The organism is Paracidovorax anthurii (assembly GCF_003269065.1).
Taxonomy (GTDB): Bacteria; Pseudomonadota; Gammaproteobacteria; order Burkholderiales; family Burkholderiaceae_C; genus Paracidovorax; species Paracidovorax anthurii.
The window spans coordinates 1-40403 of the sequence record NZ_QLTA01000047.1 but is presented as its reverse complement, the minus strand read 5'-3'; the positions used below and the strand labels follow the sequence as shown (position 1 = coordinate 40403).

Genomic DNA, 40403 nt, shown 5'->3' with positions numbered 1-40403 from the left:
GCTTCTTCCTGAACGACGACCCGGGCAACGGCCGCAACGTGGTGCAGCGCATGGCGTTCGCCGACGGCACGGTGTGGGACATGTCGGCGATCCTGGGCCGGCTGTACACGGGCACGGAAGGCAACGACACGATCACGGGCACGAAGAGCGCCGACACGATCAGCGGCCTGGGGGGCGACGACAGCCTCTATGGGGGTGATGGCGACGATGTGCTGCTGGGCGGCGACGGCAACGACTTCCTCTCCGCCCAGGGCGGGGACGACGTGCTCGACGGCGGGGCGGGCAACGACACGCTGAGCGGCGGCTACGGCCTGCACAACGTGTATCGCTTCGGCCGGGGCGACGGGCAGGACTACGTGCAGCTGGGCCACGACCCCTATGCGATGGACGAATCGGCCCACCGGCAGAACACGCTGCAGTTCAAGGAGGGCGTGAAGCCCGAGGACATCGTGCTCAACCGGGTGGCGGACGGCTGGTCCAGCGGCACCCTGGGGCTGGAGGTGTCCATCGCGGGCACGCAGGACAAGGTGATCATCCGCAGCTTCTTGCGCAACGACGACCCGGGCAACGCCTACAACGCGGTGCAGCGCATCGCATTCGCCGATGGCACGGTGTGGGATCTGCCGGCGATCCGGGACCGGCTCCTTGCGGGCGCCGCCGGCGGCGCGGGTGGCGCGGCCGGCAGCGTGGTCGCTGGAACGGCGGTGGCGAGTGCGATCGCCAGCGTGGACGGCGGGATGCAGGTGACGGCGTCGCCCTATGAGAGCGCGCCCGCCCACATCGCCAATGTCCGCGCGCTGGTGCCGGTGGAGCCGGTGCTGGAGGAGCCGGGGGATGCGTGGGGCCTGCAGGCCTCCGCCGCGAAGTTCCTGGCCGCCGAGGGCGCGGACCCGCTCGCCGATGCCGCGCCGATCCTGATCCACGGGGTGCAGGCGCAGGCCGCCAGCAGCCTGGGCGCGGACGATGCGGCCGCCGTCATCGACTGGTTCGTCTCCCATGCGCGCAGCCAGAGCCTGGAGGGCCTGCAGGGCCTGGCATCGCTGGACGGCCAGGCGAATGCGCTGGTGTCGGCGATGGCGGCGTTCGCGCCGCCCGCCGCGGGCCAGAGCGGGCTGGTGGCGGAGCGCCAGGGCAGCCTGGCGAACACGATCGCGGTGGCGAACTGGTCGTGAGGCCTCGCGGCGGTGGTGCTCCGCGCTGCGCGCGGAGGCCATCGCCGTGCCGGTGGGGTGGCGCGCGCCGCGAGGTAGCGGGCGTTGTCCCGGGCGGGGGGGCCTGGCTCCCTTGCGTTCCCCTGGATGGCAAGGGGGGATGAACGCCCCCTGAACGCCCCTTACTTGGTGCCGAAGATGCGGTCGCCCGCGTCCCCCAGGCCCGGCAGGATGTAGCCGTGTTCGTTCAGTTCGCGGTCGATGGCGGCGGTGTAGATGGGCACGTCCGGATGGGCCTTCTGCAGCGTGGCGATGCCCTCGGGCGCGGCCAGCAGGCACATGAATTTCACCGAGCGCGGTTTCAGTGCCTTGAGCTTGGCCACCGCGGCGGCGGCGGAGTTGCCGGTGGCCAGCATCGGGTCCACCACGACGATGTCGCGCTCTTCCATCTCGGAAGGCATCTTGAAGTAGTACTCCACGGGCTGCAGCGTGGCCGGGTCGCGGTAGAGCCCGATGTGGCCCACGCGCGCGCCGGGCACCACGGTGAGCATGCCGTCCAGGAAGCCGTTGCCCGCGCGCAGGATGGAGACCAGCACCAGCTTCTTGCCGTCGATGACCTTGCCGGTCGTGGTCTCCAGCGGGGTCTCGATCTCGATGTCCGACAGCGGCATGTCGCGCGTGAGCTCGTAGGCCATCAGCGTGCTCAGCTCGCCCAGCAGGCGGCGGAAGCTGTTGGTGCTGGCGTCCTTGCGGCGCATCAGGGTCAGCTTGTGCTGCACCAGCGGGTGGGTGATGACGTGGACGTTGCCGGGGGAGGTCTCGGTGCTCATGGCCTGTGGGGGAGGGGGAAAGAAGAACGGCGCGGCGCCTTCCGGGGGCGTGGGCGCGGCGGCCGGAAAAACCGGTCAGTCTGCCAGAAAGCGCGCATAGCGCGGCAGGTCCACGTTGCCGCCGCTGATGACGATGCCCACGCGCGCGCCGCGCAGGTCCAGGCCGCCGTGCCGCGCGCCCGCGAGGGCCAGGGCGCCCGTGGGCTCGACGACCAGCTTCATGCGCTCGGCGAAGAAGCGCAGCGCCTCGGCCAACTGGGCGTCGGCCACGGTGACGACCTCGTGCACGAGCCGCTGGATGATGGAGAAGGTGAGGGGGCTGGGCGCGGTGGCCTGCGCGCCGTCGGCGATGGTGTGCGGGGTGGCGATGTGCACGATGTGCCCGGCGCGCAGCGACTGCTGCACGTCGTTGCCGGCCTCGGGCTCCACGCCCACCACGCGGCACTGCGGCGCGAGCTGCTCGGCCGCCAGCAGGCAGCCCGAGAGCAGGCCGCCGCCGCCCAGGCAGACGAAGAGGTAGTCCAGCCCGGGCACGTCCTGCAGCAGCTCCAGTGCCGCGGTGCCCTGGCCGGCGATGACGTGCGGGTGGTCGAAGGGCGGCACCAGCACCATGCCGCGCTCTTCGGCCAGGCGCCGGCTGATCGCCTCGCGGTCCTCGGTGAAGCGGTCGTAGGTGACCACCTGCGCGCCGTATTCGCGCGTGGCGGCCATCTTGCCGGCGGGCGCGTCCTCGGGCATGAGGATGGTGGCGGGCATGTCCAGCAGGCGGGCGGAGAGCGCGACGGCCTGCGCATGGTTGCCGGACGAGAAGGCGAGCACGCCGCGCTCGCGCTGGGCGTCGCTGAACTGCGCGAGCGTGTTGTAGGCGCCGCGGAACTTGAAGGCGCCCGTGCGCTGCAGGTTCTCGCACTTGAAGAAGAGCTGGGCGCCGAGCCGCTCGTCGCCGGTGCTGGAGCGCAGCACGGGTGTCCGGTGCGCGATGCCGTTCAGGCGCCGGGCAGCGGCGGCGACGTCGTCGTGGGTGGGCGCTGCGAGCGGGGTCGGCTGGGTCATGGCGGCTTCCTGTGCGGGATGGAGCGCTCCGGCGGTGGCCGGAATGTGCCGGCCTCGGCGTCGCGAACGATGATAGCTCGCGGCCCGCCCGGGCGGCGCGCGCGATCGGCGCGCCGCCGCTCCCGCGCGCCCCGCCGCCCGGAAGGCCCGTGGCAGAGCCCCGCCGCCCGCCGGGGCGTGCCTTGCCGCTGTTTTCAGGGCCTGGGGGGCTCCATGTCGCCGTATTTATTGGGTTGTTTGCTATTGAATATGTAGCAAATGCCGGGCGGCGCGGCGGCGGGTCAGCGCTTGCGCCCGCCGAACACGCTGCCCAGCACCCCGCGCAGGATCTCCTTGCCCAGCGAGGTGCCCATGGTGCGCACGGCCGACTTGGCCATGGTCTGCACCAGGCCGTCGTGCCGGCCGCCGCGCGGGCCCGTGGAGCCGAAGAGCACGTCGTTCAGCCCGCCGAGCAGGCCGCCACCGGCCTCGCCGGCCTCTCCGGGGGCAGGGGCGCCGGGGGCGCCCGGCGCTGGGGCCGCCGTGCCGGGGGCGGGCGCCTGCCTGCCGGCATCCCCGGCGCGGCCGCGCAGCTTCTCGTAGGCGGATTCGCGGTCCACGGCCGTTTCATAGACGCCCGCCACCAGCGACTGCGCCATCAGCGCCTGCCGCTGCGGCGCGGTGATCGGGCCGATCTGGCTGCCCGGCGGCACCACGAACACGCGCTCGGTGATGCCCGGCCGCCCCTTGGCGTCGAGCAGGCTCACCAGCGCCTCGCCCACGGCCAGCTCGGTGATGGCGGCCTCGATGTCCAGGCCGGGCTGCGGCCGCATGGTGGTGGCGGTGGCCTTCACGGCCTTCTGGTCGCGCGGCGTGAAGGCGCGCAGCGCGTGCTGCACGCGGTTGCCGAGCTGCGCCAGCACGCTGTCGGGGATGTCCAGCGGGTTCTGGGTGACGAAGTACACGCCCACGCCCTTGGAGCGCACGAGGCGCACCACCAGTTCGATGCGCTCCACCAGCACCTTGGGCGCCTCGTTGAAGAGCAGGTGGGCCTCGTCGAAGAAGAACACCAGCTTGGGCTGCTCGGGGTCGCCGATCTCGGGCAGCTGCTCGAACAGCTCCGAGAGCATCCAGAGCAGGAAGGTGGCGTAGAGGCGCGGCGAATTCATGAGCTTGTCGGCCGCGAGGACGTTCACCACGCCCCGTCCGTCCACCGTCTGCATGAAGTCCTGGATGTTGAGCATGGGCTCGCCGAAGAAGCGGTCGCCGCCCTGGGCCTCGATCTGCAGCAGCCCGCGCTGGATGGCGCCCACGCTGGCGGCGCTGATGTTGCCGTATTCGGTGGTGAACTCCTTGGCGTTCTCGCCCACGTGGGCCAGCATGGCACGCAGGTCCTTGAGGTCGAGCAGCAGCAGGCCGTGGTCGTCGGCGATCTTGAAGACGATGTTGAGCACCCCCAGTTGCGTCTCGTTCAGGCCCAGCATGCGCCCGAGCAGCAGCGGGCCCATGTCGGAGATGGTGGCGCGCACCGGGTGGCCCTGTTCGCCGAACACGTCCCAGAGCGTGGTGGGGCAGGCGAGCGGCTCGGGCAGAGGCAGGCCGCGCTCGGCGAGCGTGGCGGCAAGCTTGTCGCCGATGCGCCCGGGCTGGCTGATGCCCGTCAGGTCGCCCTTCACGTCGGCCATGAAGACCGGCACGCCGATGCGGGAAAAACCCTCCGCCAGCGTCTGCAGCGTCACCGTCTTGCCCGTGCCCGTGGCCCCGGTGACGAGGCCGTGCCGGTTGGCGAGTTCGGGCAGCAGATGGCATTGGCGGGTGTCGTGCTGGGCAATCAGGATGGGGTTGGCCATGGCGGGTGGGGCGTCAAAAGTAAAATCGCGGCCAGTAGATTAATCCACATAGACACAACAGCAAGGACTCCCTGTGGCAGGACACAGCAAATGGGCCAACATCCAGCACCGCAAGGGGCGCCAGGATGAGAAGCGCGGCAAGATCTGGACCCGGATCATTCGCGAGATCACCGTGGCCGCCCGCGCCGGCGGCGGCGACATCTCCGCCAACCCGCGCCTGCGGCTGGCGATCGACAAGGCCAAGGCGGCCAACATGCCCGCCGACCGCATCAAGTACAACATCGACAAGGCCACCGGCAATGCCGAGGGCGTGAACTACGAGGAAATCCGCTACGAGGGCTACGGCATCGGCGGCGCGGCCATCATCGTGGACACCATGACCGACAACCGCGTGCGCACCGTGGCCGAGGTGCGCCACGCCTTCAGCAAGTACGGCGGCAACATGGGCACCGAGGGCTCGGTGGCCTTCCAGTTCAAGCACTGCGGCCAGTTCATCTTCGCGCCCGGCACGAACGAGGACAAGGTGATGGAAGTGGCGCTGGAGGCCGGCGCCGAGGACGTCGTCACGGGCGAGGACGGCGCCATCGAGGTGCTGACCGCCTACGGCGACTTCGAGGCCGTGAAGAACGCCCTCGAAGCCGCGGGCCTCGTGCCCGATGCCGCCGACGTCACCATGCGCCCCGACGTGACCATCGACCTCGCCGGCGAAGACGCCGAACGCATGCAGAAGCTCCTGGACGTGATCGAAGACCTCGACGACGTGCAGGAGGTCTATCACAACGCCGCCCTCTGAAGCACGAGCCAGCACCCGGAAACCCATGAAAGTTCTTGTCATCGGAGGCGGCGGCCGTGAACACGCAATGGCCTGGAAGCTCTCGCAGTCTCCCAAGGTCACCAAGGTCTATGTGGCGCCCGGCAACGGCGGCACGGCCCTCAATCCCAAGCTCGAAAACGTGCCCGTGACCGACGTGCGCGCGCTGCGCGCCTGGGCGCAGGAGCAGAAGATCCAGCTCACCGTGGTCGGCCCCGAGGCGCCGCTCGCCGCCGGCGTGGTGGACGAGTTCCGCGCCCACGGCCTGCGCGTCTTCGGGCCCACGAAGGCCGCCGCGCAGCTCGAAAGCTCCAAGGCCTTCTCCAAGGCCTTCATGCGCCGCCACGGCATCCCCACGGCCGACTACGACACCTTCACCGACCCGGCCGCCGCCCATGCCTTCATCGACCGCCTGGGCGCGCCCATCGTGGTCAAGGCCGACGGCCTGGCCGCCGGCAAGGGCGTGGTCGTGGCCATGACCGTGCAGGAGGCCCACGACGCCGTGGACTTCATGCTGGTGGACAACAAATACGGCGTGAGCCACAACGACGGCGGCGCGCGCGTGGTGATCGAGCAGTTCCTCGAAGGCGAGGAGGCGAGCTTCATCGTGCTGTGCGACGGCAAGAACGTCGCCGCCCTGGCCACCAGCCAGGACCACAAGCGCCTCAAGGACGGCGACCAGGGCCCGAACACCGGCGGCATGGGCGCCTACTCGCCCGCTCCCGTGGTCACGGCCGACGTGCATGCCCGCGCCATGCGCGAGATCATCCTGCCCACCATCCGCGGCATGGAGAAGGACGGCATCCCGTACACGGGCTTCCTGTACGCCGGCCTCATGATCGACGCCAAGGGCCAGCCCAAGACGCTCGAATTCAACTGCCGCATGGGCGACCCCGAGACCCAGCCCATCCTGATGCGCCTCAAGAGCGACTTCGTCGATGTGCTGGGCGCGGCGGTGGACGGCAAGCTCGACCAGATCGAGCTGCAGTGGGACCGCCGCCCGGCGCTGGGCGTCGTCATGGCCGCCCACGGCTACCCCGAGAGCCCGCGCAAGGGCGACGCCATCACCGGCCTGCCGGCGGACGCCGACGATGCCGTGGTGTTCCATGCCGGCACCGAGCTGCAGGACGGCACGGTGCGCACCAGCGGCGGCCGCGTGCTGTGCGTGACCGCGCTGGCCGACAGCGTCCGGCAGGCCCAGCAGCGCGTCTACGACGTGGCGCGGGGCGTGCACTTCGATGGCGCGCAATACCGCCGCGACATCGGCCACCGGGCGGTCAAGGGCTGATGGCCGGCCCGTCCTCCGCGGCCGGCCCGGCCGCGCCCTTCCAGTCCGCCGACGTGGTGGCCCGCGTGCGCGGCTACCTCACGGACCTGCAGTCCCGCATCACCGCCGCCATCGAGAGCGTGGAGGGCCCGGGCGGCGCGCGCTTCCTGTCCGATGCCTGGAGCAAGGAGCCGGGCGAGCCGCTGCAGGGCGACGGCATCACGCGCATCCTCGAAGGCGGGCGCGTGTTCGAGCGCGCCGGCTGCGGGTTCTCGCACGTGCGCGGGGCGTCGCTGCCGCCCTCGGCCACCCAGCACCGGCCCGATCTGGCGGGTGCGCCGTTCGAGGCCATGGGCGTGTCGCTGGTCTTCCACCCATTCAACCCCCACGTGCCGACGGTGCACATGAACGTGCGCATGATCGCCGCCGCCCGCGAGGGCCACGCGCCCGTTTGCTGGTTCGGCGGCGGCATGGACATGACGCCGTACTACGGCTACGAGGAAGACGCGGTGCACTTCCACCGCAGCTGCCGCGAAGCGCTCTATCCGTTCGGCGAAGGGCTCTACCTGCGCTTCAAGCGCTGGTGCGACGAATACTTCTACCTCAAGCACCGCGGCGAGCAGCGCGGCATCGGCGGCATCTTCTTCGACGACTTCTCCGAGCTGGGCTTCGAGCGCAGCCTCGCGATGATGCAGTCGGTGGGGGATTCGTTCCTGGGGGCCTACCTGCCCATCGTGCAGCGCCGCCAGGGCACGCCCTTCGGCGAGCGCGAGCGCGCCTTCCAGTGCTATCGCCGTGGCCGCTACGTCGAGTTCAACCTCGTGTGGGACCGGGGCACGCATTTCGGGCTGCAGTCCGGCGGGCGCACCGAATCGATCCTGCTCTCGATGCCGCCGATGGCCGGCTGGTCCTACCAGCGCCAGGACCCGCCGGGCTCGCCCGAGGCCCTGCTGACGCAGCGCTTCCTGGTGCGGCGCGACTGGCTGTGACGCGGGCCCCACGGAGCCGCAAGGCCTGAAAGCTATAATTTCCATAGCTGCCCGTGTCCGTTCCATGCCGACATGAGGCCTGAAACATCCCAAAAACGCACAACCCGGCCGTTCCACGGCGCCCCGGCGCGCCATTGGCCCCCGGGCGGGTTGCGCGCTATATTGCCCTTCACCCCTATTCCATCCGACCCCTGATGACCACTTCCACCCGTTCGGAATCCGCTGCCAAGAAAGACGTCACCAAGCTCCAGCGCGCCATCGTCGATGGCCTGGAAGACGTCAAGGCGCAAGACATCCAGGTGTTCAACACCGAGAAGCTCTCGCCGCTCTTCGAGCGGGTCATCGTGGCATCGGGCACGTCCAACCGGCAGACCAAGGCCCTGGCCTCCAGCGTGCGCGACGCCGTGCGCGAAGCCGGTTTCCCCAAGCCGCGCACCGAGGGCGAGGACAACGGCGAATGGATCATCGTGGACTGCGGCGCCGCCGTGGCCCACATCATGCAGCCGGCCATCCGCCAGTACTACCGCCTGGAGGAGATCTGGGGCGAGACGCCCGTGCGCCTGAAGCTCGGCGCCCCCAAGCCGGCGAAGGCGGCCGAATCCGGCGATGCGGCACTGGCCAGGAAGACCGCGGCCCGCAAGAAGGCCGCCGCAGCCGCCCCCGAGGCACCAGCCCGCAAGCCGGGGGCCCGCAAGGCCCCCCTGGCCGCCGCACCGGCCCCGAAGGCCCCTGTGAAGAAGGCCCCCGCGAAGAAGGCCGCCGCCAAGGCCACGCCGGCCAAGGCCGCCGCGAAGGCGCCCGCGAAATCCGCCACCGGAAAGGTGGCCGCCAAGGCACCGGCCAAGGCCGCGCCGAAGGCCAGGACCGTCGTCGTCAAGCCGGCGGCCAAGAAGGCCGCCGCCAAGCCCGCCACCCGGGCCGCCGTGGCCAGGAAGCCCGCCGCCAAGAAGGCCCCGGCGCGCAAGAAGGCGGCTTGAAGTGGGTAGCCGTCCGGCGCCGCGATCGCCGGGCCCGGGGATCGTTGACCGATGAAACTCCTCATCGTGGCCGTGGGCCAGCGCGTGCCGGACTGGGCGCAGACGGCCTACGACGACTATGCCAAGCGCTTTCCGCCCGAGCTGAAAGTGGAGCTCAAGGCCGTCAAGACCGAGCCGCGCGGCTCCAAGACGCTGGAAACCCTCTACGCCGCCGAGCGCGAGCGCATCGAGGCCGCCATCCCGCGCGGTACCCGCGTGGTGGCCCTCGACGAGCGGGGCACCTCACTCACCACCAAGGCCCTCGCGGAGCGGCTCAAGGGCTGGCAGCTGGGGGGCGACGACGTGGCCCTGGTCATCGGCGGGCCCGACGGCCTGGACCCCGCCTTCCGGCAGGCCGCGCACGAGCGCATCCGCCTCTCGGACCTCACGCTCCCGCATGCGATGGTGCGGGTGCTCCTGATCGAGCAGCTCTACCGTGCCTGGTCGGTGAACGCTGGCCATCCCTACCATCGCGAGTAGGCGCGGCCACGGCCGCAGGCGCTTCGGCGGCGGGCTGCGCGGCCTCGGCGAAGCGCCGGAACAGCAGCATGTCGTGGGTTTCCCCATCCCATTGGCCCTCGCCGTGCAGGACGCATTGCTCGATGAATCCGAGGCGGTGGAGCAGGCGCAGGGAGGGCGCGTTGTCGGGGTGGACGTGCGCGTCCAGGTGCCGCAGCCCGAAGCCCTGGAAGCACCCCCACACCAGGGCCTGCACGGCCTCGGTCATGAAGCCCCGGCCCTGGTGGGCCTGGGCCAGTTCGTAGCCGAGCAGGGCCACACGCTCCACCGGGTCCCATTGCTTGAACTGGCACAGCCCGATCAGGCCCGGGGTCTCCAGGCGCTCCACGGCCCAGCAGATGTCCGGGATCGCCTTGCGGCCGATCATCATCATCCACTCCACGAAGATCTCGGCCGCCTCCATGTCGGCCAGGGCGTTGTAGCCGATCCACTGGCGTGGCGGACGGGTCGCGCTCATCTCGAGCAGCGCGGGCGCATCCTGCAAGGCGATGGGGCGCAGCCGGAGCCGCGCGGTCTGGAAGCTCGGAAGATGGTTCATGTCCGCATGATCCCGGCCGGCCGCCGGGCCGTCGCCGGAAATTCGAAGACATGCACCGGCACGCGAAGCGGCCCCCGCGATCCGCTATCCTCCTGCGCCGTGAACCCGCCTCCTGCCCCCTTCATCTATCTCGCCTCCCAGAGCCCGCGCCGGCGCCAGTTGCTGGACCAGCTCGGCGTGCGCCATGTCCTGCTGCTGCCCAATGCCGATGGCGATGCGCTGGTGGAAGACGCCGAAGCCATCGAGGCGCCGAAGCCCGGCGAGGCGCCCGCGCGCTACGTGCAGCGGGTGACGGGCCTCAAGCTCGACGCCGCCGTGGCGCGGCGCGCCCGGCGCGGCCTGGAGGCCGCGTCGATCCTGTGTTCGGACACCACGGTGGCGCTGGGTCGCGAGATCCTCGGCAAACCCGAAGACGAGGCGGACGCGCGCCGCATGCTGGCGGCGCTGTCGGGCCGCACGCACCGCGTGCTCACCGCCGTGGCGCTGCAGGAGGCCGGCGGCGCCCGGCACGCGGCCCTGTCGGTGTCGCAGGTGACCTTCGCGCCGATGTCGCCCGCCCAGATCGCGGCCTATGCCGCCAGCGGCGAGCCGCTGGGCAAGGCGGGCGCCTACGGCATCCAGGGCCCGGCCGCGCAGTACGTGTCGCGGCTCGCGGGCAGCTACACGGGCATCATGGGCCTGCCGCTGTTCGAGACGGCAGGGCTTCTGCGGGCGGCGGGGCTGCTGCCCTGAGATCGTGAACAGGTTCTGACAGCGGCATGCCGGGGCGCGCGGCCCCGGCCCGGAGCCCGGCACGCGGGGCGCCGTTGAGGCATCATCGGTACCCATCCCGCCCCTTGACCCTCCGCCCTGCGCGCGACGCGAAGCCGCCCCATGCAACAAGACATCCTCATCAATTGGTCCCCCCAGGAAACGCGGGTCGCCGTGGTCGAGCACGGCGCGGTGCAGGAGCTGCACGTGGAGCGCACGCTGGAGCGCGGCCTGGTGGGCAACGTGTACCTGGGCAAGGTCTCGCGCGTGCTGCCGGGCATGCAGTCGGCCTTCATCGACATCGGCCTGGAGCGCGCGGCCTTCCTGCACGTGGCCGACGTGTGGCACCGCCAGGAGGGCGGCGAGGCGCCCATGTTCGCGCGCAAGGGCGAGCCGCCGGTGCCGATCGAGAAGCAGGTCTTCGAGGGCCAGTCGCTCATGGTGCAGGTCATCAAGGACCCCATCGGCACCAAGGGCGCGCGCCTGTCCACCCAGATCAGCATCGCGGGGCGGCTGCTGGTCTTCCTGCCGCAGGACGACCACGTGGGCGTCTCGCAGAAGATTCCCGCGGCCGAGCGCGACGCGCTGCGCGCGCGGCTGCAGGCGCTGGTGGGGGACAAGGCGAACGGCGGCGGGGGCGGCTTCATCCTGCGCACCAACGGCGAAGACTCCACCGACGCCGAACTGGCCGAGGACATCGCCTACCTGCGCAAGACCTGGGCCCGCATCCGCGAGGCGGCGCTGCGCCAGCCGCCCGCCTCGCTGCTGCACCAGGACCTGAATCTGCTGCAGCGCGTGCTGCGCGATCTGGTGGGCGAAGAGACGCTCAGCATCCGCCTCGACTCGAAGGAGCAGTTCGCGCTGCTGCAGGCCTTCGGCCGCGAGTTCATGCCGGCCGCCGTGCCCAAGCTGCAGCTCTACAAGGGCGAGCGGCCGATCTTCGACCTCTATGCCATCGACGAGGAGATCGCGCGCGCGCTGGGCCGCCGCGTGGACCTGAAGTCCGGCGGCTACCTCATCGTGGACCAGACCGAGGCGCTGACCACCATCGACGTGAACACCGGCGGCTACGTGGGCGCGCGCAACTTCGACGACACGATCTTCAAGACCAACCTGGAGGCCGCGCAGGCCATCGCCCGGCAGCTGCGGCTGCGCAACCTGGGCGGGATCATCATCGCGGACTTCATCGACATGGCCCGCGACGACCACCAGCACGCGGTGCTCTCCGAGTTCCGCAAGCAGCTCGCCCGCGACCGCGTGAAGACCATGACCGGCGGCTTCTCGCAACTGGGCCTGGTGGAGATGACGCGCAAGCGCACGCGCGAATCGCTGGCGCACATGCTCTGCGAGCCATGCGCCCACTGCCAGGGCAAGGGCAGCGTCAAGACCGCGCGCAGTGTCTGCTACGACATCCTGCGCGAGATCCTGCGCGAGGCGCGCCAGTTCAACCCGCGCGAATTCCGCGTCGTCGCCTCGGCGAAAGTGGTGGAGCTGTTCCTGGACGAGGAGAGCCGGCACCTCGCGGGCCTCTCCGATTTCATCGGCAAGCCGATCTCGCTGCAGGCCGAGAGCACCCTGGGGCAGGAGCAGTACGACATCGTGTTGCTTTGAGGTTTCAGGGCTTCCCGCCGTGTCTCAAACGCCGCGCAAGCGGTGGTCGGGGCAGGGGTTTTCGGTAGGTGAGCTGTCTTTGGGTTTCGCGGGGTGCCACCCAGTCGCAACAAGATGGGGTGACCTGTTGGGTGACCAGCCAGGCGACTGGATCGGCCCCTTCGGCACCCGGAGAAGCGAACATGGCAAAGAAAAGCGGGCTGCTGTCCGATATGCAGCTTAAGCAGTGGATCAAGGCGGGTAAGCCGCTTTCGATGAGTGATGGCGGTGGGCTGATCTTCACCTTGTCGGCCGCTGGCAACGCGGCGTGGGTGTTGCGGTATCGACATGGAGCGCGGCGGCCCGAGATGACCTTGGGGCCATATCCGGCGATCGGTCTATCCGAAGCGCGGACGATGGCGCTAGTCAAGCGGGCCGAGATCGCACAGGGCAAGAACCCGATGAGATAGCCTCCTGAATCTCCGGACATAGTCCATCGCTTATGTTTCATATAGGCATTGGACTGTGCATATGACTAGGCATGCAGACTGTGCGAGCAAGGTTTTTCGGCGAAGCGCGAGCCAAAGAACAAACCGTGGACGCATCGTTCGGCTTCGTGGAAAAGACTTCGCGCTGCGCAGGCGACGCGTGTGTCGCGTCACGACGATGGTGCTTTTCGTTTCGTGAGGGCTGCTATGGTTTCAATCACATCATCGTCTGGTATGCCGGCCCTGCCGGCACGCCATGCGGCCGAGGAGGCCGTCGATCAACCCTCGACCCGTCGTTCCACGTCCCGGTCGCACGGTCGGGAGGTGACGAGCGACCTGGCGAATCGGCCGCCCCCTCCCTCCAGTGGCGACACCGTATCCGTGCCGCGGGCTGCGCTGCCGACAGCCGGGAACTTTCAGAGGACTGCCACCGTGCTGCGACAGGCCGCCTTTCACACGGCCTCGACGGTGCAGCGCGCAGCCAGCCAAGCAGCGGCCGCAGCGCAACACGCGGCTGTCCAGACAGGTGCCGCATTGAGAGACACGGCAGTTCAAGCTGCAGCCGCCACGCAGGAAGCGGCAGCGGCCGCATGGCAGACGGTTGAAGGGGTCCTGCGGGCAGGTGGCGCGCTGGCCCAGGCAGGGGTCCTCATCATCAATGAGTTGCAGCAGGATCCACGCGCGAGGCTTGCGGACGCAGGTGCTGTCGTTGCTGCAGGAGGACTTGGCATGATGGTGCACGGAGGCCTGTGGGTGGGTGGGCCCGGCACTCTGCCTGACGAACAAGACCGAGGCTTGAGGGAGGCAGCTCAAGGTTTCATACTCGCCGCGGCAGGGCTGGCAGTGGCCATCGCGGTGGATCCTCGACCGCATCCGCGCGCCAATAGGCAGGCCATGCCGATCGACCCTCAGCCGGCCGGACGGATCGAGGTTCAGTCGCTCCTGCACACCGAAGCACTCGACAATGCCATCAATATCGTTGCTGGCCTGGAACCAGCACAGGATCCGGGGCTGAGCCTTGGCAACGCGCTGCTCGTCATGGATCATTTGTACGATGCAGCCACCCTGCCAGAGGACAGGCTGCACCTGCGCGTGAGGCAGGCGGTGCTCGATGCCAACGACGATCCTCAGCAAATCATCCAAGGGCTCCTTCGACTCGTGACAGCCGAACCGCCGCTGCTGTCAAGCCGAAGCGCGCCCCAGGCTGGATGAAACCATCCATAAGCGCTCTGGCGCTGGCGCGCGAGCGACTTGAGCTTGGTGGCCAGCGCCATCGCGCGCGGCATCGGCGCGAGGCCGCGGTTGGTGCAGGGGAGCAGACGTTCCTTCGGCGTGAACTGCAGCGCGCGGCCTATCGTCTCGGTTACCTCCTCGGGTGTCTCGACCTGTTCGTTGGCCACGTCGATCAACCAGCTCTGCCAGGTCGAGACATACCTCTTGCACGCACGAATGGCTGCGTTGCGCTGCTGCGATCCCTCACTCGGCCTCTTCCTGTGGCTGGCGTTCCTGCGCGGCACAATCATCGCCGTCGCCTGCCGCTTGGCTTGCCCAGCCATCGTATGCCCGGGTCCAACCACATCGTCAGCGAGCCTCGCGCCTTCAGCGCCGCGTTGCAGGCTTTCCAGTTTGTCGTGCGGTACTTGCTCCGCGATTGGCTCTTCTCTTCTGTCACACCGTCAGTCTACGGGCGCAGGCGGGGAGATTTTTGCGACCAAGCCCCGTGCCGGCGCCACGATGCGGCGGGTCGAGGCTGCCATCAGCCAGCCCTGCATGCCGCAAAGTGGCGGCGTCGGTCAGGTCAACGATGCGATCGTTCGCATCGAGGAAGGCATTCCGCAAAATGCAGCGCTCGTCGAGCAGAGCAGCAGCAGAAAGCCTGCGTCAACAGGTCGTTAACCTTGTGACCTTGATGGAGCGGTTCGAGACTTGATGACACGCGTGAACACGGCGTCCAACGACCATCTTCCCGGGCCGCGTCCCAGCAGGACGAGCATGGGAGCCGCCCAGCTCAGGTGAGTGGGCCACGCCGACGGGTAGACGAAAGTCTGGATCACCGCCGTCATTCCCAGCACACCTGCAGCGGCCAGCCGGGTGCCGAGGCCCAGCACCAGCAGGATCGGCAGCACGTGCTCCGCCGTCGTGGCCATTAAGGCGGCCCATTCGGGCGGGATCAGCGGGAGCGCGTAGTCCTGGCGGAACAGCAGGAAGGTCGTGTCGGTCAACGTGAACCAGCCCTCGACCTTGGTCCGGCCCGACAGCCAGAACACGCCCGCGATGCTGAAGCGGCAGGCCAGGGCGATCAGGTCGTGGGAGATCCAGCGTTCCAGCCGGTCGCGGATCGCGGTAAGCAGCGTCGGCGAGGCCGACTGGGATGCCGTCGCGGCGGCGGCGGCGGCGGAGGAGGCGGACGGCGAGGGCGTCGGGGTGATCGTGTTCATGATGGCATCTCCATGGCGGCGGCGAATGCGCCGTGGTCCAGCAGGCGGCCCAGCGCGGCGCCGGGGTCGAAGTCGGGAAAGCCGGTCTGGACGGCCTCCAGCGCAGAGCCCAGCGGCTGGCCCTCCGCGCAGGCGTCCAGCAGCGCGCAGTCGGCGGCGTCGATCTCCCGACCGAGGACGGCGCCCGCCGGCCGCACCATCAGCGCGCCTTGGCCCACCCAGTGCGGCGGGTTCGGGTCGGCGGCCGCCTCGCGCGCGGCCTGCCACAGGCTGAAGGCCGGCCAGTCGGCGCACCAGCGCCAGCGCGCCGCGGGATGCGGCACCAGCCGCGAATGGGCGAGCCGCTCGGCATCGATCCGCGTCAGCATGGGCAGTGTCAGTTGCGGCGCGTCGGCGGCAACGTGGCTCTCGCTCCAGAGCCGGTCGAGCCGCGCCACTTCGGCCAGCCAGGGCAGCTCGGAGCCCGCCAGCACCTGGTCGAGAAACGCAGGGAAATGCTCGCCGTAATGCTGCAGGTCGCCGCCGGTGGGAGGGGTTGTGCGCGCGTGATCGAGCGCGACCGCCTGCATCCAGGCATCGCCGCTCAGGCGGTGCACCGCCGGATAGTGCGAGATCAGCGCATCGGCACAGCCCTTGAGGACGGTGTTGCGGTAGACGTTGAAGGCGGCGGGCCGGGCCACGGCGGCGCCGGGTTCGGCCCAGAGGTCGCGCCAGAACGCGTCCTGGAATTCGACGAGCGTCATGCGGGGACCTCCGTCGGTGCGGTGGCCGCGGCATCGAGCGCGTCCTGCGCCCGGCCGCGTTCCGAGATCAAGGCACCGAACGGCGGAAGGTTCCCGTCGCGCTCGAGCAGCGTCGGCCGCGGGCCGATGCGCTCCGTCAGGCGCTCGAGCAGCGCCCAGACCGGTTCCGCGACCGGTGCGTCGTGGCTGTCGATCAGCAGGCCGGTCGAGGTATCCGCGTCGGCGCGATGACCGGCGAGGTGGATTTCCATGACCGCGTCGCCGTCGATCGCGTCGATCCACGGGGCAGCGTCCAGACCCAGGTTGCTCGCCGACACGAACACGTTGTTCACGTCGACCAGCAGCCCGCAGCCGGTGCGGCGCACCAGCTCATGCAGGAAATCGACCTCGCCCCAGTCATGGGCGAGGGGCAGGTAGTGGGAGGGGTTCTCGATCGCGACGCGCCGGCGCAGCGCGTCCTGCAGGCGCTGCAGGTTGTCGGCGACGAGACGCAGCGATTCGCCGGTGCGGGGCACCGGCAGCAGGTCTGGCGCGTAGGCGCCGCCGAAGCGGCTCCAGGCCAGGTGCTCGGACACCAGCGCCGGCTGCAGCCGGTCGACCAGCGCGGCGAAGCGCCGCAGGTGGTCGGGGTCCGGCGGCGAGGTGCCGGCCAGCGACATCGACACCCCGTGCAGCGACAGCGGATGCGTCGCGCGCAGGGTCTCGAGCAGCGCCAGGCGCGGGCCGCCCGCGACGAGGTAGTTCTCGGGATGGACCTCGAACCACAGACCCGCTTCGCGCGCGGCGAACGCGTCCTCGGCGAAATCCGGCTTGAAGCCCAGGCCCGCGCCCAGCGTGCGTGACATGGCGCGGATCCGGTCAGGACTTCACCGGGGCCAGCGAGCCCATGCCCTTGGGCGTCTTGATCGAGGTGCAGGTGCCCGCCGGCACGTACTTCCAGGCATTGGCCTGGTAGTCCATCTTCGAGGTGCCGGCGCAGGTGGTGCCGGGGCCGGCGGCGCAGTCGTTCTTGCCGGCCATCGCGACGCCGTAGCAGCGCTCTTTTTCGGCTGCGGGCTTGGCGTCTTGCGCCATGGCGGAGGTGGACAGCGCGGTCAGCGTGACCAGGGCAAGGCTCAGGGTGGTCGACTTCATGGGGAACTCCTTGTGCATGGATGCGAGGTTGAGGATGAACGCGGCGGACTGCCGTTGCGTTCCGAGAGCTAATTCGCGGCGGCGGGGCGCCGGGTTACAGCCGCACCGAAAAAGTCCTCGATTATTTTTTTCGGAGGCCCTGTAACCTTCCATCCCCATGACGCGAATAGATCCCATGATCGCGACCGAGCATGAGCTGCACGACCTCTTCGTCGCCGGGCTGGACGGGGATGCGGCGGCCTACCACCGCTTCCTGCAGCGCCTGGGGGCCTTGCTTCGCGGGTACTTCCGGCGCCGGCTGCAGCAGCTGCCGGACGAGGTCGAGGACCTCGTGCAGGAGACGCTGATGGCGGTGCACACGCAGCGCCAGAGCTACCGGCGCGGCGAGCCGCTGACGGCCTGGGTGCATGCGGTGGCGCGCTACAAGCTGGTCGACCTGTGGCGGCGGCGCGAGCGCCGCGAGGCGCTGCATGATCCGCTGGACGACGAGCTGGCGGTTTTCGCGACGGCGGATCACGAGGCGGGTGAATCGCGCCGCGATCTGGGACGGCTGCTGGAGCAACTGCCGACAAACCAGCGGTTGCCGATCGTGCATACGAAGCTCGAGGGGCTGTCGGTGCAGGAGACGGCGCAGCTGACGGGGATGAGCGAATCGGCGGTGAAGGTCGGCGTGCACCGCGGGCTCAAGGCGATGGCGCGGTTATGGAAGGACATGACATGAAGACTGACGAGCTGATCGGGCTGCTCGCGCGGCAGGCCAACCCGGTGCCGGTGCGGGTGGGCGAGCGTCGTTTCGCGATCGCACTGGGTATGGGCCTCGCGCTGGCGTTGGCCTGGGTGCAGGGCGCTTATGGCATCCGCGCCGACCTGGCGCAGGTGATGGGCACGGCGGCCTTCTGGCAGAAGGTGGCGATGCCATTGGCGGTCGCGGCGACCGGGCTGGTCGTGGTGTTCCGGCTCGGGCATCCGGGCGCACGGATGAACGGCTGGTGGCTCGGCGTCTGGCTGCCGGTGTCGCTGCTGTGGATCTGGGCGGCGGTGGGGCTGTGGATGGCGGAGCCGGCGGCGCGGATGCCGCTGGTGCTGGGCACGACCTGGCGCACCTGCGCGTTTAACGTGACGGTGACGGCGCTTCCGATCGGCCTCGGGCTGCTGTGGGCGCTGCGCGGGCTGGCGCCGACGCGGCCCGTGCTGACCGGCGCCGCGGCCGGCTGGCTGGCCGGCGCGGTGGGGGCCTGCGTGTACTCGCTGCACTGCCCTGAGATGCAGGCCCCGTTCGTCGCGATCTGGTACGTGCTCGGGATGGGCATGTCGGCGGTGCTTGGCGCACTCGCAGGTCGGCAGTGGCTGCGGTGGTAATCGCTCGTTGCACGATATTTCGCCGGACTTCGGCCGGTTCTCGAAGAAGCACTTAGATCGTGAACACGTTCTCAGATTTCACACTTTTCCGAGAATGACAGCGTGGTTCATGGAGACGCTCCTTCAGGCCGATCGCGTGCAGCTATGCCTGCAGGATGGAATGCGGGCCTGGGCGTTTTGCCGGGATGGGGAGGGCATCAGAGGGCCTTTGCATCGAAGCCTGTCGAGAACGACGCCCGCAGGAACGCCACCAGGGCCTGCACGGACCGTGGCACGTGCGGGGTGTAGGGGCGAATGGCGAGGATCTGGCTGGCGAATGGGCCCACGGGGCGCCACCCGGGCAGCACGCGGACCAGGCGCCCGGATTCGAGCGCGCTGTTGGCGCTGAAATCCGGCAGCAGCGCGATTCCCAGCCCTGCGACGGCGGCATCGCGGAGGGCCTCGCTGTTGTTCGCGGCGAACGCGCCACGCACCGGGATGCTGACGCGCTGGCCCTCTTCATCCCGCTGCGTCGGCTCAAGAAGCCAGGCCACGGATTCCTGCGAACGGGGGTAGTACAGGCATTCATGCTGCAGGAGATCTCGGGGCGCCGATGGCGTGCCCCGCCGTTGCAGGTAGCCCCGGCTGGCCACCAGCACCGTGGAGGTGTCGCAGATCTTCCAGGCGACATGGGTTTCCGGCGCGGACGCGCTGTGGCGAATCGCCAGATCGAAGCCTTCGCGGGCCAGGGAGGCCAGTGCATCGGACATGTCCAATTCGACGCGAATCTGCGGATGCGCCGTGAGGAACTGCGGCAGGCGGGGCACGAGCTGCTGGCGGGCGAAGGCCACCGGGGCCGTCACGCGGACCAGGCCCCTCGGAGCGTCCGCCAGGTCTTGCACGCTTTCAAAACCCCGGGCGATCGCCATGAACGCCGATCCGGTGGCATCCACCAACTGCCGGCCCGCCTCGGTGAGCTGGACGCTTCTCGTGGTCCGCCGCACCAGCGGCACGCCGGCAGCCGCTTCCAGTTCGCCGATGTGGTGGCTCATCGTCGCCTTGCTGACACGCAGATGCCGCGCCGCAGCGGTGAACGACCCCTGGTCGGCGAGCACGTTGAGCCAGTGCACATGGGACCAAAGTGCGTCGATCTTTTTTCCGGGCATCTGATTCTCTTCGCTCCATGCGTCGAGGATTGTTCATTCTCGTGAACTCTGATTCCGCATTCAAGGGCTTCGTGGGGGGGCATCGCGTGCCTAGACTGCGGTCCCCATTGTGGAGACAAGCGATGCCCCTGCCCGAATCATTTACCGCTGCCGATGACGTCGTTCACTTCATCCAGGGCGATCGCCGCCTTGGCGACGGTGCCCGATACCAGGACGTCTACAACCCCGCGACGGGTGCGGTGGCGCGCCGCGTGGCACTCGCTTCGGTGGACGTGGTGGATGAGGCCGTGGCGTCCGCCCAGGCGGCGTTTCCCGGCTGGTCCGGGACATCTCCGATCCGCCGCGCGCGCATCATGTTCAAGTTTCTCGAACTGATGCAGCACCACCGCGACCGGCTGGCCGCGATGATCACCGCAGAGCATGGAAAGGTGTTCGCGGATGCGCAGGCCGAGGTCGACCGGGGCATCGACATCGTCGAGTTCGCCTGCGGCATCCCCCAGCTCCTGAAGGGGGACTTCACGGAGCAGGTGTCCACGGGCATCGGCAACTGGACGGTCTGGCAGCCCCTGGGCGTCGTGGCGGGTATCACGCCGTGCAATTTTCCGTGCATGGTGCCGAGCTGGATGTTCTCGGTGGCGCTGATGGCGGGCAACACGTTCGTCCTGAGGCCCAGCGAGCGCGATCCCTCGGCGCCATTGTTCATGGCGGGTCTGCTCAAGGAGGCCGGCTTGCCGGACGGTGTCTTCAATGTTGTGCAAGGGGACAAGGTGGCGATCGATCGCCTGCTGGAGCATCCGGACGTCGCGGCCCTGAGCTTCGTGGGTTCGAAGCCGATGGCCCGGTACATCGACGAACGAGGCGCCCACTTCGGCAAGCGTGTGCAAGCACTCGGTGCGGCCAGGAGCCCCCTGGTCGTCATGCCCGATGCCGATCTGGAGCAGGCGGTGGACGCGCTGATCGGCGTGGCCTACGGCTCTGCCGGAGAGCGCAGCATGGCCATCTCCGTGGCGATCATGGTGGGCGACGTCGCGGACCGGATCGTTCCGATGCTGGCGGTACGGGTGAAATCCCTCCAGGTCAGGAATGGCATGGAGCCCGGTGCCGAGATGGGGCCGATCGTGACGAGGCAGGTGCTGGAGCGCATCGAGGCCTGCATCGACGTAGGGGTCGAGGAGGGTGCGCGGCTGATCGTCGACGGACGGGGGCTGGCGGTCGAGGGCCATGGGGCGGGTTTCTTCATGGGGGGAACGCTTTTCGACCATGTCACCCCGGACATGCGCATCTACCGGGAAGAGCGCTTCGGCCCGGTGCTGGCGTGTGTGCGCGTGGCAGACGTTAGAGAGGCCCTCGCGCTGGTGAACGGGCACGGATTCGGCAATGGCGTGGCCTGTTTCACGCGCGACGGCAATGCTGCCCGGGAGTTTTCCCGGCGGGTACGGGTGGGCATGGTCGGCATCAACGTGCCCATCCCGGCGCCCATGGTCTGGCTCGGCTTCGACGGATGGGCGAAGAGTCTGTTCGGCGACATGCATGCCTGCGGGAAAGAAGCCGTGCGTTTCTACACCCGGCAGCAGTCCATCATGCAATGCTGGCCCGCAAGCACCTCGCAGGGGCGGAGTTCGCGGTGCCTACGGCCCGGTGAATGGCATCGGGCCTGTGGGAAGGGGCCGCTCCGCTGGCCCGACGCGCATGCGGTATGCGAAATGGGCCTGGGGCGATCCTGGCCCGCGCCTTGCGATCACCGGCACGTGGTTGCAACGCGGGTACGTTCCAGGCACCGTGCCGGATCAGAGCCGGCGCAGCCGTGACAACGCTTCGCGCAGCGTCTCATCTCGCTTCGCAAAGCAAAAGCGCACCACCCGCTGATCGAAGCCGTCGCCATAGAAAGCGGACAGCGGAATGGCCGCCACGCCGATCTCGCGCGTCAGCCATTGGCAGAAGTCGGCCTCCCCCAGGCCGGTCACCTCCGAGATGTCCACGCACTGGAAGTAGCTCCCGGTGCTGGGCAGCAGCCGCAGGCGGGAGCCCTCCAGGCCCTGGCGGAACAGGTCGCGCTTGGCCTGGTAGAAGGCCGGCAACTGCAGATAGGGCGCGGGGTCGGACAGGTACGCCGCCAGCCCGTGCTGCATGGGCGTGTTCACGGTGAACACGTTGAACTGGTGCACTTTGCGAAACTCGGCCGTCAGCGCGGCGGGGGCCGCCACGGTGCCCACCTTCCAGCCCGTCACGTGGAAGGTTTTGCCGAAGCTGGAGATGATGAAGGCGCGCGCGGCCAGCCCGGGGAAGCGCGCCGCGCTCTGGTGCTCGGCGCCGTCGAACACCATGTGCTCGTACACCTCGTCGCTGATGACGAGCACGTCGGTCGGGGCGAGCAGCGCCTCCAGCGTGCGCATGTCCTCCGCCGTCCAGACGGTGGCGCTCGGGTTGTGGGGCGTGTTGAGGATGAGCGCGCGCGTGCGGGGCGTGATGGCGGCGGCGATCCTGCCGAAGTCGGGCCGGAACGTGCCGGGCGTGAGCGGCACCCGCACCGCCGTGCCGCCGGCCAGTTCCACGTTGGGCACGTAGCTGTCGTAGCAGGGGTCGAGAACGATCACCTCGTCGCCCGCATGCACCACGGCCAGGATGGCCGTGAGGATGGCCTGCGTGGCGCCGGCGGTGATGGTGATCTCGGCATTGGCGTCGTACGCGCGTCCGTGCAAGGCACCGATCTTGCGCGCCACGGCCTCGCGCAGCGCGGGCGCCCCGGGCATCGGCGGGTACTGGTTGTGCCCCGCGCGCATGGCGCCATGCACCGCCTCCACCAGCGCGGGATCGCAGTCGAAGTCGGGGAATCCCTGGCCGAGGTTCACTGCACTGTGTTCCGCTGCCAGGGCGGACATGACGGAGAAGATCGTGGTGCCCACGCGGGGCAGCTTGCTCGCGAGGGCCGGCGTGCGCGCGGCGGCGTTGGGTGTCGTCATGGGAGCGTGGGGTGCGATGCGATGCGATGGGAGGGGCGGCCGGCGGATCAGAGTTCGTAGTCGTTCACGTGGCCGGACATGGCGCGCGCGATGAGCTCCCGGCTGAGCCGGTCGCTCAGCAGTTCGGCGAAGCGGTACACGAAGTTGCGCAGATAGGCTCCGCGCTTGAACGCCACGCGCGCCACGCTCTGGCCGAACAGGTGGCCCACGGGCCGCACGACCAGATCCCCGAGCGGGTCGTCGCGCATGGCCATCTCGGCCACGATGCCCACGCCCAGGCCCAGTCGCACGTAGGTCTTGATGACGTCGGAATCGATGGCCTCCAGCACGATGCGCGGCTGCAGCTTGCGCGCGGCGAAGGCCTGGTCGATCTTGCCCCGGCCCGTGAAGGAGGGGTGGTAGGTGATGAGCGATTCATGGGCGATGTCGTCCACGTTCAGCCGCTCCTTCTGGGCCAGCGGATGGTCGTTGGGCATCACCAGCACGTGCTGCCATTCGTAGCAGGGCAGGGTGACCAGATCCGGGTAGTCCGCCAGCGACTCGGTGGCCATGCCGATCTCCGCCACCTCGTCGATCACCATGCGGGCCACCTCGTGCGGCGTGGCCTGGTGGAGGCTGATATTGACCTTGGGGTAGGCCTCGCGCAGCTTCGCGACCGGCACCGGCAGCACGTAGCGCGCCTGGGTGTGGGTGGTGGCGATGCTCAGCGTGCCGCTGTCCTGCGCGCTGAACTGCTCGCCGATGCGCTTGAGGTTGCCCACCTCGCGCATGATGAGTTCGATGCTCTTGAGCACATGCTGCCCGGGCTCGGTGATGCGTTTGAGCCGCTTGCCGTGGCGCGCGAAGATATCGACGCCCAATTCCTCTTCCAGTTCGATGATGGCCTTGGACACCCCGGGCTGCGAGGTGTGGAGCGCTTTCGCGGCCTCGGTGAGGTTGAGGTTGCGGCGTGCGGCTTCCTGGACGAAGCGGAATTGGTGCAGATTCATATCCGATTGCTGCTAAGAGTGATTGTCATTATGCTGCAGCCGTCTAAGGGTGCGCGCAAAAGCGAGCCGCTTCGTGGCTGCCTGGAGGGGCGTCCGTGTTCAGGCCCCTGGGCGGGGAGGGGGCGTCAGCCCTCGCCCGCGATCGAGGCCATGAGCGCCGTCATGCGCGGGTCTTCGCCGATCGCACCCTGCACGGCGATGGAGGCGCCGGGGTGTTTGGCGCGCAGCCCCTCCACGATGAGGGGGAGGTCTTCCCGCGCGTGCTTGCCGGTTCCCAGGAACATTGGCACCACGGTGATGCGCCGCACGCCGCACGCCACCAGGCTGCCCACCGCGGCTGGGAGATCGGGCTCGCTCAGTTCGAGGTAGGCGCACCGCACCGCCAGCTCCGGGCTGCGCGCGCGCAGCAGCGCCTCGACGGCCTCGATCGGCGCGCGCCACAGCGGGTCGCGGGAACCGTGGGCGAACAGCACGACGCCGCGCCGCGCGCCGCCTTCCGGGGTCTCGGAGTGGTGCATGGGGGACGCGCGGCCTCAGCGCCGCAGCACCAGCCATCCGAAGGCGGCCAGCGAGAGCAGGGAATAAATGATGCCCGGCGCTGCGGCGGTGAGCCAGGGAGACCAGTTCTGCAGGTTGCCCGCGTAGCCGAACACGTTGTTCAGCAGGAAGAAGCTGATGCCCGCCATCACGCCGCCGAACACGTAGCCCGCGATGCCGCCCGAGCGGAAATGCAGGTAGGCGAACGGCAGCGAGAGGACGACCATCACCAGGCAGCTCAGGGGGTAGAACACCTTGCGCCAGAACTCGATCTCGTACTTCTGGGCGGATTGCCCGTTGGACTCCAGGTGCCGGATGTACTGGAACAGGTCGATGGTGGCCATGCGGTCGGGCTTGAGCAGCGAGGCCGACACCATGTCGCTGCTGATGTGGGTGGGCCAGTGCAGGCTGGCTTCCTGCAGCCGCTCCACGCGCGCCTCGGCTTCTCCGCGGCGGTGGAAAATGCTGCGCTTCACCTCGTGCAGGTCCCAGCCGCCCTGGCCGAATTCGCCCGTGGCGGCCTGGAGGGTGGAGGCCACGCGGCCTTCGCCGTCGAACTCGAAGACGCGCACATTGCGCATGCCGCCATCGGGGCCCAGCGCGCGCACGTTCACCGCGACGGAGTGGTTCCCCTGGCGCTCCTTGAGCCAGGCGCCGGTGGCCCCCGAGGTGAGCTGCCCCAGGTGGCGCGCCTTGACGAGCTGCGCCAGCCGGTCGGTGGCCGGCGCGAGATAGTCGCCCACCGCGAACGTGAGCAGCACGAAGGCGCAGCCGAGCACCAGCAGGGTGCGCAGGGCCCGCCAGGGGCCCAGCCCGCTGGTGCGCATGATCGTGAACTCGGAGCTTTGCGCGAAGCGGGCCATCACGAAGATGGTGCCGATGAGCACCGTGATCGGCAGCAGTTCGTAGAGGTGGCTGGGGATGCTGAGCGCGACGAACATCAGCGCGTGCGACACCTGGTAGCCGTCCGTGCCGGCGCGCCCGACCCAGCGCAGCTCGTCCACCATGTCGAAGAAGAAGAACAGGGCCAGGAAGCCCAGCGTGACGAACGCGACGGCCGCCACGGCCTCGCGATAGATGAGCCCTCGGATGGTTTTCATGCCGGCTTCCTTGCGCGTTGCCACAGCATGCCGGGCGACCATCGGTTGTGGCGCGCGACCAGCACACCCAGGGCCAGGGCCAGCGTGCCTCCATGCAGCAGCACCATGAAGGCGCTCAGGCCCATGCGGCCCGAGCCGACCCAGCTCTGGCCCAGCGTCATGAGGTTGTAGTACACGACGAACGAGAACAGCGCGAACACGAGGCTGGTGCTGCGCGCCGCGCGTGGATTGGCGCTGGCGACGGCCAGGCCCATGATGACGAAGTTCAGGGCCGCGAAGGCCAGGCCGAAGCGCCAGCCGATTTCCGCGCGGAACGCCGGATCGCTGGAGGCGAACAGATCCCGCGTGGAGCGTGTCTTGACGGCCACGTCGTCGGCCGGCCCGAGCGGCGCGGAGCCCACGCGCGTGCCGTACTCGGTGAATTCGCTCACCTTGAGCCCCGGCTTGTCGACGGTGGTTTCGAGGCGCTGGCCGTCGCTGAGCAGCGCCATGCGCTGGGTGCCCTGGATTTCGAGCCGCGCGCTGCGGGCGGAGGTGACGATCTCGCGGCCCCGCTCGGTCGATGCGATGAAGACGTTGGTGGCCTGCTGCTCGTCGGGGGTTTCTCGGTCGATGAAGAAGACCCGGCTGCCGTTGGCGGACTCCTGGAATTCACCCGGCGCGATGCGGTCCACGTCGCCGCGCTGTTCGTACTGCACTTTCAGCTCCTGGATCTGCTGGTTGGCCCAGGGCCAGATCAGGAGGGCGAGGGTGGCGATCACCAGCATCACGGGCCAGGCGAAGCGCAGCAGCGGCGCCAGCAGGTTGAGCATGCCGCGCCCGCTGGCGAACCAGATCACCATCTCGCTGTCGCGGTACATGCGCGACAGCGTGCTGACCACGGCCACGAACAGGCTCAGGGAGAGAATGGTGGGCAACTGGCCCAGCACGGTGAAGCCCATCACGAGCATCACGTCCGAGGGGTTCACGCTGCCGCGCGAGGCCTGGCCGAGCGTGCGGATCAGCATCATGGTCATGACCACGGTGACCAGCACCACCAGGGTCGCGCCGAAGCTGCGGGCCAGCTCCTTGCGAATGGATGAATCGAATAACATTGGCTCGAAGGAAAACGCTGATTATGAACTTCGATCTGAAGACCCTGGCCCTGGCGGGCACCGCCGCCGAGAAATGCGATCTGCTCGCCGTGCTGGTGCCCGATGGCTTCAAGCCCTCGGGCGATGCGCTGTCGGCCATCGTCGCGCATGCCATCAAGCAAGGCGATTTCGAGACCAAGGCGGGCAAGAGCCTCTCGCTCTACCAGCCTCCGGCGGTGGCGGCGCGCCGCGTCGTGCTGCTGGGGGCCGGCGACGGGGGCGCGCGCGCGGTGCGGCAGGCCCTGCTGGGCGCGTCGGCGCAGTGGAAGGCGCCGCAGGTCAAGCGTGCGGTGGTGTACCTGGGGGCCCTTGCCGATGCGGATGCCGCGGCCTGCGCGGCCGTGCAGGCGGTGGCCGATGCCAGCTACGTCTACACGGCCACCAAGTCCAAGCCCGAGCCCCGCGCCTTGGCGCGTGTGGTGATCGGCGTGGCCGACGCCGCGGGCGCCAGGTCCGGCTTCGCCAAGGGCGTTGCGCTCTCGCTGGGCATCGAATATGCCCGCGAGTGGGCCAATCGTCCCGCCAACCACGCCACCCCCACGCTGCTGGCGGGTGCCGCGAAGGCGCTGGCCAAGCATGCGTCCATCCAGGTCAAGATCCATGGCCCGGCCGAGGTGGCCAAGCTGGGCATGGGCGCCTTCCTGGCCGTGGCCCAGGGCTCCGACGAGCCCCTGCGCTTCATTGAGCTGCGCTACCAGGGCGCCGGCCGCGCCGATGCCCCGGTGGCCCTGATCGGCAAGGGCATCACCTTCGACTCGGGCGGTATCTCCATCAAGCCGGCCGCCGAGATGGACGAGATGAAGTTCGACATGAGCGGCGCTGCGAGCGTGCTGGGCACCTTCCGTGCCCTGGCGGAGTTGCGGCCCGCCATCAACGTGATCGGCCTCATCCCCGCCTGCGAGAACATGCTCAACGGCCGCGCGGTGAAGCCGGGCGACGTGGTGACGAGCCTCAGCGGCCAGACCATCGAAGTGCTCAACACCGATGCGGAGGGCCGCCTGGTGCTCTGCGATGCGATCACCTACGCGGCGCGCTTCAAGCCCGCGGCCATGGTGGACATCGCGACGCTGACGGGCGCCTGCGTGGTGGCGCTGGGCGGCGTGCGCAGCGGCCTCTTCGCCAATGACGAGGCCCTGGCCGCGCGCCTGCAGGCCGCGGGCGAGGCGGCCATCGATCCGTGCTGGCGCATGCCGCTCGACGACGAGTACGCCGAAGGGCTGAAGAGCAGCTTCGCCGACATGGGCAACGTGGGCGGCCGCGCCGGCGGCGCGATCACCGCCGCCAAGTTCCTGCAGAAGTTCGTGGGCGCCGCCATGCCCTGGGCCCATCTGGACGTCGCCGGCACCGCCTGGAGGAGCGGCGCCGCCAAGGGCGCGACGGGCCGGCCCGTGGGGTTGCTGGTGCAGTTCCTGCTCGATTCCGTGCCCGCCCCGGCGAGCCGCGCCCGCGCGGGCAGCGCGGCGGCCAAGCCGCGGCGCGCATCGCGGGCGGCCTGAGCGTTGCCGCCATCCATGGCACCCGGCCCGGCATGACCGAGATCGCCTTTCACTTCAACGCGCCCGACAAGCTGGCCTATGCCTGCCGGTTCGCCCGCAAGGCCTTGCGCAGCGATGCGCGGCTGGTGATCACGGGGCCCGTGCCGATGCTCGATGAGCTCGACCGGGCGCTGTGGGCCATGGGGCCGCAGGACTTCGTCGCCCACTGCCGGCAGCAGGACGACCCGGAGCTGCGCGATGCGTCGCCGGTGCTGCTGGCCCCCGATCCGCGCGAGTGCGGCCATGACGGCGTGCTGCTGAACCTCGGCGCGCAGGTGCCTCCGGGCTTCGAGCGCTTTGCCCGGCTGGTGGAGGTGGTGAGCGCCCATGACGAAGCCGACCGCGCGGGAGCGCGCGAGCGCTGGCGCCATTACGCGCAGCGCGGCTACGAGATCGTGCGCCACGATCTCGTCCTCAAGGGAGCTTGAGCCATGGCCGCACAGCCGCCGAAGACACCTCCCAGGTTCGTGCCCACGCTCACCGATGTGGTGCAGGTCGCCGATGGGCGGCCACCCGTCGTGGGGCAGCCGCCGTGGCGTGGTGCGTCCGGCGCGGCCGTGGCCCCGGCGGCGCCCCGCCCGGAGCCGGAGCGCCCGGTGCCGAGGCAGCCCGTCGTGCCGGCGCCGGCCGTGGCGGCAGAGCCGAAGGCGGCCATGCCGGACCTTGCGGGCATCGAGGAGGTGGTGATCCACCGCATCATCCAGCGCGTCGACGTGGTGCTGGACCAGCGGCTGCGCGAGGCCATCGCCACGGTGGTTCAGGAGCAGACCCGCTCGATGGTGCCGCGCCTGCGCGAGGAGGTCGAGGCCGTGGTGCGCCATGCCGTCTACGAGGCCGTGGCCGAAGAGCTGGGAATGCAGCCCGGGGCTGACGCACGCTGACTTCGTTGCCGGGACTACAGGGTATTCCCCTGTGGTTTTAGATCACATCTGCTCGCATCCACGGGTGCCCTGGCCCACAAATTGCGATATGTTTCCGGCGCTGAGGGAAAAGAAGGTTCTCAGCGATCACCCTTTATGGAGATTCATATGCAATTGAAGTTGAAACTGACCGTGGTTGCCGCTATCGCGGCTGTTGCCGGTATCGCCTCCGCACAAGAGCAGGTGGTGAAGATCGGCCACGTGGGACCGGTTTCTGGCCCGCAGGCTCACTACGGCAAGGACAACGAAAACGGCGCGCGCATGGCCGTCGAAGAACTGAATGCCCAGGGTGTCACGATCGCCGGCAAGAAGATCAAGTTCGAGCTGCAGGCCGAAGACGATGCCGCCGATCCCAAGCAGGGCACGGCCGCAGCCCAGAAGCTGTGCGACGCCAAGGTCGCCGGCGTGGTCGGCCATCTGAATTCCGGCACCACGATCCCTGCGTCGAAGGTGTACAACGACTGCGGCATCCCGCACGTCACCGGCGCCGCCACCAACCCCAACCTGACCAAGCCCGGCTACAAGACCACGTTCCGCATCATCGCGAACGACAACGCCCTGGGCGCGGGCCTGGCGGCCTATGCGGCCGACACGCTGAAGCTCAAGTCCGTTGCCATCATCGACGACCGCACGGCCTATGGCCAGGGCGTGGCCGACGTCTTCAAGAAGACCGCCGCCACGAAGGGCATCAAGGTGGTGGACGAGCAGTTCACGACCGACAAGGCCACCGACTTCATGGCGATCCTGACCGCCATCAAGTCCAAGAACCCCGACGCGATCTTCTACGGCGGCATGGACCCCCAAGCCGGCCCGATGCTGCGCCAGATGGAGCAGCTGGGCATGGCCAACGTGAAGTACTTCGGCGGCGACGGCATCTGTACGGCAGAAGTGGCCAAGCTGGCCGCGGGCGCCAAGACGCTGGCCAACGTGGTCTGCGCCGAAGGCGGCGCCTCGCTGGCCAAGATGCCCGGCGGCACCGCCTGGAAGGCCAAGTACGACGCCAAGTACCCCAACCAGTTCCAGGTGTACAGCCCCTACACCTACGACGCCACCATGCTGCTGGTCGATGCGATGAAGCGCGCCAACTCGTGGGACCCCAAGGTGTACATCCCCGAGCTGCAGAAGTCCAACTACAAGGGCGTGACGGCCAACATCGCCTTCGAGCCCAACGGCGAACTGAAGAACCCCGCCATCACGCTGTACGTGTACAAGGACGGCAAGAAGACCCCGCTGAACTGATCGCCCGCCGATCGGCTCGCCGAAAAGAAGAAGGCCTCCGCATGCGGAGGCCTTTTTTCGTTGCCTGGCTGCCCGGGGTGAAAAGCGTTCCCTTGGGGAGGAGCGGGTGGGTGTGCCGGTCTTTTCAGCGCGGTCCGCGGGTCAGCGCCGTACCTGCAGCGCTCCCGGGTTGACGATGTTGGTGGGTGTGCCCCGGATGTAGTTGACGACGTTGTCGAAGGCCGCGCCGAAGTACAGCTCGTAGCTGTCCTGCTCCACGTAGCCGATGTGGGGGGTGCAGATGCAGTTCTCCAGGCGCAGCAGCGCGTGGCCTTGCAGGATGGGCTCGCTCTCGAACACGTCCACGGCGGCCATGCCGGGGCGGCCCCGGTTGAGCGCGGCGATGAGCGCGTCGGGCTCGATCAGCTCGGCCCGCGAGGTGTTGACCAGCAGGGCGGTGGGCTTCATGGTGGACAGGTCTTCCAGCCGCACGATGCCCCGGGTCTCGTCGTTGAGCCGCAGGTGCAGCGAGATCACGTCGCACTGCGCGAAGAATTCCTCACGCGTGCTGGCCACCTGCAGGCCATCGCTGAGGGCCTGGGCGCGCGAGGCTTCGCGCCCCCAGACCCGCACGTTCATGCCGAAGGCGCGGCCATAGCCCGCCACGATCTGCCCGATGCGGCCGTAGCCCCAGATGCCCAGCGTCTTGCCGCGCAGCACCGCGCCGATGCCGAAATTGGGCGGCATGGAGGCCGAGCGCAGGCCGGACTGCTGCCATGCCCCGTGCTTGAGGTTGGCGATGTACTGCGGCAGGCGCCGCATGGCCGCCATGGTGAGGGCCCAGGCGAGTTCGGCCGGCGCGACGGGCGAGCCCACGCCCTCGGCGACGGCGATGCCGCGCTCGGTGCAGGCCGCCACGTCCACGTGCGAGCCGAGCTTGCCGGTCTGCGCGATCATCTTGAGGCGGGGCAGTTTTTCGACCAGCTGGCGCGTGATGTGGGTGCGCTCGCGGATCAGCACGATGACGTCGGCGTCCTTGAGCCGGATCGACAGCTGGCCCAGGCCCTTGACGGTGTTGGTGTAGACCTTGGCGGAATAGGGGTCGAGGCGGGCGGCGCAATGGAGCTTGCGCACGGCGTCCTGGTAGTCGTCGAGAATGACAATGTTCATGGGGTCCATGGGCCGCGGACCGCGCCCCGCGCGCATGCGTCGCGCAGGACCGGCGTGAAAGCGATGAGGGTGCGAAGGCGCTGGAGCCGTCCGGCCGTCCGGACTCGGGCGGTGGCGCACCGGCGGAGCCCCGATTGTCGTTCATGGTGCGGCCTCCCGGCGGCCCGGGGCGCATGCCGGGAGGCTTTGGGGACATGCCGTTACAAAAACGCGGTGCTTCGACACGTTATGCTGCCCGCGCGCCGCCGCTGGCGGAGTGCCGAGGCCGGGCGCGTCGCATCGGTGACCGGCGATTGGGGCCATCCCCAATACGTCCGATCCGCCCGCGCTCCAGGATGGGGGCCTTGCGCCGATCCCCGGAACACCGCTACTTCCCCCATGCCCGCACACCTTGCCCATTGGCCCAAGCGCCTTCCCCATTCGATCGTTCCCCCCGCGACATCCCTCTGGGACAACCTGGCCGTCAACGCGCTGCGCTATCCGCACAAGCCGGCGGTGGTTTTCTTCGGCCAGGCGCTGACCTATCGCGGGCTCGCGCAGGCTGCCGAGCGGCTGGCGGCGCGCCTGCACGCGCTGGGGGTGCGCAAGGGCGATCGGGTGCTGCTGTGCATGCAGAACTGCCCACAGCTCGTGGTCGCGCATTTCGCCATCCTGCGCGCCAACGCGGTGGTGGTCCCGGTCAATCCGATGAACCGGGCCGATGAGCTGCGGCACTACATCGCCGACCCGGATGCGCGCGTGGCCATCACCAGCGCCGACCTGGCCCCTGAGCTGGCGGGCGCGAACCAGTCTTTGCTGCCCGCGCAGCGCCTGGGGCATCTGCTGGTGACCCAGTTCGTGGATGCGTTCGATCCCGCATCGCCGGAGGCCCGGGCCATGCCCGCGGCGTGGCGCGACTGGCTCTGCGCGGTCCGGCCGCTGCCGGCGCTGGAGGGCGGCGAGGTGCACGCCTGGCACGACGCGATCGCCTGCGACGCCGCGCCGCCCGTGCTGGACGTGGGGCCCGACGATCTGGCCGTGCTGCCCTACACCAGCGGCACCACGGGGCTGCCCAAGGGGTGCATGCACCCGCACCGCAGCATCATGCACAACGCGGTCGCCAGCAGCCTCTGGGGCACGGCCACGCTGGAGAGCGTCACCCTCGCGGTGGTGCCCATGTTCCACATCACCGGCATGGTGAGCCTGATGCATGCGTCGATCTACGTGGGCGCCACGCTGGTCATGATGCCGCGCTGGGACCGCGACCTCGCGGGGCGGCTCATCTCGCGCTACCGGGTGACCAACTGGACCAACATCCCGACGATGGTGATCGACCTGCTGGCCAGCCCGCGCTTCGGCGACTACGACCTCTCCAGCCTGGTCTATATCGGCGGCGGCGGCGCGGCGATGCCCCAGGCCGTGGCGCAGCGGCTGCTGGAACAGTTCGGCCTGCGCTACACCGAGGGCTACGGCCTCACGGAAACGGCCGCGCCCTCGCACACCAATCCGCCGGACCGCCCCAAGCAGCAGTGCCTGGGCGTTCCGTTCATGGGCACGGATGCACGCGTCATCGACCCCGACACGCTGCGCGAGATGCCCGTGGGCGAGCAGGGCGAGATCGTGATCCACGGCCCCGGCGTGTTCGGCGGCTACTGGAAGCTGCCCGGGCCCACGGCCGCCGCCTTCATCGAGCTGGACGGCAAGCGGTTCTTCCGCTCGGGCGACCTGGGCCGCGTGGACGAGGAGGGCTATTTCTTCCTCACCGACCGGCTCAAGCGCATGATCAACGCGAGCGGCTTCAAGGTCTGGCCCGCGGAGGTGGAGGCGCTCATGTTCCGCCACCCGGCCATCCAGGAGGCCTGCGTGATCGCCGCGCCGGACGGCTACCGCGGCGAGACGGTGAAGGCGGTGGTGGTGCTGCGGCCCGCCGAGCGCGGGCATGTCTCCGAGGAGGACGTCATCGGCTGGTGCCGCGAGCACATGGCGGTGTACAAGGCGCCGCGCGTGGTGCAGTTCGCGGACGCGCTGCCCAAGAGCGGCAGCGGCAAGGTGATGTGGCGCGCGCTGCAGGAGGCCGAGAGGGCGGCCGGTGCGCCCCCGGCCTGACGGCGGCGCGGTCGGTCAGTGGCCGATGGTCGGCGCGGCCGGGAAGGTCCAGCCGCGGCTGGCGGAGACCAGGGCCTGCAGATCGCGTTCGAGCAGGGCCGGGTCGCCCAGGTGCAGCTCGATGATCCGGCGCAGGTGGGTGACGCTGTCGAGGTCGATGGTGTGGCCCTGCAGGCCGGCGTGGGGGCCGTTCACGTGCGCCAGTTCGCCGGACATCGCGATCAGCTCCTCTTCGGCCATGAGCGGGATCGAGAGCGTGCAGGGCGCGCCCTGCGGCAGCGACAGCGCCGGGGGAAGCTGCAGCAGCGCGCCCTTGAGGGACACGTCCAGCACGCGCACGTCGAAGCTGCCGTGGCCGCTCACGATCAGGCGGGCCGGCGCGTCGAAGGCCACGCGGACGTAGTGGCGGCGTTCATGGGGCATGGTTTTCTCCTGGGGACTGCGTGCGGTCTGCCGCCGCGATGCTACTGCAGCCGGGGCGGGACCGCACCATGGCCCGGCGGGCTTTCTTGATCCCGGTCGCGCGCGGGCGCGGCGTGGAGGGTTAAGCTCCGCGGCCTATGGCGCACATCACCTTCCCCCCTCCCTACCTGCCGCCCGAACAGGTGGCCGCGCATCTGCGCAGCACGGGCTATGCGGTGCTGCGGCCCGAGGACACGGCGGCCTGGATCGGCTGCACGCTCCCGGACCTCGAAGCCCTGCGGGCCGACTGGGCGCATCTGCCGCCCGATGAGTTCCTGAAGGACGGCGGCCGCTACCGCCGGCGGCGGCATGCCTGCTTCGAGACCGTGGCGGACGGGCCGGACGGCGTGCGCCAGGTGCCCCACCGGGCGCACTGGCAGCCCGTGGAATACAACGCGCTGCACGGCGGCATGGAGCGGTGGTTCGCGCCCATGCAGGATGCCACGACGGCACGGCCCGCATGGCGGCAACTGCTGGCCGCGCTCGCGGGGGTGACGCAGGCAGCCCTGGCCACGCGGCCCGAGCGCTGGTTCCTGGAGGCCCACCAGTTCCGCATCGACACCACCGACGGCATCGGGCGGCCCACGCCCGAGGGCGCGCACCGCGACGGCGTGGACCTCGTGGCCGTGTTCCTCGTGGGGCGCCAGGGCATCAAGGGCGGCGAGACGCGCATCTTCGAGGCGGCGGGGCCCACCGGCCACCGCTTCACGCTGAGCGAGCCGTGGTCGCTGATACTGCTGGACGATGCGCGCATGATCCACGAAACCACGCCCATTCAGCCGGTGGGGGATGTGCCGGGGTTCCGCGATACGCTGGTGGTAACCTGCCGGCGCGGGGGCTTCCAGGCAGAAGCCGCGGGTGCCGCCGGCGGCAGCCGGGCTTGATGCGAATCAACCCACCTCGGCCGTGGCGGGGTCACACTGGCTTCCATCCCGGGCCGGGCATGCCGATGCACCCCGGGGGAGACGTTTTCATCCCACCATCAACGCAAGGAGAAGTTCCATGTTCAAGCACATCCTGATTCCCGTGGACGGTTCGCAGACTTCCCAGACCGCCGTGGCCAAGGCCGCCGGGCTGGCCAAGGCCTTCGGCTCGAAGGTGACGGCGGTGTATGTGGTGGATCCCTATCCCTTCACGGGGGTGGGCGCGGATTTCGCCTATGGCCAGTCGCAGTACCTGAGCGCCGCCACCGCCGAGGCCAATGCCGCGCTGGACGCCACCCGCAAGGCGCTGGAAGAGGCCGGCGTGGCCGTGACCACGGCCATCGGCGAGGGGCACGCGGTGCACGACGGCATCCTGCGCGCGCTGGAAACCACCGGCGCCGACCTGATCGTGATGGGCTCGCACGGCCGGCGCGGCCTGGAGAAACTGGTGCTGGGCAGCGTCACGCAGCGCGTGCTGGGCGTGGTGCACGTGCCGGTGCTGGTGGTGCGCGACTGAATGTGGCCGGCCGTGGCGCCGGTGCCGCGGCCACGCCAGACCAGGCGGCTCCGCGAGGCGCCGCTTTTTTCATCGCCGGGCCGCCCCAGGATGAAAAACACCCCCTCGGGGCGGCGGCCACGCGCTGCGAGGGAGCGTGAGGCCTCTCTGAGGCGAGCTACATCTCTATCTTGGAGCCAAGCTCGACGACCGCATTGCTCGGCAGTTTCAGGAAATCCGCGGCAGAGCTGGCGCTGTGGTGCATCTGGGCGAACAGCTTCTGCCGCCAGACGGCCATGGTGCCGCCCAGCTTGGGAACGACCGTCTCGCGCGCCAGGAAATAGCTGGTGCACATGGGGTCCAGAATGGCCCGCAGTTCAGTGGCCTGGTTCAAGGCAGTCGGAACGTCCGGCTCATCCATGAAGCCGAAGTTGATCCTGGCGCTCCAGCAGCCTTCGATGAGCGGCTGGATCTGCACTTGCTCGGTCAGCGGTATGCGGGGCACGTCGCCGTGCTGGACGTTGAGGAACAGGTTGTACCGGTGCAGTGCCTTGTTGTGCTTGAGGTTGTGCAGCATCGCACCCGGCACCACGCCCGCATTGGAGGTCAGGAAAACCGCCGTGCCGTCCACGCGTGTGATCTGCGTCGTGATGAGTGCATGCAGAAAGGGGGTCAACTCGATCGCCTCGTCATTCTGGCGCCGGCGCAACAGGTGCCGGCCATCCTTCCAGGTGGACATCACCAGGTACAGCGCACCCGCCATGAGCAGGGGGAACCAGCCGCCCTCCGCGATCTTGAGCGAATTGGAGGCGAAGAACGCAAGGTCCACGAAGAGGAAGACCCCCGTGGCAGCGATGCACAGCGGCAGGGGGAGCTTCCAGCCATGGCGGATGACGAAGAACGTCAATGTCGTGGTGATCACCATGACCAGGCTCACGGAGATTCCGTACGCCGCGGCCAGGGCGCTCGATGTGCGGAACGCGATCACCGCCAGTGCCACGCCCGCGAGCAACGCCCAGTTCACCACCGGCACGTAGATCTGCCCGGCCTCGCTTTCCGAGGTGTGCCGGATGGACAGGCGCGGCAGGTATCCCAGCTGGGTGGTTTGCTTGGCGGCGGAAAACGCGCCGGAAATCAGCGCCTGCGAGGCGATCACTGTGGCCGCCGTGGCCAGCACCACCATGGGCAGCGTGGCCCAATCGGGCATCATCAGGAAAAACGGGTTGGAGGACGCGGAAGGCGTGCTCAGAACCAGGGCGCCCTGGCCGAGATAGTTGAGGGTCAGGCACGGCATGACCAGAAGGAACCACGCCAGCCGGATGGGCTTCGCACCGAAGTGCCCCATGTCGGCATAGAGCGCTTCCGCGCCAGTGACGCACAGGAAAACGGCGCCCAGCGTGAAGAATGCAATCTCGTAATGTTCGAAGCAGAAAGCCAGCGCGTGGTGGGGCAGGAGCGCGGCCAACACCTCGGGGCGCGCGGCGATGTGGGGAATCCCGGCCAGGCCGAGGCATGCAAACCAGCCGAGCATGGCAATCCCGAAGTAGCGCCCCAGATGCGCCGTTCCCCAGCGTTGGGCGATGAAGAGCGCGAGCAGCACGACCAGCGAGATCGGCAGGATGTAGGGGGTGGCTTTCGTGGTGACCACCTCCAGCCCCTCCACGGCGGACAGGACCGATATCGCCGGAGTGATGACGCCGTCGCCGAAGAACAGGGCGACACCGAAAACGCCCAGGGTCATCAGGACGCCCTTCAGGCGGGGTTTGTCCTGCACGGACTGCGTCGCCAGCGCCAGCAGCGCCATCAGGCCGCCTTCGCCGTGATTGTCCGCGCGCATGATCAATGCCACGTACTTGACCGAGACAATGAGTGTCAGCGTCCAGAAGAACAGCGACAGAACGCCGAGGACATTGGCGCCCGTGATCTCCAGGCGCCCCGCGGCAAACACTTCCTTGAAGGCGTAGAGCGGCGATGTGCCGATATCGCCGTACACGACGCCTATGGCGGCAATGGTGAGCGCTGTCAGCGATGTCGGAGTTTTTGCGTCTGCCATGGCGGGTCTTCATGGTTGAACAATGTCGTCGCGATGCGGCCGTGGCCGCATGCACACATCAGATCACATTTTGAAACGCAATGGCGCAATGGCCGGGCCGCGCATCGCAGAGGCGCTGCAGTCCTTACTCGATTTTCGCTCCCGACGCTTCCACGATTCCCTTCCACTTGGCGTAGTCGCTCTTGAGCAGGGCGGAGAACTGCGCGCTGGACATCGATTGCGGCTCCGCGCCCTGTGCCTGGATGGCCGTGCGCATCTCGGGCATGGCGAGCAGCTTGTTGATCTCGGCATTCACCGTGGCGACGATGCCGGCGGGCGTGCCGGCCGGGGCGAACACGCCGTACCAGGAGCTCACGTCGAAGCCCTTGTAGCCGGACTCGGCCACCGTGGGCACGTCGGGCAGCGACGAGCTGCGCTGGATCGACGTGACGGCCAGCGGGCGCAGCTTGCCCGACTTGATCTGCCCCATGGCCGAGGGCACGGAGGACACCAGCAGGTCCACGTTGCTCGCCAGCGCGTCCATGAGCGCGGGGTTGGAGCCCTTGTAGGGGATGTGGCTGAGCTTGATGCCCGCGGCCTTCTCGAACAGGTCGCCCGCGAGGTGGATGGTGGTGCCGTTGCCGGGCGAGCCGTAGGTGATCTTGCCGGGCGTGGCGCGCGCGGCGGCCACCACGTCGGCCAGGGTCTTGAAGCGCGAGTTGGCGCCCGTGGCGATGATCACCGGGGTGTAGGCCACGTGGGCGACGGCCACGAGGTCCTTGGTGGGGTCCCAGGGCAGGTTCTTGTAGAGATAGGGCGCGACGACGAGGTTGTCCTTCTGGCCCATGACGAGGTCGTAGCCCGTGGGCGCGGCCTTGACGGCCTCGGTGATGCCGATGGTGCCGCCCGCGCCGGCCCGGTTGTCGGGCACCACGGTCCAGTGCAGGGTTTCGGTGAGTTTGGTGGCCACGAGGCGCGAGAGGATGTCGGTGCCGCCGCCGGGCGGGAAGGGCACGATCAGGCGCACGGGCTTGGAGGGGTAGCCGCCGGCGGCCGGCGTGGCGGCGGGCGCGGTCTGGGCCGTGGCGGTGCCCAGGGCGAATGCCAGGGCGGTGAAGGAAATCAGGGAGCGGATCATGGTCGGGGTGTCTCCAGGCGTCGGGGTGGGGAAATGGCCGCTATTTTTGGCGCTGCAGTCCGCTGGTGCCCTCGGGGCGGGGCTGTCTCAGGGCTCGCGCACGTCGGCCACCGGGCGCTCGCCGAAGTCCGGGCGCTCCAGCCAGGAGAGCACGCGCGCGGCCGCGTCGTCGGGGGAGGTCAGGGCGCCATCCGTTTTGAGGTTGGCGAAGTTCTGCACGTCGGGGAAATCGGCCGGGTCGGCGGCGCGCAGATGGACCTGCATGTCGGTGTCGATCACACCGGGAGCCAGCGAGCATACCCTGGCGCCATTGGAGTGCAGCGCCTCGTCCAGCGCCGCGCAGCGCGTGAAATGGTCCATGCCGGCCTTGGCCGCGCAGTACGCCGACTGCGAGGCCAGCGCCCGCCGCCCCAGGCCCGAGGAGATGTTGAGCACCTTGCGCGGCCCCGGCCAGTGGCGGGTGGCGCCCAGGAAGGCCCCGGTGAGCTGCATGGGCGCCTCCAGGCCCACGCGCAGCGCGTGGGCGAGGTCCGCCGGGTCGCTGTCCGACAGCGGGGCGATGCGGGGCACCACGCCGGCGTTGTTGATGAGCGTGGCGCCCGCATGGCGCCCCGGCGGCTGCGCGGCCAGCCAGGCGCGCAGCCGTGCGGCCGCGGATGCGCCGTGCGCCAGATCCTGCTCCCACTGCTCCAGCGTGGCGCCCGCCTCGCGCGCGAGCGCGGCCAGCTCGGCACTGGCATGGCGCGAGAGGGTCAGGAGCATGTGGCCGGGGCGCAGCAGCCGGCGCGCCATGGCAAGGCCCAGGCCGCGCGAGGCGCCGGTCAGGATGGTGAGGGAGGGCGGGGTGGTGGTGTCGGGCATGCGGGCGATGGTAAGGCCGTGGGCATCGGCGGGCGTATCGGGAGGTTTGCTATTGAATTAATAGCTGCCGAGGTAGATTTGACGGCGACATGGAGGCATTCTGGTTGAGGAATCTCAGTACGTCAGCGTCCGATATGCCGGATGGCTGGCTGAAGCCGGCATCAAGCTATATGGGAATCTCTCACAACCCCGAGCCGGACGCTGATCCGGGTGGGGCCGTGCAGGCTTCAGTGCCCTGGGCGTGCAATGACGCCTCTGGATGGGTCCAGCCCCTTGCCCCAGGGCCTTGCAGGCCCCCGAGGGCTCAGGCTTTCGCGATCTGCGCACGCACCTGTGCCCTGGGGTGCGTAGATTTGAAAAACGCATCCACTCCCCTCTCCAGGAAGGACACCAGGCGCTTGATGTTGTGGCAGGCTGCCATCATCGTCCTTGCTACCGTGGCGCGCGCTATTCAGCGCGCTACGGGGAGTGATCATGGCGGTGGGGGATCAGGGGTTCTTTGTTGGGAATGAATCACTTGGGTTTCGAGAGGTTCCCAGAAGCGTCTTATATAGATATTGATTATGGTATTTATAGAAGAAGCAATTGAGTGATTCCCCATCAAATTAAATCTTCTTCATTTTTCTTATCGAACTTCGATTTGCGGTTTGTCAGCTTTCGACAGCTTTCGTGTTCCACGCAACACTTAACGATGTCTGAGAGCCCTGCGATCAAAGGTTCTGCCGCTCCCTATTCGTATCTAGCGTAAGCTGCCGCACCTCCTGCAACCATGCCGTGCGTTTTGCAGGTTTAAGAACCAAGCTCCTGCAGAGTCTGCTGCATAGGGCGGTCTTGCTCATGAAGGGGCTCATGGCCTGAAATGAAACTGCGTCTTTCACCCCGTGACAGCGGTGACTTGGTAGCCGATCTGCTGCAGGCGCCGGATCAAGCGGTTGGCTGTTTTGGCGGCGTCCGTGCGGTCGAAGTGGGCGGCACCCAGGTCTTGCCATTCGGTGCCGTCACGCAGCATGTGCCACATGGCCGTGAGCATGGAGGCTGCCACGGCGATGATGGCCTTCTTGGCACCGCGACGTGCCCGGATGCGGTGGAACTGCGCCTGCAGATAGCCGTCCTTGACTTTGATGGCCGCCCAGGCGGCCTGCACCAGCGTGGTCTTGAGCCACTTGCCGCCGCGGCGCAACCGGGTGCTGCGCC

38 protein-coding genes and 4 pseudogenes are annotated in these 40403 nt (G+C 68.9%); 20 read left to right on the top strand and 22 right to left on the bottom strand.

Going from position 1 to position 40403, the window contains the following annotated elements:
* On the top strand, positions 1–1172 hold a 1172-nt coding region (locus AX018_RS19105), incomplete at its 5' end, for a calcium-binding protein (protein WP_281269567.1).
* Between the two features lie 161 nt (positions 1173–1333).
* Here the strand turns inward: AX018_RS19105 and upp are convergent.
* From upp to AX018_RS19090, 3 genes are all read right to left on the bottom strand, one after another.
* The gene (gene upp / locus AX018_RS19100) at positions 1334–1981 is read right to left on the bottom strand and encodes a uracil phosphoribosyltransferase (protein WP_111880568.1); all 648 of its coding nucleotides are present in this window, start codon (positions 1979–1981) and stop codon (positions 1334–1336) included.
* 75 nt (positions 1982–2056) lie between these two features.
* Positions 2057–3034, bottom strand: coding sequence for a threo-3-hydroxy-L-aspartate ammonia-lyase (locus AX018_RS19095; RefSeq protein ID WP_111880566.1), 978 nt, complete (start codon positions 3032–3034; stop codon positions 2057–2059).
* Positions 3035–3315: 281 nt separating this feature from the next.
* On the bottom strand, positions 3316–4863 hold the full coding sequence (locus tag AX018_RS19090; protein ID WP_111880563.1) for a helicase HerA-like domain-containing protein: 1548 nt from the start codon (positions 4861–4863) through the stop codon (positions 3316–3318).
* Positions 4864–4936: 73 nt separating this feature from the next.
* Between AX018_RS19090 and AX018_RS19085 the strand changes: the two genes are divergently transcribed.
* From AX018_RS19085 to rlmH, 5 genes are all read left to right on the top strand, one after another.
* Positions 4937–5656 (top strand): YebC/PmpR family DNA-binding transcriptional regulator, encoded by a 720-nt coding sequence (locus AX018_RS19085; protein WP_111880561.1) that lies wholly within the window; start codon positions 4937–4939, stop codon positions 5654–5656.
* A gap of 25 nt (positions 5657–5681) precedes the next feature.
* A complete protein-coding gene (gene purD, locus AX018_RS19080; RefSeq protein WP_111880558.1) occupies positions 5682–6962 on the top strand; it encodes a phosphoribosylamine--glycine ligase in 1281 nt (426 codons plus the stop codon).
* The gene (gene hemF / locus AX018_RS19075) at positions 6962–7930 is read left to right on the top strand and encodes an oxygen-dependent coproporphyrinogen oxidase (protein WP_111880556.1); all 969 of its coding nucleotides are present in this window, start codon (positions 6962–6964) and stop codon (positions 7928–7930) included. Before purD ends, hemF begins: the two co-directional genes overlap by 1 nt.
* A 194-nt stretch (positions 7931–8124) precedes the next feature.
* Entirely contained in the window at positions 8125–8907 is a 783-nt protein-coding gene (gene rsfS / locus AX018_RS19070; protein ID WP_111880553.1) for a ribosome silencing factor, read from the top strand.
* 51 nt (positions 8908–8958) lie between these two features.
* A complete protein-coding gene (gene rlmH, locus AX018_RS19065) occupies positions 8959–9426 on the top strand; it encodes a 23S rRNA (pseudouridine(1915)-N(3))-methyltransferase RlmH (RefSeq protein ID WP_054255308.1) in 468 nt (155 codons plus the stop codon).
* Here rlmH and AX018_RS19060 read toward each other — a convergent pair.
* Positions 9332–10003 carry a GNAT family N-acetyltransferase gene (locus tag AX018_RS19060; protein ID WP_111880551.1) on the bottom strand — a complete coding sequence of 224 codons (672 nt, stop codon included), beginning with the start codon at positions 10001–10003 and terminating at the stop codon, positions 9332–9334. The two genes, rlmH and AX018_RS19060, sit on opposite strands and share 95 nt — an antisense overlap.
* Positions 10004–10102: 99 nt before the next feature.
* Between AX018_RS19060 and AX018_RS19055 the strand changes: the two genes are divergently transcribed.
* The 4 genes from AX018_RS19055 to AX018_RS25760 all read left to right on the top strand — a co-directional run bounded on the left by AX018_RS19055 (position 10103) and on the right by AX018_RS25760 (position 14043).
* A complete protein-coding gene (locus tag AX018_RS19055) occupies positions 10103–10735 on the top strand; it encodes a Maf family protein (RefSeq protein WP_245951701.1) in 633 nt (210 codons plus the stop codon).
* Positions 10736–10876: 141 nt separating this feature from the next.
* On the top strand, positions 10877–12364 hold the full coding sequence (gene rng, locus AX018_RS19050) for a ribonuclease G (protein ID WP_111880546.1): 1488 nt from the start codon (positions 10877–10879) through the stop codon (positions 12362–12364).
* Positions 12365–12546: 182 nt separating this feature from the next.
* The gene (locus AX018_RS19045) at positions 12547–12813 is read left to right on the top strand and encodes an Arm DNA-binding domain-containing protein (RefSeq protein WP_245951699.1); all 267 of its coding nucleotides are present in this window, start codon (positions 12547–12549) and stop codon (positions 12811–12813) included.
* A 450-nt stretch (positions 12814–13263) separates the two neighbouring features.
* Positions 13264–14043 carry a hypothetical protein gene (locus tag AX018_RS25760; RefSeq protein ID WP_245951697.1) on the top strand — a complete coding sequence of 260 codons (780 nt, stop codon included), beginning with the start codon at positions 13264–13266 and terminating at the stop codon, positions 14041–14043.
* A gap of 29 nt (positions 14044–14072) precedes the next feature.
* Here the strand turns inward: AX018_RS25760 and AX018_RS25755 are convergent.
* The 6 genes and pseudogenes from AX018_RS25755 to AX018_RS19010 form a co-directional block, all read right to left on the bottom strand.
* Positions 14073–14240, bottom strand: a pseudogene (locus tag AX018_RS25755) (methionine synthase); the annotation flags it as partial.
* Between the two features lie 113 nt (positions 14241–14353).
* A pseudogene (locus tag AX018_RS25750) lies at positions 14354–14503 on the bottom strand (IS5/IS1182 family transposase); the annotation flags it as partial.
* 220 nt (positions 14504–14723) lie between these two features.
* A complete protein-coding gene (locus AX018_RS19025; protein ID WP_111880542.1) occupies positions 14724–15269 on the bottom strand; it encodes a DoxX family protein in 546 nt (181 codons plus the stop codon).
* A complete protein-coding gene (locus tag AX018_RS19020; RefSeq protein WP_111880540.1) occupies positions 15266–16012 on the bottom strand; it encodes an HvfC/BufC N-terminal domain-containing protein in 747 nt (248 codons plus the stop codon). Before AX018_RS19020 ends, AX018_RS19025 begins: the two co-directional genes overlap by 4 nt.
* Positions 16009–16857 (bottom strand): MNIO family bufferin maturase, encoded by an 849-nt coding sequence (gene bufB / locus AX018_RS19015; RefSeq protein ID WP_111880538.1) that lies wholly within the window; start codon positions 16855–16857, stop codon positions 16009–16011. Before bufB ends, AX018_RS19020 begins: the two co-directional genes overlap by 4 nt.
* Before the next feature lie 13 nt (positions 16858–16870).
* The gene (locus AX018_RS19010) at positions 16871–17146 is read right to left on the bottom strand and encodes a BufA1 family periplasmic bufferin-type metallophore (RefSeq protein ID WP_111880574.1); all 276 of its coding nucleotides are present in this window, start codon (positions 17144–17146) and stop codon (positions 16871–16873) included.
* A 157-nt stretch (positions 17147–17303) separates the two neighbouring features.
* On the opposite strand from AX018_RS19010, the gene AX018_RS19005 reads away from it, so the two are divergent.
* Complete coding sequence (locus AX018_RS19005) at positions 17304–17867, top strand: sigma-70 family RNA polymerase sigma factor (RefSeq protein ID WP_111880535.1); 564 nt, start codon at positions 17304–17306, stop codon at positions 17865–17867.
* Complete coding sequence (locus tag AX018_RS19000; RefSeq protein WP_111880533.1) at positions 17864–18505, top strand: NrsF family protein; 642 nt, start codon at positions 17864–17866, stop codon at positions 18503–18505. The genes AX018_RS19005 and AX018_RS19000 overlap by 4 nt, the downstream gene beginning before the upstream one ends.
* Before the next feature lie 197 nt (positions 18506–18702).
* Here AX018_RS19000 and AX018_RS18995 read toward each other — a convergent pair whose 3' ends face one another.
* Positions 18703–19650: a LysR family transcriptional regulator gene (locus AX018_RS18995; RefSeq protein WP_111880531.1), complete on the bottom strand. Its 948-nt coding sequence runs from the start codon at positions 19648–19650 to the stop codon at positions 18703–18705.
* Between the two features lie 122 nt (positions 19651–19772).
* Here AX018_RS18995 and AX018_RS18990 point away from each other — a divergent pair.
* Positions 19773–21292 (top strand): annotated as a pseudogene (locus AX018_RS18990) (CoA-acylating methylmalonate-semialdehyde dehydrogenase).
* 145 nt (positions 21293–21437) lie between these two features.
* On the opposite strand, the gene AX018_RS18985 reads toward AX018_RS18990, so the two are convergent.
* The 5 genes from AX018_RS18985 to lptF all read right to left on the bottom strand — a co-directional run bounded on the left by AX018_RS18985 (position 21438) and on the right by lptF (position 26330).
* A complete protein-coding gene (locus AX018_RS18985) occupies positions 21438–22610 on the bottom strand; it encodes a pyridoxal phosphate-dependent aminotransferase (RefSeq protein WP_111880529.1) in 1173 nt (390 codons plus the stop codon).
* 47 nt (positions 22611–22657) lie between these two features.
* Complete coding sequence (locus AX018_RS18980) at positions 22658–23599, bottom strand: CysB family HTH-type transcriptional regulator (RefSeq protein WP_111880527.1); 942 nt, start codon at positions 23597–23599, stop codon at positions 22658–22660.
* 125 nt (positions 23600–23724) lie between these two features.
* Positions 23725–24117, bottom strand: coding sequence for a sirohydrochlorin chelatase (locus AX018_RS18975; RefSeq protein ID WP_111880524.1), 393 nt, complete (start codon positions 24115–24117; stop codon positions 23725–23727).
* Between the two features lie 15 nt (positions 24118–24132).
* On the bottom strand, positions 24133–25236 hold the full coding sequence (gene lptG, locus AX018_RS18970; protein WP_111880522.1) for an LPS export ABC transporter permease LptG: 1104 nt from the start codon (positions 25234–25236) through the stop codon (positions 24133–24135).
* The gene (gene lptF, locus AX018_RS18965; RefSeq protein ID WP_111880520.1) at positions 25233–26330 is read right to left on the bottom strand and encodes an LPS export ABC transporter permease LptF; all 1098 of its coding nucleotides are present in this window, start codon (positions 26328–26330) and stop codon (positions 25233–25235) included. The genes lptG and lptF overlap by 4 nt, the downstream gene beginning before the upstream one ends.
* Before the next feature lie 23 nt (positions 26331–26353).
* Here lptF and AX018_RS18960 point away from each other — a divergent pair, with 23 nt between their 5' ends.
* From AX018_RS18960 to AX018_RS18945, 4 genes are all read left to right on the top strand, one after another.
* The gene (locus AX018_RS18960; protein ID WP_111880517.1) at positions 26354–27865 is read left to right on the top strand and encodes a leucyl aminopeptidase; all 1512 of its coding nucleotides are present in this window, start codon (positions 26354–26356) and stop codon (positions 27863–27865) included.
* Between the two features lie 32 nt (positions 27866–27897).
* Positions 27898–28332: a DNA polymerase III subunit chi gene (locus AX018_RS18955; protein ID WP_111880515.1), complete on the top strand. Its 435-nt coding sequence runs from the start codon at positions 27898–27900 to the stop codon at positions 28330–28332.
* Between the two features lie 3 nt (positions 28333–28335).
* Positions 28336–28785: a hypothetical protein gene (locus AX018_RS18950; RefSeq protein WP_111880512.1), complete on the top strand. Its 450-nt coding sequence runs from the start codon at positions 28336–28338 to the stop codon at positions 28783–28785.
* A 147-nt stretch (positions 28786–28932) separates the two neighbouring features.
* Complete coding sequence (locus AX018_RS18945; protein ID WP_111880510.1) at positions 28933–30063, top strand: branched-chain amino acid ABC transporter substrate-binding protein; 1131 nt, start codon at positions 28933–28935, stop codon at positions 30061–30063.
* Between the two features lie 141 nt (positions 30064–30204).
* On the opposite strand, the gene AX018_RS18940 is transcribed toward AX018_RS18945, so the two are convergent.
* A complete protein-coding gene (locus tag AX018_RS18940) occupies positions 30205–31212 on the bottom strand; it encodes a D-2-hydroxyacid dehydrogenase family protein (RefSeq protein ID WP_111880571.1) in 1008 nt (335 codons plus the stop codon).
* Between the two features lie 378 nt (positions 31213–31590).
* Here AX018_RS18940 and AX018_RS18935 point away from each other — a divergent pair, with 378 nt between their 5' ends.
* Positions 31591–33297, top strand: coding sequence for a long-chain fatty acid--CoA ligase (locus AX018_RS18935; RefSeq protein ID WP_111880506.1), 1707 nt, complete (start codon positions 31591–31593; stop codon positions 33295–33297).
* Positions 33298–33312: 15 nt separating this feature from the next.
* On the opposite strand, the gene AX018_RS18930 is transcribed toward AX018_RS18935, so the two are convergent.
* Entirely contained in the window at positions 33313–33720 is a 408-nt protein-coding gene (locus tag AX018_RS18930; protein ID WP_111880503.1) for a PilZ domain-containing protein, read from the bottom strand.
* Between the two features lie 137 nt (positions 33721–33857).
* Here AX018_RS18930 and AX018_RS18925 point away from each other — a divergent pair, with 137 nt between their 5' ends.
* Positions 33858–34643: a 2OG-Fe dioxygenase family protein gene (locus AX018_RS18925; protein WP_111880501.1), complete on the top strand. Its 786-nt coding sequence runs from the start codon at positions 33858–33860 to the stop codon at positions 34641–34643.
* Positions 34644–34761: 118 nt separating this feature from the next.
* Complete coding sequence (locus AX018_RS18920; protein ID WP_111880498.1) at positions 34762–35199, top strand: universal stress protein; 438 nt, start codon at positions 34762–34764, stop codon at positions 35197–35199.
* Positions 35200–35356: 157 nt separating this feature from the next.
* On the opposite strand, the gene AX018_RS18915 is transcribed toward AX018_RS18920, so the two are convergent.
* The 4 genes and pseudogenes from AX018_RS18915 to AX018_RS18895 form a co-directional block, all read right to left on the bottom strand.
* On the bottom strand, positions 35357–37231 hold the full coding sequence (locus tag AX018_RS18915) for a potassium transporter Kup (protein WP_111880496.1): 1875 nt from the start codon (positions 37229–37231) through the stop codon (positions 35357–35359).
* Between the two features lie 124 nt (positions 37232–37355).
* Positions 37356–38348 carry a Bug family tripartite tricarboxylate transporter substrate binding protein gene (locus AX018_RS18910; protein WP_111880493.1) on the bottom strand — a complete coding sequence of 331 codons (993 nt, stop codon included), beginning with the start codon at positions 38346–38348 and terminating at the stop codon, positions 37356–37358.
* A gap of 87 nt (positions 38349–38435) precedes the next feature.
* On the bottom strand, positions 38436–39209 hold the full coding sequence (locus AX018_RS18905) for an SDR family NAD(P)-dependent oxidoreductase (RefSeq protein ID WP_111880491.1): 774 nt from the start codon (positions 39207–39209) through the stop codon (positions 38436–38438).
* 874 nt (positions 39210–40083) lie between these two features.
* A pseudogene (locus AX018_RS18895) lies at positions 40084–40403 on the bottom strand (IS110 family transposase); the annotation flags it as partial.

Excerpts from the sequence above, each read along its gene's own strand:
- bufB (WP_111880538.1), bottom strand. The coding sequence starts at position 16,857 with ATGTCACGCACGCTGGGCGCGGGCCTGGGCTTCAAGCCGGATTTCGCC.
- rlmH (WP_054255308.1), top strand. The coding sequence starts at position 8,959 with ATGAAACTCCTCATCGTGGCCGTGGGCCAGCGCGTGCCGGACTGGGCG.
- upp (WP_111880568.1), bottom strand. The coding sequence starts at position 1,981 with ATGAGCACCGAGACCTCCCCCGGCAACGTCCACGTCATCACCCACCCG.
- purD (WP_111880558.1), top strand. The coding sequence starts at position 5,682 with ATGAAAGTTCTTGTCATCGGAGGCGGCGGCCGTGAACACGCAATGGCC.
- AX018_RS18930 (WP_111880503.1), bottom strand. The coding sequence starts at position 33,720 with ATGCCCCATGAACGCCGCCACTACGTCCGCGTGGCCTTCGACGCGCCG.
- AX018_RS18975 (WP_111880524.1), bottom strand. The coding sequence starts at position 24,117 with ATGCACCACTCCGAGACCCCGGAAGGCGGCGCGCGGCGCGGCGTCGTG.
- AX018_RS18935 (WP_111880506.1), top strand. The coding sequence starts at position 31,591 with ATGCCCGCACACCTTGCCCATTGGCCCAAGCGCCTTCCCCATTCGATC.
- AX018_RS18955 (WP_111880515.1), top strand. The coding sequence starts at position 27,898 with ATGACCGAGATCGCCTTTCACTTCAACGCGCCCGACAAGCTGGCCTAT.
- AX018_RS18940 (WP_111880571.1), bottom strand. The coding sequence starts at position 31,212 with ATGAACATTGTCATTCTCGACGACTACCAGGACGCCGTGCGCAAGCTC.
- lptG (WP_111880522.1), bottom strand. The coding sequence starts at position 25,236 with ATGAAAACCATCCGAGGGCTCATCTATCGCGAGGCCGTGGCGGCCGTC.
- AX018_RS19045 (WP_245951699.1), top strand. The coding sequence starts at position 12,547 with ATGGCAAAGAAAAGCGGGCTGCTGTCCGATATGCAGCTTAAGCAGTGG.
- AX018_RS18985 (WP_111880529.1), bottom strand. The coding sequence starts at position 22,610 with ATGACGACACCCAACGCCGCCGCGCGCACGCCGGCCCTCGCGAGCAAG.
- AX018_RS19060 (WP_111880551.1), bottom strand. The coding sequence starts at position 10,003 with ATGAACCATCTTCCGAGCTTCCAGACCGCGCGGCTCCGGCTGCGCCCC.
- AX018_RS18925 (WP_111880501.1), top strand. The coding sequence starts at position 33,858 with ATGGCGCACATCACCTTCCCCCCTCCCTACCTGCCGCCCGAACAGGTG.
- hemF (WP_111880556.1), top strand. The coding sequence starts at position 6,962 with ATGGCCGGCCCGTCCTCCGCGGCCGGCCCGGCCGCGCCCTTCCAGTCC.
- AX018_RS18995 (WP_111880531.1), bottom strand. The coding sequence starts at position 19,650 with ATGCCCGGAAAAAAGATCGACGCACTTTGGTCCCATGTGCACTGGCTC.
- AX018_RS18910 (WP_111880493.1), bottom strand. The coding sequence starts at position 38,348 with ATGATCCGCTCCCTGATTTCCTTCACCGCCCTGGCATTCGCCCTGGGC.
- AX018_RS18915 (WP_111880496.1), bottom strand. The coding sequence starts at position 37,231 with ATGGCAGACGCAAAAACTCCGACATCGCTGACAGCGCTCACCATTGCC.
- lptF (WP_111880520.1), bottom strand. The coding sequence starts at position 26,330 with ATGTTATTCGATTCATCCATTCGCAAGGAGCTGGCCCGCAGCTTCGGC.
- AX018_RS19000 (WP_111880533.1), top strand. The coding sequence starts at position 17,864 with ATGAAGACTGACGAGCTGATCGGGCTGCTCGCGCGGCAGGCCAACCCG.
- AX018_RS19010 (WP_111880574.1), bottom strand. The coding sequence starts at position 17,146 with ATGAAGTCGACCACCCTGAGCCTTGCCCTGGTCACGCTGACCGCGCTG.
- AX018_RS19020 (WP_111880540.1), bottom strand. The coding sequence starts at position 16,012 with ATGACGCTCGTCGAATTCCAGGACGCGTTCTGGCGCGACCTCTGGGCC.
- AX018_RS19025 (WP_111880542.1), bottom strand. The coding sequence starts at position 15,269 with ATGAACACGATCACCCCGACGCCCTCGCCGTCCGCCTCCTCCGCCGCC.
- AX018_RS18980 (WP_111880527.1), bottom strand. The coding sequence starts at position 23,599 with ATGAATCTGCACCAATTCCGCTTCGTCCAGGAAGCCGCACGCCGCAAC.
- AX018_RS18960 (WP_111880517.1), top strand. The coding sequence starts at position 26,354 with ATGAACTTCGATCTGAAGACCCTGGCCCTGGCGGGCACCGCCGCCGAG.
- rsfS (WP_111880553.1), top strand. The coding sequence starts at position 8,125 with ATGACCACTTCCACCCGTTCGGAATCCGCTGCCAAGAAAGACGTCACC.
- AX018_RS19090 (WP_111880563.1), bottom strand. The coding sequence starts at position 4,863 with ATGGCCAACCCCATCCTGATTGCCCAGCACGACACCCGCCAATGCCAT.
- AX018_RS18920 (WP_111880498.1), top strand. The coding sequence starts at position 34,762 with ATGTTCAAGCACATCCTGATTCCCGTGGACGGTTCGCAGACTTCCCAG.
- AX018_RS18905 (WP_111880491.1), bottom strand. The coding sequence starts at position 39,209 with ATGCCCGACACCACCACCCCGCCCTCCCTCACCATCCTGACCGGCGCC.
- rng (WP_111880546.1), top strand. The coding sequence starts at position 10,877 with ATGCAACAAGACATCCTCATCAATTGGTCCCCCCAGGAAACGCGGGTC.
- AX018_RS19005 (WP_111880535.1), top strand. The coding sequence starts at position 17,304 with ATGACGCGAATAGATCCCATGATCGCGACCGAGCATGAGCTGCACGAC.
- AX018_RS18945 (WP_111880510.1), top strand. The coding sequence starts at position 28,933 with ATGCAATTGAAGTTGAAACTGACCGTGGTTGCCGCTATCGCGGCTGTT.
- AX018_RS19095 (WP_111880566.1), bottom strand. The coding sequence starts at position 3,034 with ATGACCCAGCCGACCCCGCTCGCAGCGCCCACCCACGACGACGTCGCC.
- AX018_RS18950 (WP_111880512.1), top strand. The coding sequence starts at position 28,336 with ATGGCCGCACAGCCGCCGAAGACACCTCCCAGGTTCGTGCCCACGCTC.